Here is a 57,671-nt window from a genome sequence, read left to right as displayed (position 1 = left end):
ATAATCATTAGCGGAACCACTTTAGATGCGACCGAAGCAATTCGCTTAATTCCCCCTAAAATAACACTAGCAACAAGCAGCATAACGACAATGCCAAGAGATAAATCTATCCAAAAAGTTGACTCATTTGCTGGATAGTACCCAGGTTTAATAATTAGCCATTCACGGATTATCTGTACTAATTGATTAGCGTTAAATAATGGAAAATTTCCCACTAAACCGACCACACAAAAAAATACGGCTAAAAAATGCCACTTTTTCGATAACCCTTGAGTAATGATGTACATAGGCCCACCTTGAACATCACCATTCTCATCTTTTCCGCGGTACATAATGGCTAAAGTACAAGTAAAAAACTTAGTTGCCATACCGACAATGGCACTAATCCACATCCAGAAAATAGCCCCAGGACCACCAACCATTATGGCAACTGCCACACTGCCAATATTGCCCATACCAACGGTTCCCGCCATGGCACTAGATAATGCTCCAGCATGACTAATATGACCTTGAGCACCATCGTCAGGATGTTTTCCTCTAACAATATCAATAGCATGCCCAATATATCTAAAGGGAATAAAGCGACAATAAATTAAAAAGAATAAGCCTCCGCCTACCAGCAAAACCAACATATGTGGGCCCCACGCCATATCGGCAAGTTGCTGAGTAATGTCTACTAAGGTCATAATAATTGTTACGCATTTGTAAATGATGGGCTTAAAACTACTGACAATAGCCACAAGGTGCAATAATAAAAACCATTAACTCAAGTATACTGAGCAAAAGTGAAGATAATTTTGGAGATCAAATGGCAAAAATTGCATTTCTAGTGGGCACCACGCTTGGCGGTACCGAATATATAGCAGATGAATTAGCAGAAAAATTGACCGAATTAGGCCACGAAACAGAGGTGATGTTGACACCAGAATTGGCAGATTTAAAGCAATTTTCGCTATGGGTTTTAGTGTGTTCTACCCATGGAGCGGGAGAATTACCTGACAATATTCAGCCTTTTTACAAACAAATAATGCTCGAAATGCCCGATCTGAAAGATCATTTTTACGCTTTGTGCGCTGTTGGTGACTCAAGTTACGATACTTTTTGCCAAGGCCCCGAAAAATTGATCTCACTCTTTTCACAAGCAGGTGCAAAAGAGTTTGTGGATAAGATCCAGATCGATGTACAACAAGATCCAATCCCTGAAGAGCCCGCTTTGGCCTGGTTATCAAGCTGGCAAAATAGTATAGCTTAGATCATTTCTTATAAGTTATTGGGCGTACAATCCAATTAACCCACACTTTAGATCGAGTTTATCCACAAATTACTATTTTTATTTATAACTTTGTGGATAAACTATTATTTTCACCGATCATAACATTGTACTATTAACACCTCGATCTGATAAAAGATCCCCCCTGTGGATAACCATACGATCTATCCCCAACTTATATTAGGTTTGATCGTCAATAGATCACAGGATCAAAAACCTATAAGTTAATGATTAAAATGAACTTATAGCGTTACCCACAGAAAAACACGATCTTAATAGTAAACATAATAAGAAGATCTATATAAAGATCTTAAGATCTTTTACTCAACCCAAACTTGATCAAACAGGCTAAAATTGATCTTTCACCAAGGTGCTTTGCAGTGCTAAAATGATCTGCTCAACTGGAGCGATCCAAATATACCCATGTCACTTCTGGGAAAAAAATATTTGATCAAAAACCATTTTAATTTAGTTATTGTTAATTTTATCTACGTAGGTCAAAAATGCATTTTCATGAACGGTTTGATGTAATTATTGTTGGTGGTGGTCATGCCGGAACTGAAGCTGCACTTGCCGCAGCAAGAATGGGGTCTAAAACGTTATTATTAACCCATAACGTGGATACACTAGGCCAAATGTCTTGTAATCCTGCCATTGGTGGCATTGGCAAAGGCCATTTGGTTAAAGAAATTGATGCTTTAGGCGGTTCAATGGCCATTGCCACTGACTTTGCGGGTATTCAATTCAGAACACTTAACTCCAGTAAAGGCCCTGCTGTTCGAGCAACTCGTGCCCAAGCAGACAGAGCGCTTTATCGCCAAAAAATTCAGCAAATATTACAAAACCAGCCTAATTTACGTATTTTTCAACAAGCTGTAGACGATTTGATTGTTGAAAACGACAAAGTTATTGGTGTGGTCACTCAAATGGGATTAGCATTTGAAGCGCCAGCCGTAGTACTGACAACAGGTACTTTTTTAAGCGGTAAAATTCATATTGGTCTTCAAAATTACAGTGGTGGACGAGCGGGCGATCCTCCTGCCATTGCACTTGCCCATCGTTTACGCGAATTACCTATTCGAGTCGGACGGTTAAAAACCGGTACTCCACCACGCATTGATGCCAACACCATCGATTTTGATCAAATGACCGAACAAAAAGGCGATACACCGTTGCCTGTAATGTCATTTATTGGTGATGTAAGTCAGCATCCTGAGCAAATTTCTTGTTATATCACTCATACCAATGAGAAAACTCACGATATTATTCGTGGAGGTTTAGACAGAAGCCCTATGTATTCTGGGGTTATTGAAGGTATTGGCCCAAGATATTGCCCATCAATTGAAGATAAAATTAACCGTTTTGCTGATAAATCATCACATCAAATATTTATTGAGCCAGAAGGGTTAAATACCAATGAAATATACCCAAATGGTATTTCAACAAGCTTACCGTTTGATGTGCAATTAAATTTAGTTCGTTCGATCAAAGGCATGGAAAGTGCTGAAATTATTCGTCCAGGTTATGCTATTGAGTATGATTATTTTGATCCACGAGATCTTAAAAACTCACTAGAAACAAAAGCCATTAACGGACTATTTTTTGCAGGACAAATTAATGGGACTACTGGTTACGAAGAAGCCGGTGCCCAAGGTTTACTTGCAGGTATGAATGCCAGTTTACAAGTACAAGGCAAAGACAGTTGGTGCCCTCGTAGAGATGAAGCCTACATTGGTGTGTTAGTTGATGATTTATCAACATTAGGCACAAAAGAACCGTACCGTATGTTCACAAGCCGTGCTGAATATCGTTTGTTATTACGTGAAGACAATGCTGATTTACGTTTAACAGAAAAAGGTCGTGAACTAGGCTTAGTGGATGATGAACGTTGGCAGAAATTTACTCAAAAGCGTGAGTCAATAGAACTTGAACTTCAACGTTTACGTAGCCAGTGGGTTCATCCTAATTCAGCTTTATTAAATGTATTAAATCCTGAATTAAACACCCCTATTTCACGAGAAGCTTCTTTTGAAGATTTATTGCGTCGTCCTGAAATGGATTACCCAAAACTGATGTCATTAGAAGGTTTTGGTCCTGGGCTTGAAGATCCACGTGCTGCAGAGCAAGTTCAGATTCAAGTGAAATATTCTGGTTATATTCAACGTCAGCAAGATGAAATTGATAAAGCGGTTAGACATGAAAACTCATTACTGCCATTAGATCTGGATTACCAAGAAGTGCCAGGACTTTCAAATGAAGTGATCGCTAAATTAAATAACCATAAACCAGAAACCGTCGGTCAAGCATCACGTATATCAGGTATTACGCCTGCGGCGATTTCAATTTTGTTAGTACATCTGAAAAAACGCGGATTATTAAGAAAAACTGCTTAATTTCAAGCAAACGACTCAAAGTCAAACACAAGGGGAGCCATAAGGCTTCCCTTAGTGCTTCTACGGCTTCATAATACTGACGTTTATCGATATAAAATAAGAGGCAATACCTGTGTTAGCAGCTCAACTTAGTGATTATTTAGCTGAAATGAATATTTCAGCAACAGAATTACAGCAAAAACAACTTGTTGGCTTTGTTGAAATGCTTAACAAGTGGAATAAAGCGTACAATTTAACCTCAGTTCGCTCTCCTGAACAAATGTTAATCCGTCATGTTATGGACAGTTTAGTTGTATCCCCTTATCTTGATGGTGAGCTATTTATTGATGTTGGCACTGGTCCAGGATTACCCGGTATTCCATTAGCTATTTTAAATCCAGATAAAGAATTTGTATTATTGGACAGTTTAGGAAAACGAATTCGTTTTCAAAAACAAGTTCAATTTGAGTTGAAAATTAATAATTTCACCTCGGTTGAAAGCAGAGTTGAAGCCTATCAACCTGATCCATTATTTGATGGGGTATTGAGCCGAGCATTTGCCTCTATCGCTGATATGTTAAATTGGTGTCATCATTTACCAAAAGAAAATGGCACCTTTTATGCGCTAAAAGGTCAGTTAACTGATGCTGAAATAGCCGCAATTCCGGCAGAGTTTACATTGCTGGAAACCATTAGTTTGCAAGTCCCTAAGCTTGATGAACAGCGACATTTATTAAAATTGGTAAAAGTGTAATACTGATTCAACAGATTTACGTGTACCGGACATCAAAAATAACAACAGGATGACATTGTGGGTAAAATCATTGCCGTAGCTAACCAAAAAGGTGGCGTTGGAAAAACAACAACTTGCGTTAATTTAGCCGCATCACTTGCCGCAACTAAGCGTAAAGTGTTGTTAATTGATTTAGATCCTCAAGGTAACGCGACTATGGGCAGTGGCGTTGATAAATATGAACTGGAAAATACCGCTTACGAGCTATTAGTGGATGAAAAACCTTTCGATGAAGTGGTTATTAAAAATACTGTCGGTAAATACGATTTAATCGCCGGTAATGGTGATGTTACTGCTGCCGAAATTAAACTGATGGAATTTTTTGCTCGAGAAATTCGTTTAAGAAACGCCTTGGCACCGATCAAAGATGATTATGATTTTATTTTCATCGATTGTCCGCCCTCACTCAATATGCTGACAGTAAATGCAATGTCAGCGGCAGATTCAGTTCTTGTGCCAATGCAATGTGAATATTATGCCCTTGAAGGCTTAACGGCATTAATTGATACTATTACTAAATTAGGGGCTATGGTTAATCCTAACCTGAGTATTGAGGGGATCTTACGAACTATGTACGATCCCAGAAATAGATTATCCAATGATGTTTCAGATCAATTGAAACAACACTTTGGTGAAAAAGTATATCGTACGGTAATTCCCAGAAATATTCGTTTAGCTGAAGCGCCAAGCTTTGGTGCTCCCGCCATGTATTACGACAAAAGCAGTGCCGGAGCTAAGGCATATTTAGCCTTAGCGGGTGAAATTATTCGTCGTGCAGAGCAGCAACCTCAAACAAAATAAACGTAGGAACTAAAAATGACGTTAAAAAAACGTGGTTTAGGCAAAGGACTCGATGCCTTACTGAGCAATAGTAATGCCGCAAGTAAACAGGCCGAAATTCCGCAACAAAAGCCGGAAAGTGATCTGATCAATCTTGCATTAGAATTATTGCAACCAGGTAAATACCAACCGCGTAAAGATATGTCACCTGATGCCTTGGAAGAACTAGCAGAATCAATTAAAACTCAAGGCGTTATCCAACCTATTGTGGTCAGAAAAGTCTCTGATTCTAAATATGAAATTATTGCCGGTGAACGTCGTTGGCGCGCTTCTCAAATAGCCAAACTTGAAACCGTACCTTGTATTGTTAAACAAGTGGCAGATGAAGCGGCCGTTGCCATTGCATTGATAGAAAATATTCAACGTGAAGATTTAAATGCAATGGAAGAAGCCATTGCACTACAACGTTTACTTGAAGAATTTGAACTCACTCATCAACAAGTTGCCGATGCAGTGGGTAAATCTCGTGCATCCGTATCAAACTTGCTTCGCCTTAATGGTTTAAATGAACCAGTTAAGCGTTTATTAGAGTATGGTGATATTGATATGGGGCATGCTCGCGCGCTGCTTTCTATTGAAGGTGATGAGCAAACAAACCTCGCTAGATTAGTTGCTTCAAAAGAAATGACAGTTCGTGAAACTGAACGATTAGTTCATAAAGCGCTAAATCCTCCTAAAACCCCCGAAAAACCAGCTAAAGACTACGATGTAACCCGTCTAGAACAACAGTTAATTGAAAGACTCGGTGCCAAAGTTGCCATTAATCATGGTAGTAAAGGCAAAGGTAAAATTGTAATTAATTACCAAGATTTGGCCGAATTAGATGGAATTCTGAGTAAAATTCACTAATTTTTTGAAATTTATTCGTTGTTCAGTAAGTTTGTGACATAGCTAAATATTTTGTTTTCGCCGTTCTTGAGTTAAATCACGGTTAAAATAGCCATTTTAGACACATCAAAGTTGCAAACAAAACGCGAAAAGGTATACTTTGCAGGCTTTTTAGAAGTTAAGGCTGGGTTAATAAAATTACTTTAGACTTCAACTGGCAAAAAGCATGAATGCGGAGAGATAAAATTGACTAATGTTTTAGCGCGTCGTGGCCGAGCTTCAGCTTATAAAATAGTGATGTTACAGGCAGCGATTGTTGGGGGAACATCAATTTTACTTTTCGTTATGTGGGGTGTTCAGTATGGTTTGTCTGCCTTGGCAGGAGGGCTCATTGCTGTACTCCCTAATTTTGTATTCGCAACCCTAGCCTTTTCCCATGCAGGGGCAAGTGCGTCGGGGAAAGTGGTTAAATCACTTTTTCTGGGGGAAGCGGTAAAGTTGCTGCTTACCATAGTCTTGTTTGCTATAGCGTTGGGCTTGTTAAAAATGGACTTTGGTCCATTAATAGCAACCTATGCTCTGGGCATATTTGTACCTTGGACAGCCCCTTTATACTTCAAGCAAAATTAAGTGAGATTAATCATGGCGACAACTGGTGAAGCATTAACTGCTACCGGGTACATCCAGCATCACTTGACTAATGCTAAAATGTGCTTCGACGATGGCGGAGTTGCTTTTAACTATGCATGTCAAGATGCGGGATTTTGGACTTGGCACGTTGACTCACTTTTGTTTTCAGTAGGCCTTGGGATCTTGTTTTTGTGGTTATTCCGCAAAGCAGGCAAAAAAGCAACTACTGGTGTTCCAGGCAAGTTTCAATGTTTTGTTGAAATGTGTGTGGAAGGTGTCGATAAAATTGCGAAAGACTCATTTAATGGTCGTAACGCATTAATCGCACCACTAGGTTTAACTATTTTCGTCTGGATTTTCCTGATGAACTTAATGGACTTAGTACCAATTGACTTTGTACCTGAAGCCGCAAACAGACTTTTAGGTGTTCCTTACCTTAAGATTGTTCCTACGACTGACTTGAATATCACTTTAGGCCTGTCCTTAAGTGTTTTTGTGTTAATTGTATTTTACAGTATTAAAGTTAAAGGAATTGGTGGTTTCACAAAAGAAATGACCTTAAACCCTTTCAATCATTGGGCATTGATTCCAGTAAACCTAGTTTTGGAAACAGTCACCTTGATTGCGAAGCCTATTTCATTAGCGCTTCGTCTGTTTGGTAACCTGTATGCAGGTGAGTTGATCTTTATTCTGATTGCACTGATGCCTTGGTGGGCACAGTTCGCATTATCAGTGCCTTGGGCTATTTTCCATATTTTGGTAATTGTTCTACAGGCGTTTATTTTCATGATGCTGACGATTGTTTATCTAAGCATGGCTCATGAAAAACATTAATTAAATAAAAATTAGTTATTTATCGGAGATAAAATGGAAACTGTAATTAGCTTTACAGCAATCGCTGTTGCAATCATGATCGGCTTAGCTGCGCTAGGTACTGGTATTGGTTTCGCTATCTTAGGTGGTAAGTTCTTAGAAGCTTCTGCTCGTCAACCTGAATTAGCTCCAGCATTACAAACTAAAATGTTCATCGTAGCAGGTCTACTTGATGCGATCTCTATGATTGCAGTTGGTGTTGCATTATTCTTCGTATTCGCGAACCCATTTGTAGCTCAACTAGCTGGCTAATTTAGCACCCTATAAGGAGTTGACGTTATGAGTATTAACGCTACCCTGCTAGGCCAAGCGATATCTTTTGCGCTCTTTGTGTGGTTTTGCATGAAGTTTGTATGGCCGCCATTGATGAATGCTATCGAAGAACGCCAAAAGAAAATTGCTGATGGTCTGGCTGATGCCGGCCGTGCTGCAAAAGATCTAGAGTTAGCTCAAGCGAAAGCGACCGAGCAACTTAAAGAAGCTAAAGCAACTGCAAACGAAATTATTGAGCAAGCTAACAAGCGTAAAGCTCAAATCGTTGAAGAAGCTAAAGCTGAGGCAGATGCTGAGCGAGCTAAAATTATCGCCCAGGGTCAAGCAGAAATTGAAAGCGAACGTAATCGCGTTAAAGATGACTTGCGTAAGCAAGTTGCTTCTCTAGCTGTAATTGGTGCAGAGAAAATTCTTGAACGTTCGATTGACCCAGAAGCGCACAGTGACATTGTTAATAAACTTGTTGCTGAAATTTGATAAGGGAGTTGAGTTATGGCTGAATTAAGCACCATCGCTCGCCCTTACGCAAAGGCAGCTTTTGATTTTGCTGTTGAAAAACAAGCAGTAGATAGCTGGACAGAAATGTTAGCTTTTGCTGCATTGGTAAGTGAAAATGAATCAATGCAACCGCTGCTAAATGGTACTTTAGCGAGTACTGAACTGGCATCACTTTTTATTAAAGTATGTGGCGAACAAGTAAACGAGCAAGGCCAAAACTTAATTAAGTTAATGGCTGAGAATAAGCGTTTAGCGATACTACCAACCGTATCAGAATTGTTTGTTGAATACCGTAATGAGTGGGCGAAAGAAGTTGAAGCCACTGTGGTTTCTGCCTCTGAGCTAAGCACAGAGCAACAACAGCAAATAAGTGTTTCTTTAGAGAAACGTCTCGCACGCAAAGTTAAGCTGAATTGCAGCATTGATCCATCGCTAATCGGCGGTGTGATAATTCAATCAGGCGACCTAGTCATTGATGGCTCGGTAAGCGGTAAGTTATCGCGTTTGTCTGACAAGCTGCAGTCGTAATTGGGAGTTTGAGCATGCAACTGAATTCCACTGAAATCAGCGATCTGATTAAGCAGCGGATCGAGCAGTTCGACGTCGTTAGTGAAGCTCGCAACGAAGGTACTATCGTTGCAGTAAGTGACGGCATCATTCGCATTAACGGCCTTGCCGATGTAATGCAAGGTGAAATGATCGAACTGCCTGGTGGCCGTTTTGCAATCGCGTTGAACTTAGAACGTGATTCTGTCGGCGCCGTAGTAATGGGCCCTTATGCTAATTTAGCAGAAGGCGCAAAAGTAAGAACCACTGGTCGTATTCTTGAAGTACCAGTGGGTCGTGGTCTACTTGGCCGCGTTGTTAACACTCTTGGTGAGCCAATTGACGGTAAAGGACCAATCGATAACGATGGTTTCTCTCCTGTTGAAGTAATTGCACCAGGTGTTATTGAACGTAAGTCAGTATCACAGCCTATTCAAACAGGTTATAAAGCCGTTGACTCTATGATCCCTATTGGTCGTGGTCAGCGTGAATTGATCATCGGTGACCGTCAGATTGGTAAAACAGCACTGGCAATCGATGCAATCATCAACCAAAAAGATTCTGGCATTAAGTGTGTTTACGTAGCGATTGGCCAAAAAGCCTCTACTATTGCTAACGTAGTACGCAAGCTAGAAGAACATGGTGCTTTAGCTAATACAATTGTTGTTGTTGCATCAGCTTCAGAAGCTGCAGCATTACAATACTTAGCACCATATTCTGGTTGTTCAATGGGTGAATACTTCCGTGACCGCGGTGAAGATTCTTTAATCGTATATGATGATTTGTCTAAGCAAGCAGTTGCTTACCGTCAAATTTCATTACTATTGAAGCGTCCACCAGGACGTGAAGCATACCCAGGTGATGTATTCTATCTACACTCTCGTTTACTAGAGCGTGCTTCACGCGTAAACGAAGATTACGTAGAAAAGTTCACTAAAGGTGAAGTAAAAGGTCAAACTGGTTCTTTAACCGCTTTACCGATTATTGAAACCCAAGCAGGTGACGTATCTGCGTTCGTACCGACCAACGTAATTTCTATTACAGATGGTCAGATCTTCCTTGAGACTGATTTGTTTAACTCGGGCTTACGTCCAGCAGTTAACCCAGGTATTTCTGTTTCTCGTGTTGGTGGTGCGGCTCAGACTAAAATCATCAAGAAACTGTCTGGTGGTATTCGTACTGCACTTGCACAGTATCGAGAGCTTGCAGCGTTCTCACAGTTTGCATCTGACTTAGATGATGCAACACGTGCTCAACTTGAGCATGGTGAGCGTGTAACCGAACTTATGAAGCAAAAGCAATATGCTCCAATGAGCGTAGCTGCACAGGCTGTAGCAATTTTTGCAGCTGAAAAAGGCTATTTAAAAGCCGTTGCTTTAAATGAAATCGGTCGCTTCGAAGCCGCTCTGCTTTCATACATGAACAGTCAACATGCTGACCTAATGAACACCATCAATGCTACTGGCGATTATAACGCTGATATCGAAGGTGAGTTAAAGGCAGGCATGGACAAGTTCATTGAAACCCAAACCTGGTAACAATGAACGGGGTGCCTATGGGCACCTCAGGTCCCAGATTGGAGAGTAGAGATGGCCGGCGCTAAAGAGATTAAAACCAAGATCGCGAGTGTACAAAGCACTCAGAAGATCACTTCAGCTATGGAAATGGTTGCAACAAGTAAAATGCGCAAAGCGCAGGAACGCATGTTAGCAACACGTCCATATGCCGAAAATATGCGTAAGGTGATCGGTCACGTCGCGCAAGGTACGCTCGAGTTTAAACACCCTATTTTAGAGGTGCGAGATGCCAAGCGGGTTGGTTACATTGTTGTATCAACCGACCGTGGCCTTTGTGGTGGTTTGAACACTAACCTTTTCAAAAAGGTAGTGACAGACCTGAAAAGCTGGAAAGAGCAAGGTGCAGAAATTGAGTTTTGCCCAATTGGTACCCGTTCTGTTCAGTTCTTCAATAATTTTGGTGGTGATGTTGCTGCACATACATCAGGTTTAGGCGATGCGCCAAAACTTGCTGATATTATTGGTGCGGTTCGTGTCATGCTGAAATCATACAACGAAGGCAAGCTGGATCGTCTGTTTATTGTATTCAACAAATTTGTGAATACTATGACTCAGACTCCTGTGATCGAACAACTGCTACCTTTGCCTAAATCGGAAGAAGACATCGCAGAGTATCCTTGGGATTACATCTACGAGCCAGATCCAAAAGAAATTTTGGAAACATTACTGACTCGTTATATTGAATCTCAGGTATATCAGGGTGTTGTTGAAAACATCGCATCAGAGCAAGCAGCTCGTATGATGGCGATGAAAGCAGCAACCGACAATGCTGGCGAGTTAATTGACGATTTGCAATTAGTGTACAACAAGGCCCGTCAGGCAGCGATTACGCAAGAACTGTCGGAAATTGTTTCAGGCGCTGCAGCGGTTTAGGTTTTAGGTAACGAAATCAAGTTTAGAGGATTAATCATGAGCACAGGTACTGTTGTCCAAGTAATTGGCGCGGTTGTGGACGTAGAGTTTCCACAAGATTCTGTACCTCAGGTATATGACGCTCTGAAGATCACAGGTGAAAGTGCCTGTAATGGTTTGGTGCTGGAAGTTCAGCAGCAACTAGGTGGCGGTGTAGTTCGTGCCATCGCCATGGGTTCTTCTGATGGTCTGCGTCGTGGTCTAGAGGTAGCAAACTCAGGTTCACCAATTTCTGTTCCGGTAGGGGTGAAAACTCTTGGCCGTATCATGAACGTATTAGGTGAGCCAATTGATGAAGCGGGCGAAATTGGTGAAGAAGAGCGTTATGAAATTCACCGTGCAGCTCCTTCTTATGAAGATCAATCAAACACGACTGAGCTTTTAGAGACGGGTATCAAGGTTATCGACCTTGTTTGTCCTTTCGCTAAGGGTGGTAAAGTAGGTCTGTTCGGTGGTGCGGGTGTTGGTAAAACAGTTAACATGATGGAACTGATTAACAACATCGCTAAAGCCCACTCGGGTCTTTCTGTATTCGCTGGTGTTGGTGAGCGTACTCGTGAGGGTAACGACTTCTACTACGAGATGGAAGATTCAGGCGTACTAGACAAAGTTGCCATGGTTTACGGTCAGATGAATGAGCCTCCAGGAAACCGTTTACGCGTAGCGTTAACCGGTTTGACTATGGCTGAGAAGTTCCGTGACGAAGGTCGTGACGTACTGTTGTTCGTTGACAACATTTACCGTTACACCCTAGCCGGTACTGAAGTATCTGCACTATTAGGTCGTATGCCTTCTGCGGTAGGTTACCAGCCAACACTAGCTGAAGAAATGGGTGTTCTACAAGAACGTATTACTTCAACTAAGACTGGTTCTATTACCTCTGTACAAGCGGTATACGTACCTGCGGATGACTTAACGGATCCGTCGCCAGCAACAACCTTCGCTCACTTAGATGCGACAGTTGTACTTTCACGTAATATTGCATCGCTAGGTATTTACCCAGCGGTTGACCCACTGGATTCGACTTCTCGTCAGTTAGATCCACAAGTAGTTGGTCAAGAGCATTATGACGTAGCAAGTGGCGTACAAACGTTACTACAACGCTATAAAGAGCTTAAAGACATTATTGCTATTTTGGGTATGGATGAATTATCAGATGATGATAAAACAACTGTATTCCGTGCACGTAAGATTGAGCGTTTCTTATCTCAACCTTTCTTCGTAGCAGAAGTCTTTACCGGTTCTCCTGGTAAGTACGTTTCTCTAAAAGACACAATTCGTGGCTTTAAGGGGATCTTGGATGGTGAGTTCGATCACATCCCTGAGCAAGCGTTCTACATGGTTGGTTCAGTAGACGAAGCAGTCGAAAAAGCTAACAAAAAGAAATAACTAGGCCGTAAAGCTTAGTTCTTTAAGGAGAGCTCAATGGCAGCCAAAACAGTCATACTTGATATTGTTAGTGCAGAGAATAGCCTTTACCACGGCGAAGTGAGCTTCTTTGAAGTGAGCGGTGTGGAAGGTGAGTTAGGTATTATGCCTAACCATGCTCCGTTATTAACAAAAATCAAACCTGGCATGGCGCGCATGATCAAGCAAGATGGCAGTGAAGATGTATTGTATCTTTCAGGTGGTATCCTAGAAGTACAACCTACATCAATTTCTGTTCTTGCTGACGTTGCAATGCGAGCTGATGATATTGATGAAGAAGCTGCTTTAGAAGCCAAACGCCAAGCGGAAGAGAAAATTGCTAACGCGGGTGCTGACTTCGATTATGAAGCTGCAACAATCGAGCTGGCTAAATCATTAGCTCAGTTACGTGTTGTTGAAACCATCAAGAAAAACATCACCAGATAAGTTGATTATTTGCTGAATAAAAGGCGATTCATATATATGAATCGCCTTTTTTATTGCGGCTTTTCCCTTTCTAACACTATTCCGTTAAAATACCGCCAGTTTATATTTTCAGTCTTTTTTAAAGGAATAGACCATGTCACTTAATGTTGTGATTTTAGCGGCGGGTAAGGGCACTAGGATGCGCTCTGATTTACCTAAAGTTCTCCACCCTATTGCCCATAAAAGTATGGTGCAGCATGTTATCGATACTGCTAACTCGTTAGGCTCTCAAGCCATTCAGTTAGTTTATGGCTACGGTGCTGAAAAATTGCAAGCGGCATTAGGTGAGCAACCACTTAACTGGGTATTACAAGCGGAACAATTAGGGACAGGCCACGCGGTAGCCCAAGCTAACCCTAATATTGCCGACGACGACACGGTATTAATTTTGTATGGTGATGTGCCATTAATTCAACAAAGTACCCTAGAAGACTTATTAGCTGCACGCCCAGCCAATGGCTTAGCCATTTTGACGGTTAACTTAGATGATCCAACAGGCTATGGCCGTATTGTTAGAGACAATGGCCGTGTGGTGGGTATTGTTGAGCAAAAAGATGCTAACCCTGAGCAGTTAAAAATTAACGAAGTGAATACCGGTATTATGGCGGTACCTGGTAAACAGTTAAAAAGCTGGCTAAACCGATTATCAAATAATAATGCTCAAGGCGAATATTACCTAACCGACATTATTGCCATGGCCCACGCAGACAATGTTGAAATTAGCACTGCGCAACCCGCGTCAGCCATTGAAGTTGAAGGGGCAAATAACCGTATTCAACTAGCGCAACTGGAGCGTGCATACCAAGCTCGTGCGGCGAATAAACTCATGTTAGAAGGTGCTAACTTACGTGACCCTGCACGAATAGATATTCGTGGTGATGTTAGCGTAGGTATGGACGTTATGATAGATGTTAACGTGATTTTCCAAGGTAAAGTAACCTTAGGGAATAACGTGACAATTGGCGCAGGTGCAATTCTTATTGATTGTGATATTGCCGATAATGCTGAAATTAAACCTTACACCATCGTTGAAGGCGCTAAGCTAGGCCAAGCAGCAAGTGCAGGGCCGTTTGCACGCCTAAGAACAGGCGCCGAATTAAAGCAAGATGCACATATTGGTAACTTTGTTGAAATGAAAAAAGCCGTGTTAGGTGTAGGGTCAAAAGCCGGCCACTTAGCTTATCTAGGTGATGCGCAAATTGGTGCTGGGGTGAATATTGGCGCAGGAACGATTACCTGCAATTATGACGGCGCTAATAAGTTTGTCACCACTATTGAAGACCATGTATTTGTGGGTAGTGACAGCCAACTTGTTGCACCAGTGACCATTGGTAAAGGCGCAACTTTAGGTGCAGGCTCAACCATTACCAAAGATGTGGCAGAAAACGAGTTAGTGATTACTCGTGTTAAACAACGTCATATTTCTGGTTGGCAAAGACCGGTAAAACTCAAGAAATAGTCAGCCAATATTTGGCGTTATATTTATCATAAACAAAGGGTAAGTGATTTCACTTACCCTTTTTTTTACATAAAAGTAACAAAGGTAAATATTACTTAAAAAGATGTTAATGCAAATCATTCTCATTTATAGTTCGAGGCAAAATGATTACAACTAATAACTTTTTAGGTGAAAGATGTTAACTAAATTATCGTATTTATCACTTGCCATAACCGCAGGCATATTATCTGTATCAGCTTATGCAGAAGAATTACAAAATATTGAACATATTGAAGTTAAAGGGCGCACTTTTAATGACTATAAAGTTGGCTCAGCTTCAGGCGCTATGCGCGGCAATATAAGTTTAATGGATACGCCTCAATCTGTAACCGTTATTCCAGACTTTGTTACTGACGAACAGTTAGCAACCAACTTGTCAGAAGTGTTAGTTAATGATTCGAGCGTTACCGGCGGTAGTGAAAAGTGGAACCGCCAAGTATTTAATATTCGTGGTTTTGAGCTTTCTTCAGGCTCGGGCTATTTAATTAATGGCCACCAGCAATGGTCTCATTACGTTCAGCCTATTGAGACACTACAGCAAGTTGAGGTTTTAAAAGGCCCATCAAGCATGCTTTATGGGCAGTCAGGCCCTGGTGGTTTAATTAATATGGTCACCAAAAAACCGACCTACGAAAGCCAATATGAATTTGGATTTGATACCGACGAAAATGGCTCTACCCGTTTTCAACTTGATGCTGGTGGTGCTTTAAATGACTCACAAACCATTCGCTATCGCACTGTGTTAGTTAAGCAAGACACTACTTATTGGCGTGAATATCAAGATGGAACAAATCAAGAGCGTGATCGTTGGTTAGGTTATATTAATCTTGATTTTGACTTAATGGACAACTTAACGCTGTCGGTTAAATATGACCATACCCAAGATAAAACCGGTATTGATCGTGGAGGTTGGTTAGATGCTGATGGCGAGTTAATGGGTGGAAAAGATATTATTTGGGATCAACCTTGGGCATTTACCGATAACACCATCAGTAATTTAGGCGCCGATTTAACTTACTACATGACCGACGCATGGAGTATGAAGCTAGGTTATAACGACCAACAATTTAATCGCCAACGTGTAGATTCATCGCCATCATATAATGAAGATGCCATGACCGACGGTTATCAAATCAGTCCATTTGACCGTTATGACGATTGGCAGCATAAAACGGCTTTTGTCGATTTTAATGGTCAGTTTTCAACTGGCAGTATTGGTCATCAAATGTTAATTGGTGCCAACATGTTAGATTACTATTATGGTCAATTACGTGTGTCAGGCGAAAAAGTGATTGTACAACCTGGACAGCCAATCAGCAGACCTGATATCGATTACCACGATGATGACACCTTGTATGAGTCAGATTACAAGCATTACGGTTTTTACTTCCAAGACTTAATGACTTTCAATGACCACTGGCAAGCTATTGTTGGCGCACGTTACGACGAGCAGAAAAAAGACGGTGATGGAAATAACAGCTACGCGGTTTCACCTAAGTTTGGTGTTGTTTACTCACCAGCAGAAAACGGCAGTATTTACGTTAATTACTCAAAGAGTTTCACGCCGCAAGGCATAGTAAATGATGAAAATGATGTGAACGATAAAATGAACTTAGACCCTGAATATGGCACTCAATATGAAGTGGGCACTAAGTGGGAGTTTTACGATGGTGGATTATTATTAACCGGCGCTATTTTTGATATTACCGTTGATAATGTCACCGTAACCGAAGACATAGACAGTGTTCACACCATTACCACACAATCTGGTGAGCAACGCCATAAAGGGGCTGAAATAGGCGCTCAAGGTCAGCTGAGTGAAAAATGGTTTATGACCGGGTCAATGATGTACCTTGATGCCGAATATATTCGTCCTGAAACTGACGCGCTAAATGGTAAAACTCCTATGGATGCGCCAGAGCTATCAGCGAATATTTGGACGCGTTATGAAGTTAATGACAGCTTTGCGTTAAACTTTGGTGCTATCTATGTTGGCGAGCGTTTTGCCAATACCGACAACACTATTGTTAAAGATGACTATGTTCGATTTGACCTTGGCGCAGCTTATACAATGGATGTAATGGACAGTGATGTCAGCATTCGTATGAACGTTAAAAACTTATTTGATGTTGATTATGTGGCGGGTGGTTCATATAACGACGCCACCGTAGGTGATGGTCGTCATGTTAGCTTGGCCTTAGAAGCCAAGTTTTAATCTTTCGATATAAACATAGAAATCAATTTAATGCCTCTAACCCTCTGTTAGAGGCATTTTTATATCAATTTTAATCCTCAAGGCTAATAATTTTCAGCCACAGTTCTAGCAAAAATCTTTCGTTTGGCTATAATACATCTTTCGAAACGAAACTTCATGAAAGATAATGAACAAAAGAAACACCCAACAACGACGTCATAGCATTATTAAGCTACTTAACCAGCAAGGTGAAGTTAGCGTTGATGATCTTTCCTTACGTTTCGAAACTTCTGAAGTTACCATTCGCAAAGACTTAGCCACACTTGAAAAAACCGGTCTACTGTTACGCCGTTATGGTGGCGCAGTGGCAGTACCTGATGAAGTGACTCAGCAATTCAGTGCCAAAATAGCGCCCAATAAACTTGCTATAGCTAAAACCGCTGCGGCGCTTATTAAAGATCATAACCGCATTATTATCGATAGTGGCAGTACCACCACCGGCATTGTTCAACAGCTGAATAACTTGCGTGGGCTGGTGGTGATGACTAACTCTTTACAGCTGGCCAATGCCATTCACGAGTTAGAAAACGAACCAACATTATTGATGACCGGAGGCACATGGGACCCGCATTCAGAGTCTTTTCAAGGTCAAGTGGCTGAACAGGTATTGCGCTCATATAACTTTGACCAATTATTTATTGGCGCAGATGGGCTCGACCTAGTACGTGGCACGACCACATTTAATGAATTAACCGGCCTAAGCAAAGTGATGGCAGAAATGTCACGTGAAGTCGTGGTGTTATTAGAGTCTTCAAAAATAGGTCGCAGAATCCCGAATTTAGAACTGCCCTGGAGTGACATTAATGTGTTGGTCACCGATGACAAAATTACTCCAGAAGCATTAGAAACCATTAAAAAACAAGGTGTAACCGTATTGCTTGCACCTTACGTTGAATAAACTAATTTTAAATTATTGATAGGTAAATAACTATGTGTGGAATCGTAGGTGCAGTAGCACAACGTGATGTAGCAGAAATTTTAGTCGAAGGCTTACGCCGCTTAGAATACCGCGGCTATGACAGCGCAGGTGTTGCGGTGATTAGTAACAACACCTTAAATCGCACCCGTCGTTTAGGCAAAGTGCAAGAGTTATCATCAGCACTTGAGCAGTCGCCATTGGTGGGTGGAACCGGTATTGCCCATACACGCTGGGCAACACACGGTGAACCAAGTGAGCGTAATGCTCACCCACATGTATCAGAAGACGATATTGCTGTAGTACATAACGGTATTATTGAAAACCACAATAAACTCCGTGAAATGCTAAAAGGCCTAGGCTATACCTTTGCATCAGACACAGACACAGAGGTTATTTGTCACTTAGTGCATCACGAGCTAAAAACCGCAGCAAGCTTATTAGCAGCAGTACAAGCCACGGTTAAACAATTAGAAGGTGCATACGGCACTGTCGTTATCGACCGTCGTGACAGCGAGCGTATGGTTGTTGCCCGAAGCGGTAGCCCATTAGTTATTGGTTACGGTTTAGGTGAAAACTTTGTTGCCTCTGATCAGCTAGCCCTGTTACCTGTTACCCGTTCATTTTCATTCTTAGAAGAAGGTGATGTTGCCGAAGTGACTCGCCGCGAAGTGAATATTTTTGACGTTGACGGCAACCCAGTTAAGCGTGAAGTTAAAGAGTCTGAAGTGACCCACGACGCCGGTGACAAAGGTGAATACCGTCACTACATGCTTAAAGAAATTTACGAGCAGCCAACCGCAATAGCCCATACTTTAGAAGGCCGCATAGCCGCTGGTAAAGTATTAGATAGCGCCTTTGGTGAAAATGCCGCTGAATTTTTAAAAGACATCAAGCACGTGCAAATTATTGCCTGTGGTACCAGTTACCATGCAGGCATGGCAGCCCGTTACTGGTTAGAAGATTGGGCCGGTGTGTCATGTAATGTGGAAATTGCCTCTGAATTTAGATACCGCAAATCACACATGTTCCCTAACAGCTTGTTAGTCACTATTTCACAATCTGGTGAAACAGCCGACACTTTAGCGGCACTGCGTTTAGCAAAAGAAATGGGCTACAAAGCCACATTAACTATTTGTAACTCGGCAGGATCTTCATTAGTACGCGAATCAGACATGGCGTATATGATGAAAGCCGGTGCTGAAATTGGTGTGGCATCAACTAAAGCCTTTACTGTGCAATTAGCGGGTTTGTTAATGTTAACCGCAGCCATTGGTCGCCATAATAGTATGAGCGAAGAAATGGAAGCGGCAATTACTCAAAGCCTACAATCAATGCCAGCTAAAGTAGAGCAAGCACTAGGCTTAGATGATGCCATTGCAGAGCTTGCTGAAGACTTTGCCGACAAACATCACGCACTGTTTTTAGGCCGTGGCGACCAATACCCTATTGCAATGGAAGGCGCGCTTAAGCTAAAAGAAATTTCATACATTCATGCAGAAGCTTACGCCTCTGGTGAACTAAAACACGGCCCATTAGCACTAATTGATGCTGATATGCCTGTTATTGTTGTAGCCCCTAACAATGAACTGTTAGAAAAGCTTAAATCAAACGTAGAAGAAGTTCGCGCACGTGGCGGCTTAATGTATGTTTTTGCAGACAAAGATGCTGAGTTTGAATCAGACGACACCATGAAGGTCATTCCAGTACCACACTGTGATGAATTTATGGCACCGTTAATCTACACCATCCCATTACAACTATTGTCATATCACGTCGCCTTAATTAAAGGCACTGACGTTGACCAACCACGTAACCTAGCAAAATCAGTTACGGTTGAATAAAGCGTAATGCAGATAAAATAAGTTTGTTTTAAAGTTTAAATTAAACCTCCTGATTGATACTTAAATCATCAGGAGGTTTTTTTATACATCCTACTTTTGTCGCTGTTATCTCATTGCATCTGTCATAACCCTGGTGAGGAGCCAGCCCTACACTGCGTATTCAACAAAATAAATATCTTTCGATAATCTACCCCCATTGCTGAGGACAACAGTGCTTAGTGACTAAATTATCTTTTACTATTTTTTTGGAGAAATACTCATGTGTACACGTCTTTTATATAAAACAGAAACCGGCCAATTTATTACTGCTCGTGGTATGGACTGGAATGATCCAACTGCAGCGACCTCGATGGTTGTTTACCCTAGAGGGATGCAACAAAGTGGTGGCAATATGGATAACCCATTAACTTGGACATCAAAATATGGTTCAGTTTTCGCCTCTTTTTATAATGTTGCTTGTGCTGATGGTATTAATGAAGCTGGCTTAGTTACTAATGCTCTTTACTTAGCTGAATCAGATTATGGTGATTACACGCTGTCACAAAAACCACGCCTTTCTATTGGTGCTTGGGCTCAGTATTTTTTAGATAACTTTGCCACTGTTGAAGAAGCGGTTACTGCAATGAAGCAACCACCTTTTGTTATCGTCGCGCCTCTTTTACCTAATGGCCGTGCAGCAACTGTTCATCTTTCTTTATCAGATATTTCAGGTGACAGTGCCATTCTTGAGTATGTGGATGGTGAATTAAAAATCCATCACAGTGCAGAATATCGAGTGATGACAAACTCACCATTGTTTGATGAGCAAATTGCTATTAATAAATATTGGGAGTCAGTTGGGGGAGATAAAATGCTTCCTGGAACAATTAATGCTGCAGATCGTTTTGTCCGTGCAACTTATCTATTAAATAGCACGCCACGTTTCCCTGATGGTCAGATGGCTACGGCAGCTGCTTTATCAGTGCTTCGCTCTGTTGGTGTTCCATTAGGTATGGCTGACTCTGAGCATCCAAATATTTCTGCCACACTTTGGCGCTCTATTTCTGATCATAAAGCTAAACGTTTCTTCCTTGATTCAGCCTCTCAGCCTGCGCTTATTTGGTTAGATTTGAATAATGTCAATCTTGAACCTGGCGCCCCAGTAATGACTGTTGAACTTAATGGTCCAGAACATATTGCTGGAGATATTACAGACAAACTAGTGGTATCTGAGCCATTAAGCTGGATCTAATCAATAGCTTAATACCCACGTATAGCGCTTGAGTTCTCTAAAGAAGCAAACAGCAACTGTTTGCTTCTTTAGTCAAAGTGAAAATGATTTGGCTAAGCTGATGGCCCAATCATACGCAGCAGATTCATTCAATTGTTATCCCCCTTGTATTATTTGTTTCGTAAACGAGACGAGGTAAAAACTATGCCCCATGAATTATTTATAGGTGGGATATACATCCCTCCATTGTTGCTTGTTTTGGCAATGTCTTACGTTGTCACCCAAGTGGTTCTTTCGATTGTAGATAGAATAGATGGTTATCGATTTATTGCCATGCCAGCGTTAACTGACCTTGCCGTGTTTATTTTAATTTCGCTAAGCATTGGTCGATTCATTTTATTTGTTTGAGGTATTCACATGATTCGTAAATATATTACATCGCTATTGTTAATCGGTTTTGCTGCATTAGGTATATATCACTATTACCTTCACTATCAATCTAATCCTTGGACGCGTGATGGCCAGGTTCGTGCGCATATTATTCAAGTTACCCCTCAGGTTACTGGGCAAGTGGTTGCCTTTGAAGTTGCAGACAACCAAGAAGTGAGTGCGGGTGATGTGCTATTCAGAATTGATGATAGAAAATACATTGCTGATTTTAAAAGTGCTCAGGCATCGGTTAAACAGGCTCAAGCGGCATTAAATAAAGCCCTAAATGAACAACATAGAGCAAAGGCTCTTGAAAAAAGAGTTCAAGGTTCTGTTTCGACATTAACGTTGAATAACTATCAAAGTGCAGTTGAATCGGCGCAGGCAAACCTAGATGCCACTATGGCAAAAAAAGACCAAGCTCAGCTTGCATTGCAATACACCGTAGTCACTGCACCTGTGGATGGTTTTGTGACTAATTTGAATTATCGAGTCGGTTCACAAGTGGTTGCTAATGCACCAGTTGTAGCGCTTATTGATAAGCACAGCTTTTGGATTGAGGGATTTTTTAAAGAAACAGATGTGAAAAATGTTCGATTAGATCAGCCTGCTAAGGTAACTCTTATGACTGATGATTCTGAGATTTTAAACGGTACCGTTGAGAGTATTGGGTATGGTATTTCGAAGTCTGACGGTAGTACAGGAAACTCATTATTGCCTAATGTAAATCCAAACTTTCAATGGATCCGATTAGCACAACGCTTACCTGTAAAAATTAAACTTGATGAAAAGCATGCTGAAACCATTCTTCGTGTCGGTATGACCGCATCTGTTCAAATTATTGCAGAATAAACTAAAAGGTACTCGCTATGCTTAATTCATCTATGAAAGAAGCGATAAAGTTCGGTCTTGCACTGATTTTAACAATGCTTATCTCAATGTGGTTGGGTTGGGCAAAAACCTCATGGTCTATGTTAACAGTAATGGTATTGGCTACTACTGATACGTATGGATATTCGGCACTAAAAGGACGCAATAGGCTATACGGAACAGCCATAGGCTCTGCTGTCGCTTTTATCTTAATCGCATTATTTTCACAAGATAGAGTGTTATTTATTGCATCGCTTGGCATGTTTTTATGGTTCTGTGTTTACATGAGCTCCCATAAAAAACGAGGCTATATGTACAATATAGCGATTACCGTGTGCCTTATTATATCTAGTGCTCTAGCGACCGATAGCGCGACTGTTTTTAATACTGCAATTTTGCGTATGCAAGACACATTTTTGGGAATTATCTGTTTCTCATTAGTGTACCGATTGGTATGGCCTAAAAAGACTGAGTCAGCCTATATGTCAACCGCCAGCGGTATGCAGTCGACTTTAGTGAAGGTGAAAGGGATTGTTGAAAAATGTCAGCCTATGTCAGCAGATGATATTGCATCTATCAATGACGATATAAATAGCCTTAAGCAAGATGTTAACAAACTAAATGAGTTGCTAACTTTGCCTTATGGCGACAGTGTTTTATTTCGTTCTTACCGGAATAATGTGGAATTACAGGCAAAATTACTCAATGAGGCCGTGTCTGTTAGCGAGCAGGCCGTTATAAACCTAGATAACCAGAACAAACATAAACTTATTTCAAAACTCAATGAATTACTGTCTGATATTGAAAATGTATCTTTTACATCACATACCACTGAGTCAAAAGGTTTTTTTACAGGTCATGTTTATGATGCAGAGTCTTATTCTATACCCAAAGATAAGCGGATAAATTTTGCCAATATTGCCTTAAGCGTTTTAGTCACCGCGTTTGCTATGTGGATATATATGCCTATTCCAGGTGGAGCATTGTTTCCAACACTTGCTGCCGTTTTAGCGGCAAATGTTATGACCATTCCGGGTAAGGCGGTGAAACATATCATGCTGGTATATGTTGTTATTGCGCTTATTTTGCTACTGCAATTTGTCTTTATAATGCCTAAGTTGACTGAAGCATGGCAATTGTTCTTATTGTACTTTACTAATGCAGTAGTTATTTGGCGAGGGTGTGACGTGTTAAACCTTAGTCCTCTTAAAGCGCTTGCTGGCAATATACTTGTTAACATTCCTGGAGGCGCGACTGAGTTAACTCCAAGTTATAATATTCTGGGGCCGCTTACCATGATAGTGCTTCTGATGTTAGCGTTGATGATTATTGAATTTTACAGTCGATTATTTACAGCGAGAACTTAATATGACCAGCATAATTATCACTCAGTTTGTTGTGCTTTGGGCTGTTATTGATCCAATTGGCTCTTTACCAGTCTATCTTTCACAAACTCAGCATTTAGATGCTAAACAGAAAAGGTTGGTAGCATTTAAAGCGGTAACAATCGCTGCCAGCGTGTTGCTTTTCTTTCTTATAGCAGGCCAATTTTTACTCGAGGCTATGGAGATTCCTTTACCTGCTTTTCAAGCAGGAGGAGGGTTAGTGTTACTTTTGTTTGCATTAACAATGATTTTTGGCGAAGGAAAGCCAGAAGTAGAAACTAAAATTTGCCAAGCCATGAGTAAATCGCAACTGTCAGATCTTGCGGTATATCCGCTAGCCATACCTTCAATTGCTTCTCCTGGGGCGATGATGGCAATTGTGATGCTAACGGATAATCATCGCTATTCTGTATATGCTCAAAGCTTAACGGCTGGGATCATGGTTACAATTCTATTGATCACGCTCCTTTTACTATTGATTGCGACAAAGTTGCACAAACTATTGGGTACCGCAGGCGTATCCATTATAAGTCGAGTAATGGGGTTGATTTTATCTGCTGTTGCCGTAAATCACCTTTTGTTAGGTGTGAAAAATTTCTACATTACATAGCAGGTTTGTGATTTTTTTAGTGACTTATTTTTATTAAAAAAACCGCCGAGAATATCCATATTCACCCAAACCATAAACGTTCTAATATCCTCTGCTTGAATGCATTATGATTTGGGTTTAACTATCCTGAAATTAGCTTTATATCCGTAATATTTATCACTTCTGTCGAATTTGACAATTTTTTCTATAATCAGCGCGTTAATTTTTCAAAGCTTTGTTTTATATTGCCTTTTGTTTTTAATTAGGCTGGTTTTTCTCGCAAAAATGCCAATTTTATTGCTTTTTTTTGTTTGTTTAAGGGGGTGAGTAGGGTTTTATCCTACACTGCGCTTTTATTGAATTTTGGCATTTGACTTATAGTTTCCTCATCGAAAAGACATTCACTTTTCATTAATTATAGAGGCTTAATCAAATGACAGACTACACAAAAATTGACCAAGAAGTACAAGGCTTATCTAGCGAAATTTGGAACATGGCAAGAAACGTATGGGAATTTGCTGAACTGAGTTATGAAGAGTTTAAAAGCTCTGCTTTAGAAAGTGCAGTGCTTGCTAAACACGGGTTTGAAATTACTGAACGCGCCGTAGCAGGGTTAGACACTTCTTGGATAGCAACTTGGGGAACTGGCCACCCAGTTGTTGGTTATCTTGTGGAGTTTGATGCGCTTCCTGGTTTAGGTAATGATACGGTTCCACGTAAAGCTCCTGCACAAAGTGGTAATACTAATGGCCATGGTTGTGGACATAACTTAATTGGTTCTTCGTCTGTTGGTGCGGCAATAGCATTAAAACAGCACATGGAAAAAGAGGGGATTAAAGGCACCATTAAAGTTATTGGTTGCCCTGCTGAAGAAGCGTTAAACGGCAAAAACTATATGGCTGCAGCTGGCGTGTTTGATGATCTTGATGTGTGCTTACACAATCACCCTGCAATGGTTAATTCAGCTTTGAACTTTCATGCCGCAGCATCAATAGACTTATTGATTGAATGGCACGGAGTAACTTCTCATGCGGGGACATCGCCTTGGGAAGGTCGAAGTGCTTTACACGCCGCAGAAATATTCTTGATGTCAGCCAATATGATGCGAGAGCAGATGGAACCAACAAGCCGATTACATTATCAGATTCTGAATGGGGGAGATGCAGTTAATGTTATCCCTGATTACGCAAAAATATTAGTACGTTATCGCGGAAAAAGTGCTGAAAACGTGCGTCAATATAAATCTTGGCTTGAGGATATGGCTAAAGGAGCCTCTCTTTCAACTCAAACAACAGAAACGGTTACCAATTTAGGTGGTATTTATGACTTGTTGCCAAATGATGTATTTGCAGAGGCGATTACAGAACATATGCACCGCTACCTGCCTATTGACTGGACAAATGAAGAGCAAGACTTTGCTAAAGCGATTCAACGTGAAATGGGTAAACCAGAAGATGGTTTAGCCACCTCGGTAATGAGTGTACCAAAAGGTGTTGAGGTGGGTGGATCTTCTGATGTAGGAGATGTGAGTTGGAAAGTCCCTACTATGGGCGTGATGTTTGCTGCTTGGCCTATTCACATTCCACCACATCAGTGGGGATGTACAGCTTGTAATGGTATGAGTATTGGACAACGTGCCGGTTTACAGGCTGCCCATGTAATGGCTGCTCAAGGGCTTGAGTTAATGACTAATCAAACATTGTTGGAGCAAGTCAAAGAAGAGTTTGAGCATAACAAACATGGCCAAGAATATGTTTCATTAAATGACACGCTTGAAAATCCACGTGGACGTTTAAGTGAAGAAAAGCTTGCAAACTATGATTGCTGTCTTCACTCGGCACTTGAGCACTTTGGTTTAGGAGAAGATTACGCCAAGTGTAATCATCACCATCACGCTTAATGATTAGAGAAAATTAAGGTGTGAGCGACTTAAAGGCTCACTCCTTTTTAATTTATTCGTGCGGTAAAAAATGCCTAAAGCACATAAGTACATTCAAAAGGAATATCGATGAAAAAATTAACCATTTCCGCTTTAATTGGCGCAGCATTAACGATAATGAGTCCAATGAGCGTTGCTGACAGTTGGATTGCTCAAGGAGTCACACAAGATTCAAACAGGTTGACTGAGATTTTTGAGCATTTCCATGCTAATCCAGAAGTCGGCTTTATGGAATTTAACTCAGCCAGAGTTATCGCAGAAGAATTAACATCACTGGGTTTTGAAGTGCATGAAGGTATAGCGCATACCGGAGTCGCAGGGATATTAAGGAATGGTGATGGCCCTACTGTGATGTTTCGTGCCGATATGGATGCGCTGCCAATTAAAGAAGAAACAGACTTACCCTATAAGGCGACAAACACCACTAAAAATAGATTAGGACAAGATATTTACGCTATGCATGCATGTGGTCACGACACACATATGACATGGTTATTGGGTGTTGCCAAGCAGCTTACACAAAACAAAGATAAATGGAGTGGTACCGTTATTCTTATTGGTCAACCAGCAGAGGAGTTGATCATGGGAGCTGACGCTATGGTGAAAGATGGTCTTTATGACAAAGTACCTGTGCCTGATATTTTAATAGCGGGTCATGTTCACCCTGTTCTACCAGCAGGTACAGTTGCTATAAGTGATGGTCGTCGTATGGCTGGTACTGACCAAATTGACATAACTATTCAAGGTGTTGGTGGGCATGGCTCTACACCTCATGTAACAAAAGATCCTGTCGTTATGGCCGCTCAATCTGTTATGGGTTATCAAACGGTAATATCGCGTATGGTTGATCAAGCTCAACCAGCAGTATTGACTATAGGGGCCATCATTGCCGGAAATGAAAATAATATTATTCCAGACTCAGCAACCCTTAAAGCCAACTTACGATGGTTCCGAATGGAAGATAGGGAACGTATGATTAAAGGCATTAAGTCGGTCACAGATAATGTCGCCAGAATGTATGGCGTCAGTGAAGATAACATGCCAACGTATGAAATGAAGGGGTTTTCTACCCCAGTAATTAACCCCACTCATGAAGCTCAAATAGCTCGCGAAGCAATGAGCAAACATCTTGGAAAAGACAATGTATTAAATGGTTTCCCAGCAACAATGGGATCGGAAGATTTTCATATGTTGACACATGGTTACCCAGAAGTGCCTGTAGTCTTTTTAGAAGTAGGGGCCGCTACGCAGCAAACCTGGGATGCATTGATTAACGAAGGTAAACAACCTAAATATATGAATCACAACCCTAATTTTGTCGTAGAACAGGGTGCTATTCCTACTGGAACTATTGCAGCTACAGCTATTGTTCAGGAGTTTTTAAACAAAAAATAAACTAAAATAAAAGCCCGTATTGCATCGTCATGGAATACGGGCTTTTGCTATTTTTAATTCCTACTACAGGCTTTACCACGTTTATCTCAAGCCAAGTATGTGAGTTATTATTTATAAATATGTAACTTACCAAGCAGTCAATCAATATCAGGTTTTTGTAAACATAATACGTATGACCTTGTGTTTAAGGCGATCGTGTATCGCGAGTTAATACTTTGTTTAGGTAATACAAACCAATGATATTATTTCCTTTTAATCAGAGAAATATAACGATTAACCCCCATTACCACAGACTTTTTAATTTCAAGTATGGGTTTTGACTCAATACACCAAAGCCCCACGGGGAGGGTAATACCATCTCTAATTTGGTCACACTTAAGCTCAGTTAGATGCTCGGCAATATAGCCTTTAGTTTCAAGGTTTGTTGGCATCAAAAGCCAGCCAAAACCTCTCTGAGTGAACTTTATCGCTAGGGCGAGTTGGTCTATAAGATCATAGTTTGCTGAAAGTATTACCTTATTTCCTAAGCCTTCATCTACCAGAGATTTTAAAACAAATTGTCTGGAATTTTTTAAGGCGGTAAAAACATCTTTTTCGTTAACATGAGCAAGGTCACTATGTTTAGATGCATAGGGAGAAAAAGGCATATTACCCAGTAATTGATAATCAATATTACTCATAGCGTTGGCTGAGTTAATGTTAACAATACCAAACTGCAGTTGTTCGCTTTTTAGTCCCTCACGAATTTCTTCTTGAGTACGAACAAGAAAGTTAACACGCATATTGGGATAATCTTCTAAAAGTTGTTCTCGAATAATAGAAAGGGCCAAGTGAGGTAAAAAACTGCTATAAGCAATATTAATGCACTCTAGTTCACCAAAAGAAAGGCTAAGTGCAACTCGGTCAAAGGCTTTTGATTGCTCTAGGGCTTGCTTGGCGTATCGATAAAGTAGGTGTGCGTTTTCAGTAGGCTCAACATTACGGGGGTTTCTTTCAAATAATGTTACAGCCACTTGATCTTCTAAATTGGCAATAACTTGCCCAACAGTTGTTCTATGCTTATCAAGTTTGAGCGCTGCCTTACTAAATGAGCGTTCTTCATAAACACTCACATAGGCTGCAAGCTGTTCTAGGCTAAAATTCATAACGTCGAGTCCATAACATATCGATTTTATCTACTAAGCTAGCACATAATTTATCGAAAAACTAAACAAGTAATAGTGGTTATGGTGGCTTTAATTGGCGGAATTTTGTTTGAACTTTTTAAGGTAATTCAAGCTTCCATGCTCAAATAACACACTTTGTTTGTGTCTGAATTATATGAAGTTCATTCTGAAACAAGTCGGTTTATAAATGGTTGTGTTAGTTACTATTTGCCGCGATTAATAATGGCCCAGTTGGGGACAATTACCTGTTTTTGGATTGATAAATGACGCATGAAGACAATCAATCCTGCAGAAAATAACGCACCTGAACTGGAGTATTGTGGAGCAAAACTTAATACTAAGCTGTAGCTTAAACAGCCTAAAGCCACTGGAATGGCATACAATTCTTTTGTCAGTAATAGTGAAGGACGTTGTAATAACACATCACGAACAATCCCACCACCAACAGCTGTGATAGTGCCGAGGATCACAGGTGCAACGGGCAAACCGAATCCCAATGACCAGGCTTTATCTGTTCCCTGTACAGCAAACATAGCAATCGCTAGCGCATCTATATAGAGGTAGAGCTTATTGATCTTTTTTAACTGAATGAGGGGAAAGAAAAAAAAGCCAGCTATGCTAGCAACCACTGCAATTACGATATAAGAAATATCCATAGACCAAAATACCGGACTATCTAATATACAGTCACGAATGGTTCCACCGCCAACCGCAGTAATTGTACCGAGCACGATAACCGTAAAAATATCGACTTTTTTGTCTAATGCAGCTAATACAGCAGAAAGTGCAAAAGCCGCAGTACCAAGAACGGTAATCACTTTGATAATTAATTCACCATGCAACACGGTCAGTACTCCAAAATAGTGGGTTGAAATATTAGTGTTGATAAGCTTCCATATTAGGTAATCGCGTTATAACGCATCGCCACTCAATATAGATTTTTTGACTTATCTTACGGGTCTTTTAAGAGCATTTAATCTCTCGCTCAGACATTAAACCTAACAATAGCGCGAATGTTTTGATAAACCATCTCGGCAGTGTATGACATAACCCACTATTATATTAGGTTACATTTTTGCTCCAACAACGAATATCTCTGAGGCAACTGAAGAAACTTTAGGTGTTGCCTATTATTGTTGTTGCCCCTAACAATGAACGGTTAGAAAAGCTTTAGTCAAAACTAGGAAAAGTTCCCGCACGTGGCGGCTTAATATATGTTTTTGCAGACAAAGATGCTGAGTTTGAATCAGACGACACCATAAAGGTCATTCCAGTACCACACTGTGATGAATTTATGGCGCCGTTAATCTACACCATCCCATTACAACTATTGTCATATCACGTTGCCTTAATTAAAGGCTCTGACGTTGACCAGCCACGTAACCTAGCAAAATCAGTTACGGTTGAATAAAGCGTAATGCTGAAAAAATGATTTTTGTGTGCGAATAGAATAAAGTTTGATACTAAAAAGGCAGCGTTCTCCAATTGGTACGCTGCTTTTTTTAAACACTTCTGCCCAATGTTTGCTAGCACTCGTTTGTTAGCTTGGAAGTTTGCGAATGAGTTGCCTTACAAAATGTCATCTATCAGCTCCAACTTATAGTGCTTAGGCAAAATAGTACAAATCTGGGTAGGTATAAAGACATATCTCAAACCGCATGTTTTTAAGGTTTTGAAAGCAATATCCGTACGCGATATTCCCATGAACAGAATTTAAAGTCATTTAAGATCAATTTGGTACATTAGGTAACAGGTTTGAAAAACGCGCATGCGCACTAATAAAATGTTATATGAATTTGACAAGGAGGTTGTATGTTAACCGAAAATAGAGTTATAGATTTAGTATGTACCCAACTGGAATTGGATGGTCTTACTATTTCCCAGAAATTAGATACTACTCAAACAGGGATAGATATTGTTGCTGTATCGGAAACTGGTAAGAAGTATTTTGTCGAAGCAAAAGGTGCTACTTCTTCAAAGGAGTCGACTAAGCGATACGGAAAAGAGTTTAACAAGTCGCAGGTTAAAACGCACATTGGTATGGCTTTAGTTGCTGCATTTAAGGTAAGGGAAGGTAACCCGGACCATGAATCAGTTATAGCTTTACCTAATAATCTTCCACACAAAGAACTAATTGAAAGTATGGCAACTCCTATAAGAGCCTCTGGTATCAAAGTTTGGCTAGTTGATGAAGAGCGAGTCGAAAAATTCATATAACAAACTGTTCAAGAGGGATTCGCAATGTGTGGCATTTTTACTATGCGTTGGTTTCAGTGTTTAAGGTGGTATGCGGCAACTCCGGTATTGCGTTTATCCCGCCTTAACAGGGCGTTACACCATAGACATTTTTATCTGAAATTCACTTAATAAAGCCTACATCCTAACAAGCTTTTGTCCAAAAATGAGCTTCAATCTTTATTGTCACATTTGCTCTTTGGTCGCCGCAATAGTAACGAGTTTCGGTATTTTTGTCGTAGTGTTACATCGAAATCATTATACCTTTTAGTATCCGTAATTTTTCCGTACAAATTGAACGTGTTTAATATTTAAACTATAATGTCTGGCGTTACGGAATATGTCCGTACATTGGAGGAGTTATGACAACAGCACGTTTAGATATCCGTCTTGATGAAGAGGTAAAAGCGAAAGCTGAAAAGGCGTCGGCATTACTTGGTATGAAAAGTTTAACTGAATATGTCGTTAGGCTTATGGACGAAGATGCAACACAAGTAATTGAAGAGCACGCAAGTATCGTGGTTCAAGATAATGTTTTTGATACATTTATGGCTGCTTGTGACAAAGCTAAAGCGCCAAACCAAGCTTTGCTGGAAGCTGTAAAATTCACAGATAAGAGCGGTATTAAGTGAGTTGGGGCAAAGAGTTCGTACAACTAAGTAAATCATATCACGACCGCAACTCATTTGACTGTGGTGAGCAAGCGCTAAATACATTTATCAAAACTCAAGCCGCAAAGCATATGGAAGCTGGTATTAGTCGAACTATGGTTCTTCCTAGTGCTCAGCCATTGCTTAATAAGAAGTTTGCAATATGTGCATTTTACAGCGTTGCCCCTAGCTCAATCTGTCGAGAAACCTTACCTGCGCAACTAGCAAACAAACTTCCTCGATACCCCATTCCAGTGTTTTTGTTAGCTCAATTAGCTGTGCATAAAGAATTTCACGGCTCAGGTTTAGGGAAAGTCAGTTTAATTCGTGCACTGAAGTACCTTTGGCTGGTTAATCACCATATGAGGGCATATGCTGTTGTTGTAGACTGTGTTACTGACTCAGTACAGGCATTCTATACAAAATTTGGCTTTGAAGTATTGTGTGAACATAATGGACGCGTTCGCATGTTTCTACCCATGAAAACGGTAGAAACACTTTTTAACTAATGAGTTAATAGATCTACAAAGGGGAAAGCAACAATAGCCACCACAGATTATTATTTGCGAATATTGCTCAATAAGTTCACATTGAATTTCGCTTAAACATGAGCCGGGAAAACGAATAGCAAATAAAACAAATAGTAGCCAAGTCATCAAACCCCAACAAATGTTGTTTGCTGGTGGTGGCAATGTTGCGGGCGCGTGTGTTTTAAGTTAAATGCGATGAGTGTTTGCTTGTTGGGTTTAAAATATTTATTGGAAAATTTTTTTATTAAAACATCGCCTACTTATCACTTAAACTTCATCATTTTGTAATAAAACTCAATAATATACCTCGTTTACTCTAGCATTAACTTATTGGTTTCAGAATTCGAAAAATATCACAGGCTAATTTGTTCTGAGTTAAGTGCATGATTCCTTACGTGACATTAACAAAGTTTTATGTTGGCTGTTTTTATTGCCGTAAAGCCAAACAAATTGTTGTTTTGAAAGAAAATTACAGCTAAAAAAATGATTCTCCCATATTAAAAACTGTTTGTTTTTAATAAAAGATAATTCGTATTAAGCTTTTGTTAAACAACACTATTCAGCCTTTACTTGCCCCAATGTTTTATTTAGTTTACGCCCGAATCTAAAGAGGGATTAGTGCCCTTTTTCTTATTTTTTTGTGCTTTAAGTTGAGTTGATAAGCGACTTGGCTTGGCTCGAACAATAAATTATTTCTTCGGAGTAAATATGAAGTTAAACGCAACAAAGCTTTTATTGGCAAGCAGTATTGCCATGGTATTAAGTGGTTGTAATAGTTCATCAGACGACAAGCCTGAAAACAATACCCTCAGCATGCAATTACGTTTGATGGAAACCACTGACATTCACACCAATGTCATGCCATATAACTACTTTGTATCAGCTCAAGAAAATGAAACTAATCTACCTGAGTGGGGCTTAGCGCGTACCTCTTTAGTGATTCAAGATACCCGTAAAGAAGTCGCCAACAGCATGTTGTTTGATAACGGTGACTTAATTCAAGGTAGTCCAATGGGCGACTATATGGCGGCACTTGGGGTTGACCATTTAAAAGAAGAAAAACACCCAGTTTATAAAGCCATGAACCACCTTGAGTACGATGCAGCTAACTTAGGTAACCATGAGTTTAACTATGGCTTAGATTATTTAAATGAGTCATTAAAAGGTTCAAACTTCCCTTATGTTAGTGCCAACGTATGGAAAGCAGACGACTCGCTTGAAAAAGTCAGCAACGATGCTGAAGAGTGTGAAGTTCGCATTACTGAAGACTTTTACGATAAAGCTGAACATATGTATGACCCATATGTGATTTTAGACCGTGAATTTACCGCAGAAGACGGTAAGTCTTACACGGTTAAAGTGGGCGTTATTGGCTTTACCCCGCCACAAATTATGGGTTGGGATGCTTCACACCTAGTGTGTAATGTTGTGGTTTCTGACATTAAGAAAACGGCTGAGCACTATGTGCCTATTATGAAAGCTGAAGGTGCAGATGTCATCGTAGCGATTCCTCATACAGGCTTAAATGACAATAATGACGAGTTTGCTGAAAATGCAGCATTACATTTAGGTTACGTAGACGATGTCGACGCGATTATGTTTGGTCATGATCACCGTGAATTCCCAAATAGCACTAATGAATATGGTGAAATTGAAGGTGTTGACCCTGCAGCGGGCACCATTAATGGTATTCCTGCTGTAATGCCAGGGTTCTGGGGTGCTAAATTAGGTGTTATTGACCTAAAGCTTAAATCAACTGATGGCGGTGAAACTTGGGTTGCAGACCACACAGAGTCTACCACTGAGTTACGTAGCTTATTTGAAGGTCAATCTGATGCAGTAGTAGAAGACTTAGTGGTTGATGAGCACAATGGTACGGTTGATTACATGGCTGAAACCATTGCTGAAATTGACGTCAACATGAACAGCTTCTTCCCACAAGTGGTACCAGATTTATCCATTCAAGTGGTTAACGAAGCGCAATTACACCAGTTATTAAAGTGGCAGCAAGAAGGTGAGTTTGAAGACGCATCTGACAACGCCTTGTTCTTATCGGTTTCTGCTCCGTTTAAGTCTGGTCGTAACGGCCCTGCGGATTACACCAACATTCAAGAAGGTGAATTAACTAACGCTTCTATTGCTGATATTTACGTGTTTGATAACAACACTCCAGCAGTATTAAAGATGACCGGTGCTGACATGAAGCGTTGGATTGAGTGGGTTAACTCAAATGCTTATAACAGCCTACCATTAGCAGAAGGCGAAACTTTCTTAGTTGAAACTTTCCCAGGTTATAACTTTGATGCGTTCTTCGGTGGTTTTAATGCTGAAGGAGAAGGCCGTTTACGCTATACCATTAATGTGGAAAAAGAATCAAAATTCACAAACATTAATGGCAGCAATTATGTTGAAACTGAAAACGAGCAATTAGTTGAGCTAACGTTTGATGGTGAAGAAATTGCTGATGACGCTGAAATTTATGTCATTACCAATAATTACCGTGCATCAAACAAAGATATGCCAGGTGTTGATAAAGCTGAAATTGTTAAAGAAGAAGCGGCATTTGTTAACCGTGACTTAGTACAATTCTACTTAGCTGACCGTTTAGCTGAGCAAGATGGCGATACTAAACTGGTATTTCCTAATGCCAAAGTGTTTGAGTTAATAGCGCCAAACACCAACAGTGTTGAATTTGCCTCTGCAACTTTAGAAGAAGCTTCGCGTTGTGCGTCAAATGAAATTACGGGTCTGTCGACTAATAATGAATTAGGTGACAAAGCGGGTACATCTGGTTTCACACTGTATCAGTTTAATTTCGATTACAGTGGCGAGTTTAACTGCCAAGCGAAATAGTCTTATTGTTCATTAACCAATGAATAAATAAGTAAACATAAAAACGGCTTTCATTATGAAAGCCGTTTTTGTTTACAGGTAAAACTTAGCCTTAGTCTTAGTTTTAGTCGAGTAAGTAAGCTCGAATAGTGGTGACTTCAGTTTCACCACCTTGTGCATCTTGAACTTGAATTTGTAAATGAACAAAGTCACCTGCAACACCAGTGTTTGGTAATGTCGCGTACCATTGTCCATTACGTTGGCTAACGGTAGCGTCTTGCCAAGTGTTTTGCGTTTCAGCCATTGTGGTACATTTATAAACATAGCCTTCAACAATACACTCATCACCCACCGCATAACGAACCGCAACATGTGACAATTCAGCCATGTTGTCGAAATCTAAAGCAGCAAATATAGGGGCTTCAACCGCTTTGTTCGCCGTCATGGTATTTTCCATGGTGACCGGCAAATCTATGCTAGGGATTAATATTGGCTGTGCACCTTGCAGCTGGCTGTCAGTATTCCAACTATAGTGACCAATATACTGTGTTCCTAGCAACTCATTGCTGGTTGAGCTAGAGCCAAATTGGCGTAATTGGTAGGTGCGCTGCAAGGTTACTCGCGCCGTTTCGTCTGGCAGCTCATAAAATCCTGCTTTGGCAATCGCTACTTCACCATTAATATAGGTTTTGCTGTAGGCTGAGCCGTCTCGGCCAACAATACCATCATGACCAAAGCCATCACCAAAGTGAGGTAAGCTAACTTCTAACAAGTTAGTATCACGATACCCAATGGCTGAACCATTTGAGATTAATGACGCGCCTTTATTGGCTTTAAACCAAGTTACATCGTCTTTAAAACCTTCGCTATAGGTTCGCGCCCCTTCAAATAATGCGCCAGAGGTATAAGCAACAAAGCGAGGCATGACAATATCTGTCCAAGCACCGTCTCTGCCTGCAGAATAGTATTCTGTACGGGTTAACGGGGCGATTAAGGCCAAAGGTGTACCACCCGCGTAAAACGAGTTTAATCCTGCAACATGTGCATGCATATCTGTCCATACTGGGCGGCTGTCACCTTGAGAATAATAGTGAGCAGTACGTTGAGCTAGAGCTCGTGCGTTATTGTTTGCTGACTTGCTCGGGTGTTTATCTTTAACCTTTTGGTGCTCTTTACCACCATCAACATCAGGTGGGTAAAATTCAAGCGTACCCGTTTCAATACTGCCTTTACTGATGTTCCTTAAGTTGTAAGCATAAGGAGAGCGTTCAGGTGCAGTACCTGACCAATGTAGGGTTAAATTACCTTCAGCAGCTTCAGCCAGTAAGGTGGCTGCAGTGTTGCTGTCTACACCCACTGTTGGAATGGAATCAATACTGTAGGTGTTTGATTTAAAACGGCCATCAGCACTAGGTCTAGCACCAATTACGCCAATCGCTCCACGGGCAGCAATGGCTTTAATGCTGGTTGATGAGAAGTAATAAGGGAACTCAAGAATAACCACTTTACCAGCCATGTCATATTCATCCCATGGGGTTTGATAACCTTGGTCTTGAATAACAATCACTTCTGCACTGCCTTCACCATGAAAGTTCTTTGAAACCGACTGCAACGTATAGTCTAAGACGGTGCCATTACTCGTGGTAAGCGTTGTTTTAGGAGCAAGCGCTCTAGTGGTGATGAAACTATCAAACCGCTCATCATAACCATTTGATAATGCATACACTTCTGTCACATAGTCTGGCGCAATTTCAACTGTGCCAGCTTTAAGCAAAAAGTCATCATTTAAGCCATATGTGAATCCCGCACTGTAACCTTGTGACATTAATGGTTCGTTGGCTTTAAATTCAACAAGTTGGGCTTCAGACGCATTAAAGTCTAACACGGTGTTTTGGGTTATCTCGGTATCTAGCTCCGCCATCATTGCCATTGAGCGAACTAATCCGCCGTAATCACCTTGATGATCGTAAGTCATAATATAAGAGATAAGTGAGTATTCACCTTTAGGTAAGGTGAGGGTTCGGCTACCATTTTGCAGGCTTACACTGCCACCCCAACCATCTTCGCCACTCATAATATAAAACTTAGACGGCGAGGTAGCGGGTTTGCCATAACGGTCAAATAAGTTAACCGTTAAGTTAACTAATGGCGGGTTTACCCAATATGACAAAGGCACAGTGAAATTGGCTTTGTGTTTGCCCACTGACTTACCAACAAGACGTCCGCCAATGGTGCCGTAAGCGCTATTATCTAATTCAACACTTGGGTCGACCCATACTGGAATTTGAGCAACACTGTTGGCCGCAATGGTGACCTTAGAATCTTCTAACCAAATTGCATTGTGGGGGATCTCGCTTTCGCCATCCTCTCCAGTAAAGTCTAATGCTAACTTAATATTAATATCTTGGTCGCTAAGGTTTTCTACCGCTACAAAGCTTTTAACCGGTTCGGCGGTTTCACCATAAGTGAACAAGCCAAGCTCTTGTCCAGGGTTAGCGATTAATGACTGTTTAATCGCGGCATTAACATCCATTATGCCTGCGCCTTGTTCAAGTACGTCTGCCTGAGTTGCACTAACAGAAGACGTTAACACTTGTTTTAGTTGGCGCGGAGTGAGTTGAGGTCTTGCTTCAAGTAAAATTGCCGCGCCACCAGCAACATGGGGTGCTGACATAGATGTACCTGATAATGAACGATAAGCTTGTTCACCTTTACCGCCAGAAGCTGCGGCAATAACATTAACTCCTTGCGAGGCTATATCGGGCTTTAGGCTATGCCCGTCAGGGCTAGGGCCACGGCTAGAAAAGTTTGCTGTTTGGTTGCTTCTATCAACGGCTGCAACCGTTAATGCGCTTGGAGCACAGCCCGGAACACCAATGGTTTCACGGGTAAAGTTGTTACCAGCAGAAATCACAAACAACGCTTGGTCACTTAGTTTTTCGACTAAATCTACTGTTGGGCCATCACAGCTGGTGGCGCTGCCGCCAAGTGACATATTGACAATATCGGCGCCACTTTCAACAGCCCATTCCATTGCCTGCATGATCCCAGACATTGAGCCACTGCCGTTATCGCTTAACACTTTAGCTATTAACAGTTTGGCGTGAGGTGCCATGCCCGCATATTTGCCCGCTGACTCCACACCGTTTCCAGCTACAGTTGAAGCGGTATGGGTGCCGTGGCCATTGATGTCATCAACATCAGTATAAGGATAAACAAATGATTTACTGCCAATAACTTGTCCAGCTAAGTCAGGGTGATCGGTGTCATAGCCGGTATCTAATACCGCTACAGTTACTCCCATTCCTTTATATGGCGATGCATAAGTACCATAAGCACCGGTTAACGGCACTGTTGGATAACTATTATCTTTGGCAATGGAGTGGCTCCACCAATGCTGTTTTTTACGACTTTTACGCGGTTTGTGAGCCTCGATATTAGCGTCTAACCACACGCCTTGAATAGAGGTTGAGCCATTAATAGTAGACAGCAGATCTTGTAGATTATCTTTATCTACTCTCATGGCAATACTATCAATAATGTCAAACCTTGCCGTTAATGTGGCACCGGGAATCTTCAAGTGGGCGTTTTGTTGCGGCAGGCTTCCTTCTCGGTATTCAACAATCACCGGAAAGTCTTCGGTATTGTCATCGTCAAAACCTGAACGATACAACTTGGTTAGGTTAAACAGTTCTCGGTCAAGTAAGCCTTGCTCTACGTAGGTTGTTGCCTCTGGTGGAATGAGGTAAATATCATCTCCAAGTTGCTCAAGGCTGGTGATGACCTCCTCACCATCTGAGTTCAATAACCTTGCGCCATAAAGTCCGCGCTCTGGGGTTGCCATCGCACTGACTTTATCGCCAGTAATAAGCGTAAACTCAAGTGACTGAGCACTTTCATCGCTAATGTCTTGTGCGGTGGCTAAAGAAGATAAACTGAGAATGGTAATACCTAAAAGCTTGTTAGCGCTGCGCCTAAAGGGAATGCAGTCGTTCATAAATATCCTTATTTGTATTTTTTGCTTCGGGTTTTGTACGTTGCTTGGTGGACTTGCTAGACCAATTTATCGCAAAATTTCGCGTAACATCTAGGCAGTATTTGAATCAGTTTGTATCTGTAGGCTTATGGTTTTTAAGCTATTTGAGTTGGTTGTTCATAAATGTTGAACTAAGATTTTAATGTGGGTTATTTAAGCTTTTTGCCTAAGTTTATGATTTTATAGGTTTTAAATTCTTGTTGCGGCTAAAGGTATGTTGAGTAAGCCCTAAGGACGGTTGTTTAAAGGCAAATTAGCTGGCGGCCGACTACACAGATTGAGTCACAATATGCACTATAGGCATCATGTGATGCTCAATGTTATTTAATCATCAATCAATAAATTGCGTTAATAACGACGGTTGAGCTAAGTATTCACCCCCACTATCTGTTCGCATCAACATCGGGATATAAGATTATGATTAGTCATATTAAGGTTATTAAGTGCATTAGCTTAACTAGCGTGATGTTGTGCAGTTTGTATTCTGTTAGTGCGGACGCAGATATGTGTCCAAATACGCCACAAACTGTTGAAGGTATTGTGTATTGTGATAACCAGTTTACCTTGTGGGTAAATGGCGAAAAGGTGGCGGTAGACCCTGTAGCCTTTACCCCACATCAAGCGGTTAAGGTTGCTTTTGAGTGGGATGGCTCTTCTAGTTTAACTTACGCGATTCAGTGTGAAGACTATGCCTCTGCTTCAGGTTACGAGTACATAGAGTCAGACAAACCGCAGCTTGGTGACGGAGCACTTATTGCGGTGTTTAATGATGGATTAAACAAGGGAAAAGGTACGCAAACTTCAGCAGATTCATGGCGGGTACATACTGTAACCTTTGGCCCCACAGATGAAAGTATTGCAGCAGGGTGCAGCGCAGATAACCTCGCGGCTTGTGTGATTGAAAATCGCGGTATGCCAGATGGGTGGACTCAAGCCGAGTATGATGACAGCCATTGGCCAATGGCGACTCACTTTACCGCAAAACAAGCGGGCTGGGGCAGAAAGCCCACATGGACAGCAACCCAAGGATGCTGCACGTTAACCTCGCCAGTAGACCGCTCAACTATCGGCTGTGATAAATCAATTAATCAAAATCAATGCCTTTCACCCATTGTTGAGTTTGCTAACAGCGAGGCAGAGTTTATTTGGGCGCAAGATATAGAGCGTGATAACCGAGTATTGTTTAGATATACCGCATCTTGTAACACTCAGTAATTATTGGGGTTTAACAACTGAGCAACAACCGTTATGATGAGGAAAACTTAAATTAATTAGTGCTGTTGGTTTTTGCCTACACTACCTAACGACTCAATCATGAAAAAAATAATAACCACATTGGTGTCCGCCTTTTTAGGGCTAGCCCTACTAGGTGTGCTGGCGGTTTACTTTATCTTCAATGCAAGCTTGCCCAAGCTTAGCGACTCATTAACCTCTAGTTCTATTTCCGACCCGCTTATTGTGGCACGGGACAATTTGGGAACCGCCATTATTCAAGCCAATAGCCGTGCCGATGCCGCTTATGGTTTGGGTTATGCCCATGGCCAAGACCGATTTTTTCAAATGGATTTACTGCGCCGTAATGCCGCGGGTGAGTTAGCAGAAATTTTTGGTGAAAAAGCCCTTGAGCTCGATAAATCTAGGCGTTTTCATCAGCTACGTAAACGGGCAATGATGATTCTAGACACCTTGCCGGCAGCCGATAAAACCTTATTAGATAAATATGCTCAAGGGGTTAACGATGCTTTGGCGGCACAAGCTGTTGCCTCATTTGAATATTTACTCACTCAAAGTTCACCAACGCCTTGGCATCCCAGTGACAGTTTGTTGGTGATTTACAGTATGTATCTCGACTTACAAAGTAATACCATCAACAGAGACTTAGCCTTAACCGTATTACAACAGCACTTTGGTCAGCACATGGTCGACTTTATTATTCAGCCTAGTCCATATCAGGCGGCACTTGATGGCAGTGAGTTACCGTTAGAGTCTATTGAAATACCACAAATAGCGGCCAAAGATTTACAGCAAGCCAACATCACTGACATTGCAGATATTGCTGAAATTGGCAGTAATAACTGGGCTGTGTCTGGTACGTTGACCAAAAGTGGTAAAGGAATGTTGTCTGATGATATGCACTTGTCTTTTGCGGTGCCAATTATTTGGTATCGTGCGCAGCTAAATTACCAAACGAGTGCCCAGCAAGAGGTTCAAGTTACCGGAGTCAGCTTACCGGGGGCTCCGGCTATTGTGGTAGGAAGTAATAATCATCTGGCATGGGGCTTTACCAATGCCTACATTGATACTGCTGACTGGGTTAGGCTAACAGATGAGCAAACCCTAGTGGTTGAAGAAGTTATTAACACACCCGATGGTGAGCATATTTACCCGCTTGAAGTATCAACATACGGCCCGGTGGTGGATATTGCGGGTGGCAAATATGCCTTAAACTGGGTGGCTCATCAGCCTTATGCTGTTGATATGTCGTTAATGCAGTTAGAACAGATAAAAACTGTCTCAGATGCGGTAACTCAAGCAAGTCGTTTTGGTGTGCCGGTGCAAAACTTAGTGCTTGCGGATAAAAGCGGTGATATTGGCTGGACTTTAGCAGGGGCAATATTAAACCGCACGACACCGCAAAATAGCGCAATTACCGCCCAAGAGGTTGACCCTTATGTGTGGCAACAACGCGCTGCGTCTTCTCCTAGCCTGATTAACCCTGAATCACACCGTATATGGACCGCCAACTCAAGGGTAGTATCAACTCAACAACATCAAGCTTTAGGTGATGGAGGGTATGCTTTAGGGGCTAGAGCTGTGCAAATTCGCGCAGGATTAATGGCAAAAGATAAGTTTGATGAAGACGATTTTTATGAGTTACAGCTTGATAACCAAGCACAATTTTTATTGCCTTGGCATCAATACTTATCCAAAGTTCTACGAGACAATACCCAACAAGCTGACCAAGACTTTGCCAAGGATTTAAAGCAGTTAAAAGAATGGCAAGGGTGTGCCTGTAGCGAGTCTGTGGGGTATACCTTAACCCGTTACTTTAGAACTGAGATGATCAACATTGTTTTTGCGCCACTGGAAACAACATTGGCCGAGCAAGGGTTAAGCTTGGCAGTACTTAAACGCTATTTAGAGCCCGCAATATGGCAAATGATCGATCAACAACCGCAATCATGGTTGCCGGAGCAATATCAAAGCTGGGACGACTTAGTGCTTGGCGCGTATGTTCAAAGCAAGCAAAAGCTGCTGGCTAAATACAGTGACAATAATAAGCTGACTGATCTGACTTGGGGGCGAGTGAATGCGCTAACTATTCAGCATCCATTTTCAAAGTCTATGCCTATATTGGCTAAATTATTAGATATGCCGGTTAGAGCGGGTTTTGGTGACAGCTTTATGCCTGCTGTGCAAGGTAAAAGCTTTGGTGCTTCACAGCGCTTTATTGTGCAACCTGGACTAGAGAAAAATGCCATTATGACCATTCCAGGTGGTCAATCAGGCCATCCGTTATCTGACTTTTACCGCAGTGGTTTTAATGATTATATTAATCATCGTAAAACGCCATTACTGCCAAGCCAGTCGATTCATGAAATACGCTTTACCCCAGCACAATAACGGTGTGTAATGAAAACAAAAAAGGCCATGGAAACACCCTGGCCTTTTTGATTAACTTGTCCATTTTACAGTGAGGTTAATTGATACACGCTTGTAGAGCCACTGACTTCATTGCCAATAATCAGTAATGGTGCGCCAGTGGGGCTTTGGTCAGCATTAACAAATTTCATGCCTTCAGGGCCTAAGTCACCGGCTAATTCTGGTTGACCTGAAATATCATCGCCATCAATTTCAAATTCAATATCAAAGTCTCGGTTAACAATATAATCCACAAAGATGACGTTAAACGGGTTGGTGATATCGTAAATCATAAAGCCACCAGTACGTTCTAAACCAATAAAGGCATAGGTCACATCACCAATGGTGCCAATAGCTAACGCTTCTGGCTCTGGGCCTTTATCGTCACTGCGGCTATCACCTTTGCTTTCTTCATTATGGTTATTAAATTGCTCACCGAGTAAGGCGGCAGTAATTTTCTCAAAGTCGTTGCCACTATCAAAAACTTGTTGGCCTGCGGCAGTCCAAATTGAAAATGAACGCCCGCCATAAGAAACAATTTGGTCATAATCGCCGTCATTGTCGATGTCGCCCATAGAGGTGGTCACTTTTAAGCGGCCCAATTGGGTTTTGTCTTGGGCGGCAGCGACTTGAGGGTGGTTAGCATCAAGGGTTAAGTCTTCTGCACGAACTTCTTCAGAAAAGCCATCATAGTCTCGAGCATCACCTTCATTCGCACTAACGATAAATGAGCGGTTGTTCCACTCATAGCTGGCAATTGAATCTGGCTGATACAAACCATAAACGCCTTCATAGGATTGAAGGTTGATAGCGTCGTCTTTATCGCTGGCATCAAGTGCATTTTCAGCTAAGCCAAAGTCTTTTATCCCTAGGGGGAAAATAGCGCTTACCGCCGCATTTTCGATATCAATCACCGCCATAGCGTTGTTTTCTTGCAAGCTAACAAAAGCGGTTTTGCTGTCGGCTGAAACAGTAATATATTCAGGCTCTAAGTCTTGTGCAACGCTAGCATTTGGGCCATTAATTTTAATCTTGCTGCTAATTTCATCTGCTCGACTTTGGCCAACATTAAACTCAGTAAAACCAACCGAAGTTGCGCTGGTGGCTGGCATATTGTCAGTAATGTTAATAATCGACACGCTACCTTGTGGGTCAACGTCGTAAGCACTATTGGGCTCACCTTCATTAGCCACTAATAATGTGTTGCCATCAGGGCTGAATGTTAAGTTATCGGGTAGTGCGCCAACGTCCACACTGTGGATTAATGCCGGTGCTGCAGTAGCCGATAAGCGATAAAATGCCACAATACCTAATCCTTGGGTTTTATTGCCATTTTCATCTTCTTTTTCTACCGCCATAGCCAATAGATCACCGTAAACACTAACACTGTTAACGCTGCCTAAACCGCTTATGGCGGTATCGGCTGCAACATCAATAGTGCTGACTTTTGTTAGGTTATTTAAGCGTGTTGGCTCGGTTGTGGCTGTCGCGGTTAAGCTTGATAAATCTAATACATCAACCATACCGCTTTGAGCATTTACTACGTAGGCAGATTGAGTTAACGACGCATAATCAACAATTTCAGCGGCGCTTTTGCCAAAAACACCAGACTCGTAACGGCCTATCAAGTTCACCGCCAGTTCAGTTTGTTGTGGCTGGCATTGATATTGAGTTTGTGCAGAATCTACTTCGTCAGCATCCAGTACGCCATTCGCGTTGGCGTCTAAACCTGTTGTCACCATACTGCCACCAAATGGACACATTTGATGACCGGGTTCAATGGCCTGAATGTCAATTAGCGCATTTAAACCGTCACTACCATCGGTGCCATTATTGCCATCATCGCCGTTACAGCCGGTAAGTAGTATAGAAGATATGATAAGTGAAAGTGGAAGTAGCTTGCCCATGTCAGGTCCTTGTTTGGTGTGATAATTTGCACTTAACCTACGTAAAGTTAATGACACTAAAAGGATACTTTTATGACAGAAATGTAAAACCCGACAGCTGATAACCTGTATTAATCTAATGGGTATAAGCTAGAGTTGAACGTGTTTAGGGCGCAATATGTTGTGAATAACCCCCGTTGTCAGTTAAGGAGCAAACATGCTTACTCGGTCAGATGACCTGGATATTTTACTCAGTGTGGTAGATTGCGGCAGCTTTTCAGCGGCTGCAGAGGCGTTAAATATTCAAGTAGCTAAAGCGTCACGCTCGGTCAGTAGAATTGAGTCTCAACTTGGGGTGAGTTTATTTAATCGTACTACTCGCAGAATAGAAGTGACGGAAGAGGGCAAACAATTTATTAAAGCAGTACGAGATGGCTTATACATTATCAAACAGGCTGAAGAGGCCTTGTTGCTTCAAAAAGATGTGCCTAAAGGCCGCTTGCGTGTTGATGCTGCTAGCCCGTTTGTATTGCACCAATTGGTGCCATTAGTTAAATCATTTAATCAAGCCTACCCTCATATTGAATTGGAGCTTAGTTCAAATGAAGGCATAGTCGACTTACTTGAAAAACGCACTGATGTGGCTATTCGAATAGGTCAATTACGCGACTCCACCTTACATGCAACATCGTTAGGCAAAAGCGCCTTGTATATTGTGGCCTCGGCACAATATTTAGCGCAGCACGGTAAGCCGCAAACTGTGGCAGATTTAGCACAACATCAGCTGGTGGGGTTTGTTGCGCCCAAGGTGTTAAATGAATGGCCGTTGGCTAACTTTGCGCCCATACAGCCTCATATAGCTGTAAGTAGTGGTGAAACCATTAGGCAATTGGTGCTGCAAGGTAATGGCATTGGCTGTTTGTCAGGCTTTATGGTTAAAAAAGATATTGTCAGTGGCGCGCTGGTGCCATTGTTTGAAGATGAAAAGTTAACCAATACCGGCCGTGAACAAATTAGCGCGGTGTACTATAAATCCAGTGTGTTATCTAAACGCATTTCGGCATTTGTTGACTTTATTCAAACTCGGCTAACTTTGTAATCTATTCATGTTTGCAAAAACGACAAAAGTAAATTGTGATTATTGCGGTTAATTAACCTTACAATGTCATTGTATGATGTGTGCATCAAACAAATAGAGGCACACACATTATGGCAAATGCATTATTTTCTCCCATTAAACTTGGCAAGCTTACCCTTAAAAATCGCATTGTAATGCCACCCATGACCCGCTCACGTGCTTCACAACCCGGTGATGTGGCCAATACATTAATGGCAACTTATTATGCTCAACGCGCCAGTGCGGGGCTTATTGTGTCAGAGGGGACGCAAATATCACCCCAAGGCAAAGGCTATGCGTGGACACCGGGTATTTATTCTGCTGAACAAATAGCTGGCTGGAAAACCGTTACCAACGCGGTGCATCAACAAGGTGGAGTGATATTTGCTCAAATATGGCATGTTGGCCGTGTGACTCACCCTGACAATATTGGTGGCGAACAACCCCTTTCTTCATCGGCATTAAAAGCACAAAACGTGAAAGTGTTTGTTGATAACGGCACCGACGAACCCGGCTTTGTTGATGTTGTTACCCCACGTGAAATGACTAAAGCTGATATTAACCATGTGGTTGAGCAATATAAGCAGGCCGCTTTAAATGCTATAGAGGCAGGCTTTGACGGCATTGAATTGCATGCTGCCAATGGCTATTTGGTGAATCAGTTTATTGATTCTGAATCTAATGCCCGTACTGATGAATATGGTGGCTGTTTAACTAATCGATTACGCTTTTTAGATGAAGTGGTTACCGCTTTAGTTGAGGCCATTGGCGCTGACCGAGTTGGGATTCGCTTAGCCCCTTTAACCACGTTAAATGGCACAGTAGATGCTAACCCGCAACACACCTATGTTGAGGCGGCCGCATTATTGAATCGTCATCAGGTGGTGTATTTGCACATTGCAGAAGTTGATTGGGACGATGCACCAGATACGCCAACCTCATTTAAACAAGCCCTGCGCGATGCCTATAAAGGCACGCTGATCTATGCCGGTCGCTACAATGGCGACAAAGCTGATAACGCCATTACCGATGGGTTAGCAGACATGATTGGCTTTGGCCGTCCTTTTGTGGCGAATCCAGATTTACCTGAGCGCATAAAACACGGTTATCCGCTGGCAGAGCATGATGCAACCACGCTATTTGGCGGTGGTGCTAAAGGCTTAACTGACTATCCCGTTTATCAAGCGAAGTAGCCGTTTGCTCAAGCACGTTACCCGCAAATTAATTTTTTAGGATAAATGAATGAACCAAGTAGATTTATTCAGCCCGTTTACCCTAGGTGAGCATGGCAAACACAACACCGTATTAAATAACCGTATTGTTATGGCACCCATGACCCGCTCGCGTACAACTCAGCCCGGCGACGTGCCTAACGATATGATGGCTAAATATTATGCCCAGCGCGCAACAGCAGGGTTAATTATTACAGAAGGCTCGCCTGTTTCAGCGGTTGCCAGAGGCTACTCATTAACTCCTGGTATTTATACTCAAGCCCATATTGATGGTTGGAAAAAAACCACCGATGCGGTGCATAAAGCAGGTGGCAAAATTTTTATTCAGCTATGGCATGTTGGCCGTAGAAGCCACTCAATTATTGCCGGTGAGCAGCCTGTTGCGGCCTCAGCTGTAAAAGTGGCCGACAAAGTCTATGGGCCATTACCCGAAGGCGGCTTTGGCATGATTGAAACAGAAGCGCCAAGGGCCATGAGTTTAGAAGATATTGCTCAAACTCAGGCTGATTTTGTTCAAGCAGCAAAAAACGCCATTGAAGCTGGGTTTGACGGGGTAGAAATACACGGTGCTCATGGTTACCTATTTGATACTTTTATGCGCCAAGCCAGTAATCAACGCACAGATCAATACGGTGGCAATATCGAAAACCGTATGCGCTTTATGTTAGAAACGCTGCAAGCTGTAGCTGATGCCATTGGTGGTGAAAAGGTGGCGGTTAGGGTGTCGCCTCACGTGCTTGAGGGAGATAAAACTCCCGACACCGAAATAAAACCACTGATGATAGCGGCGCTAGCCAAAATGATGCCGATGAACTTAGCTTATGTGCACTTTTCAGAAAATATTTCTGAGTTTGAACCGGTTACCGATGAGTTTCGCCAGCAAGTGCGAAGTGTGTATAGCAACCCAATTATGGTTGCTGGAAAACTCACTCAACACAGTGCCCAAGCGTTATTGAACAAAGGTTATGCAGACCTAGTTGCCTTTGGTACGCCTTATGTGAGTAACCCAGACTTAGTTGAACGATTTAAACAAAATTGGCCACTAGCAGAGTTTGATGCTGACGCAAGATTAACCTTATACGGTGGTGGTGAAGCAGGTTATACCGATTACCCAGCATATCAAGCGAGTTAATTTTCGGTTTAGTAAGCTGGATAAAGTCACCATAAATGCGTTATTTCATGGTGACTTTACCGCCAATCATTTTGAATGCAGGCGCACCTCTTATTAACGTGTCGCGTGCAAATACCACTTCACAGTTGGGGCAAGTGCAGGGTGTGTGGGTATGATCTTCCACAATACGCTCTTTAAAGCACTTCACTAGCGCCCCTTTGCCTCCTTTTCGATACTTAAATAGCGGTGTTTTACACTTAGCACAATAAATATTAACGGTTCTAACTGGGCCTTTAGGGTTAGGCTTTGCCATGTTGTCTTGCCACTTGAATTATCAGTTATGGGGCAAGTTTAACAATGATTATCGCTCAATAGTATTAGGGTATGGTTGGCGACACTGGGCAAAAACATCTTGGTGCTGTCGGTACTCGGTTGTTTTTACGTCCATCAATCCAAGTAATGAGTCAAACAAGTTGTCATGGGAATAGCTATTTTCTTTTGCCGCTTTTATTAAGCAGTTAGTGTTTAATTGTTTTTGCTGAGCAAATTCAGTTGATGTCCACAATATCATTGGCACATGGGTTTGTTCTTTAGGGGCAATAGAATAAGGCATACCGTGAAGGTAAATGCCGTTTTCGCCCAATGATTCACCATGATCAGATATATACAGTAATGCCACGTTATATTTATCTTCCAGTGCTTTAAGCTTTTCTATGGTCTGAGCAATAAAGTAGTCGGTATATAAAATAGTGTTGTCGTAACTGTTGACCACTTGCTCAGTGCTGCAGTTTTCAATGTCGGCTTTAGGGCAGTCTGGAGTAAATTGTTTATGCTCTTCTGGATAGCGCTTAAAGTAGGTCGGCCCGTGTGAACCTGATAAATGGTAAAACAAAATGCTGTCTTGATTGAGATTAGCGGTATCTTGTTCAAAGCCTTCTAACATGGCGGTGTCGTAACACTCTTGAGAATTACATAAGTGGTCTGCATCATCTGGCAATAAGGTCATTTTTTTAATGTTATGGGCCGCGCCTTTATCACCGCCATCATGTTCTCGCCACATCGCATAAATACCTGCACGAGTCATAATGTCGATAACATTGTCTTGGTTATAGGCGGTTTCTTTGTCGTAATTAGCCCTGTTCATATTGGAAAACATACAAGGTACAGACACTGCCGTTGCGGTTCCGCAAGACTCCACATTGGCGAAAAATATTGGCTTGTAGGGAGCGGTATGTGCATTGGTTTGTCGTTGATAGCCATAATACTGATAGTTATGTACTCGGGCTGTTTCCCCTAAAACAAAGACTAATAAAGTGGGCTTGCCGTTAGCATTGTGTGGCGAAACCTGCTTGGCATCTAAACCTATTTGCCTATAGGGCATAGGTTGCTTGATATAAGTGTTGTTAATGTATTTAGTGGTGGATATAAGGTATTCCGTGGGAATAATCATTTTTTTAAGGTGACTATTGTTGCGGCCAATTGAAGCATAGTCTTTATAAAATAGCCCTGCTATTGCTGCAATTATTAATATTGATACCAGCATGTATAGCGCTTTTAACCCTAAAAAACGCTTCCAAGTACTAAACTCTAAACGGGTAAATAGTAATAATATTGCAGGTAACCCTCCCATCATAATGAGCCAGATTGTTGAGTAGACACTGATGTAATTGGAGGCTTCTTCTGAGGTGGTTTCAAAGGTGTTTTCTATCATGCCGTAGTCGACATATATACCATAATTGAACATGGCATAGCTGACCAAACTTGAGGTTAATAACAGAAAAACAAATATCGGTTTAGCCAGTTTTGGCCAGTTAAGAAGGTGGAATATAAAGGTAAAGGCGGCCATGAAAAACAGCGGTATTGAAATAACAAAGACGATTTTTACCGCATCTAAATTTTGAATAATATTAACTATTTCGCGAGCCATGGGAAGGTTGACGACTAAGGTGTAGTACAAGGCTAATACTATAGGCAAGGTATTAAGCTTTAAGCTGAGCTTAGGCATCTTCATTTATGGTTATTCTCCACACTTTTATGCGTTCGCTAACAATATTGAGTCGTTGATGGCTAGCACAATTTATAAAGAGCTTTATAAATTGTTTTAGCGAATTATAGGCTTAAAATGTGAAATGAATAATTAAAATCAATTTATCTGTCAAAGGCGGCTTTGAATTTGGCTTTTATAAACAACTAAGGCAGCTAATGCTGCCTTAGTGTTACTACAGTAAAACGGTGTTGAGTTATTAACCAAACTCGCCACTCACATAACCTCGTGTTCTCGAGTCTTGAGGGTGGTTAAACACTTGATGAGTTTCACCTTGCTCAATCAGTTCACCCATCCAGAAAAAGGCGGTTCTATCTGAAATTCGCTTAGCTTGGTTCATTGAATGGGTCACAATCACAATGGTGAACTTTTTACGTAACTCGTCCATTAACTCTTCAATTTTATGGGTGGCAATAGGGTCAAGTGCGCTGGTGGGCTCGTCCATTAGAATAACTTCAGGCTCCATAGCAATAGCACGGGCAATGCACAAACGTTGCTGTTGTCCGCCAGATAAACCAAATGCTGGCGAATTTAGTCTGTCTTTTACTTCATCCCAAAGTGCAGCGCCTCTTAACGAGTCTTCAACCACTTTATCTAGAACCGCTTTGTCTTTTACGCCTTGTGCTTTAAGTCCAAAGGCAATGTTTTCGTAAATACTCATCGGGAATGGGTTGGGCTTTTGAAATACCATGCCCACGCGCATTCTTAATTGTTTTACGTCGATATCGGCATAAATATCTTCGCCTTCAAAGGCAACAGTGCCCGATATTTTTACCCCAGCTACTAAGTCATTCATTCTATTCAACGTGCGCAACAGGGTTGATTTACCACAACCCGATGGACCAATTAAGGCAGTGACTTGTCGTGACGGAATATTAATTGAAATATCTTTTAGTGCGTGATTTTCGCCGTAATAAAGATCTAAGTTACTAACTGCTAATTTATTCATTTTAAAGCCTTTAAAACACGACTATTCGTGTTAACTGAATTCTGTTTATGCTGCTTGGTTCATTTTGTAGCAGCTACGCTGATTTATTTAATTTTGTGGCTATAACCTTAGTGGCTAAATTCAAAAATAATATCAACACAATCAATACTGTCGCGGTGGCGTATGCCTGATCCCACTCATATTGGGTAAATAGCTCTTGGGTTAATTTATACAAATGCACCGTGAGTGTTCTGCCTGACTCCAGTACAGATTCTGGTATTTGTGTAACCATACCGGCGGTAAGAAATACTGGTGCTGACTCACCAATAACGCGTCCGGTACTTAAAATAATTGAAGTCACAATGCCCGGTAGTGCGCTAGGTAATATTAAGCGCCAAATGGTATAAATTTTACTACAACCAAGTGCGTAGCCACCTTCACGGTAACTCATTGAAACCGCTATAAGCGCTTCTTCTGTGGTGCGAATAATCACAGGCAGGATCAGCATGGCTAAGGTTAATGCGCCCGATAAAATTGAAAAACCCAGCCCTAAGGTAGTGACAAAAAATGTCATCCCAAATAAGCCATAAACAATTGAAGGAATACCCGCTAATGATTCGGTACAAAAACGAATAACCTGTACCATTTTACTGCCGAGCTTGGCGTATTCAGTTAAGTAAATAGCGGTCATAATGCCGATAGGTGCAGCAAAAGCCAGTGATAACAACACCATATATATGGTAGAAACAATCATTGCCCAAATACCAGAAGCTTCACCAATACGGGTATAGGCTCCGGTAATGAACTCCCAGCTCACATGGCTTAGGCCGTTAGATAAGATGTGCCAAACCACCCACAATAAGAACAAAATGGTAATCGCGGCTGCGCCCCAAACGGCTTTATAAAGCAGTTTGTCTTTGCGCTGTCTAGCAAGTGAGGTTTTAGGATCGATATACTGAGACATATTAGTAAGCTCTTTTTCTATTTAAATATAACAATGAGCCGTTTAGCAGCACGATAAACGCAAGCAATACAATACCTGTAGCATAAAGTGCACTGGCATGAACGCCTGTTGCATAAGACATTTCCATTGCAATATTAGCGGTAAGGGTTCTGGCGGGTTCTAATAGAGAACCTGGCATGGCTGGCGCGTTTCCCATCACCATAATAATGGCCATGGTTTCACCTATTGCTCGTGCTACACCTAATGCCACAGCGGTTAAAATTCCGCTTTTGGCCGCAGGAATTAACACTTTGCATACGCTATAAATGTGCGATGCACCAAGCGCTAATGCTCCTTCTTTATAAATAGGCGGTAACGCTCTAATGGAGGTTTCAGAAATGGTGATAACCGTTGGCAAAATCATAATGGCCAATACAATGATTCCCGCTAAAATTGTGTTACCAGCAGGAATGTTAAAAAGCGTTTCAATGGCAGGGACAATAATAACGAGTCCAAAAAAGCCATAAACTACAGAAGGAATGCCTGCTAAAAGCTCTACAGCAGGGCGGACAATATCCGCAAGCCACTTAGGGGCAATTTCAGCTAAAAATACCGCGGTTAAAATAGCAATGGGAACCCCAATAATCACTGCGCCAGTGGTCGAAATAATTGAGGCAACGATCATCGGTAAAATGCCGTATAAGGCCGGAGGCAGCCATTCTTTACCTGTTATAAATTCAACAACACCTGCTTCACTAATGGCAGGTAGTCCTTCGTTAAATACAAACCATCCAATGGTACAGACTGATAAAACACCCACCATGGCACTAGATAAAAAAAGCAGGTGAAAGAATATCTCTTTCATATCTATTGCTTTGTTAGGTTCTAGTTGTAGCCCTTTAATCTGGGCCTTCGTTATCGTGTTCATCATTTAACCTCAGGGTGTTGCAGATGATTAATTGTGGGAATAACAAAGAGGAGCTTAAGCTCCTCGTTTAAGCTTGAGTATTAATTACTGAACGCGAATATAACCTTGTTCAGCAATGATGCTTTGGCCATCGTTAGACATAATGAAATCAACAAATGATTGCGCACTTGGGTGAGGCTTGTTATTCACTAATAAAATGAATGGGCGAGCAATGTGATAATCTCCAGCTGCGATGTTTTCATCACTGGCTGCAACACCGTTAACACTTAATGCTTGTAGTGAGTCATCTACAGAACCCAGTGAAATATATCCAATTGCATAGGGGTTGTTAGCAACAATGGTTTTAATCATACCGTTACCATTACCCACTTGAGCTGTTGGAGTAATTGCTGTGACTTTGTGGCCATTTACAGTACGTTGTAAATCCATGATTTCTTCAAATGCACCACGAGTACCTGAACCATTCTCACGAGTTACCACAACGATTGGACGAGCTTCGCCACTCACTTCACTCCAATTAGTGATTTCACCACGGTATATTTTAGAAATTTGTTGTTGAGTTAAATCTTTTACAGGATTGGCTTTATTAACGGCAGCGGCAATACCGTCACGAGCAATAACCACTTCCTTTATTTCGCTGTTTAGTTCGTTGTCTTTAATATTACGAGATGACATCCCTAGCATGCTGGTACCCTCTTTGGCGGCGCGAATTCCCGCTGAAGATCCTGTGCTTTGGACTTCAACACTCTTTTGTGCTTTGTTTTGGTAGTTTTCAGCTAAAACTTCCATAACGTGTGCAACCGAGGTTGAGCCTGAAACTGTAACGGTTTCAGCGTTTGCTAATGGCGCAGTTAATAAGCCAACTGCGGTTAATAAGCCAATGACCTTTTTCATCTTTTTTCCTACTTTCAATAGTGTTTTATCAATGCAACCTTGACTGCAATAAGCGTTAGCAATGTACTTGCCTCGTTTGGAGCCGCTGCATTAAAACCGATGAATATGACAGTAAAGTTACAGTGGTTTTGGGGTGACATTTGCTGGTGCAGCGGTAGGTGTTATTAGCAAGTTTGGCTTTTGTTATGCGGGTGTGGCTGCAGGTGGAGTGAAAATATTATTGAGCAGTCGATTCTTAAATAGCTTATTTGTACAAGTTCAGCGCTTTAAGGGGATGAGTGTTAAACGTGTCGGCCTAAGATATTGATTATTAATGATGAGTTAAGCTTTAATTAAGCAGGGGGTTGTCGTTGTAAGCTAACTTTTGTTTCAAATTGATAACAAAATAGTTTTGTGAAAGTTTTATGACAAAGGACTTTAACGCTAAGCTTGTACCACGGCATTAGCGGCTAGGTTCTTAGCTTCAATACGCTTCCAGACTTTTTCATGGAAGTAAAAAACTACCGTGTTAACCATTGGCTCAACTAGTGCGACCGCACCACCAATAACCAAAGAGCCTGTTAATAAGTAAGTAATAGTGAAAGCAACACTAAAGTGTAAGATGGCAAAAGAGGCAGTTTTTTTCATGATAATATTCCTAATGTTTAATTTTTGAAAATGATAATCGTTATCATTTGTGTTGTAAACAGGTATTGTCCGATTAAGGTTATCGACAAGTTCGTTTAATTAAAGGAGCGCTAGGAATAAAAAATGCCTATCGAATAGATAGGCAGGTTGAATAATGAGTATAGAATGCTGTAATGATGATTAATAATGCCAAGGGAACTTAGAAAAATCTTGGTCGCGTTTTTCTAAAAAGGCATCACGTCCTTCCTGAGCTTCATCGGTGCCATAAGCTAAACGAGTCGCTTCACCGGCAAATAGCTGCTGACCCACTAAACCATCATCAGGTAAATTAAAGCCGTATTTAAGCATACGCATTGCAGTGGGTGACTTGCTGTTAATTTCCTTAGCCCAATTCAACGCTTCGGTTTCAAGTTCTGCATGAGGAATGGCACGGTTCACCATTCCCATATCAAACGCTTCTTCAGCACTATAGTTAAAGCCTAAAAAGAAAATTTCTCGAGCACGTTTTTGGCCAATCATTTTCGCTAAATAAGCACTGCCATAACCTGAATCAAAACTGCCGACATCTGGGTCGGTTTGTTTGAATATAGCGTGTTCTTTTGAGGCTAACGTTAAATCACATACAACATGTAAGCTATGACCGCCACCAACAGCCCAGCCTGGAACAACGGCAATGACCACTTTAGGCATAAAGCGGATCAGTCTTTGTACTTCTAATATATGTAATCGCCCCATTTTGGCTACATCGGGTTGGTGTTCACCTTCTCCTTCATATTTATAGCCATCTTTGCCTCGAATACGTTGATCTCCGCCAGCGCAAAATGAATATTGCCCTTTTGCAGAGGGTCCGTTACCCGTCAATAATACACAGCCAACATCTGACCATTGGCGTGCATGATCCAACGCGGTATAAAGTTCATCTACCGTTTTAGGACGGAAAGAGTTAAGGCAGTCAGGGCGATTAATCGCAATTCTTACCGTGCCTTGGTCTTTAGCTCTGTGATAGGTGATATCGTCAAAGTTAAAGCCGCTTACTTCATCCCAACGAGTGGGGTCAAAAATATCAGAAACAGGGGTTGTCATCATTTCCTAGCCTTTTTCAATCAATTACCCAAAGGCTAGGTTGTATTTATTGGCAGGTCAATCTAGCGAGGATAAAATCGTTAACTAAATCTTGTCACAGATAAATTGTAAATTTTCTCGACTAAAAACAGGGTGGGTACTGCGAGAACCAGTACAATATTGTTCTTTAAAGTCGGCAATGGCTTCTTGATCAATAAAGACCCCATCTAATTCACGGATCTCAACAGTAGATAATCGCTCATATATCGATTCTTTTAATTTTGGAATCGAGGTATCTACTCGTTGAATCTTCGTTCCTGTCATTGAGGTGACTTTTTTATCTGCTTTTTTAAAGATGTTTTCTATATACTCTATAGGTTCATCTAACTTGTCTGTTTCGGTGGCAAAATAAAAAATAGTGCCAGCAATTATGGCTAAACCTATCCAACCTCTCATTTTTTGATCCAATTTAATGTTAGAAAAGGGATATACTATTCCAGTTTCTTTGTAATGTTAATGTAGTAAGGCTGTAAAATGACAATAGAGTCAAAATCAAAGGATTTTTCCAAACAAAATCGCATTAAGATTCACCAGCCCGATGTTAGCAAAGCTGACCGCTTTAACCCACGCAATCGAATATATGTTCGCGCCGTTGATGGACTATGGAGTTCACTACGTCGTCGAATGGGATGGGTTGCCATGCTCTTCTTTCTTATTCTGCCATGGATTCCATGGGGAGACAGGCAAGCCGTCTGGTTCAATTTAGCCGAGCAAAAATTTCATGTCTTTGGTTTAACCATATGGCCGCAAGATCTTACCCTATTAGCTGCACTATTTATGATAGCTGCTTTTGGACTTTTTTTCGTTACTACATATTTAGGGCGAGTCTGGTGCGGCTACACTTGTCCGCAAACTGTTTGGACATTTATCTTCATCTGGTTTGAAGAAAAACTAGAAGGGGCACGTAATAAACGTATCAAGTTAGACCAAATGCCGTGGAGCTTTAATAAAGTATGGCGAAAAACAGCTAAACATGGTGCTTGGATACTAGTGTCATTATTAACGGCTATGACATTTGTGTCTTACTTTGTCCCTACTAGAGAGGTTTATATAGACGTCTTTACCCTTAATGCAGATGGCAGCATATATTTTTGGGTAATCTTCTTCACTATAGCAACATATGGTAATGCAGGTTGGATGCGTGAAATTATGTGCATTCATATGTGTCCTTACGCGCGATTCCAAGCGGCAATGTTTGATAAAAATACTTATATAGTAGGTTATGACACAAAACGTGGTGAAACCCGTGGCCCTAGATCACGTAAAGCTGACCCAAAAGCATTAGGGCTAGGTGACTGCATAGACTGTGATTTATGTGTACAAGTTTGTCCGACAGGAATTGATATTCGAAATGGACTCCAATACGAGTGTATTAATTGCGGCGCCTGTATTGATGCGTGTGATACCACAATGGAGCGCATGGGCTATGACAAAGGATTAATTAACTACACCACCGAAAACAAATTAGAAGGCATAAACGAAAAAGTACTCAGACCTAAGTTAGTTGGTTATGGTGTAGTTCTAACGGTAATGGTATTGGTATTCATCTATGCTAGCGCAACTATCGCACCAGTAAGAATGGATGTGATTCGAGATCGTAATGCTTTATACAGAGAAAATAATCGTGGTGAAATTGAAAACACCTTCACTATTAAGATTCTCAATAAGACAGAAGCAAAACACCAATATAAATTAAGTGTTGATGGTTTGAATAACGCTAAATGGATTGGACCTGACTCGATTTCGCTAGAAGGGGGTGAAGTATTAACTCTACCTATTAGTGTTGCAGTCGATCCTGTTGAATTAAAACGTACCATTACCAACATTAATATAGTTGTAGAAGCCACAATCGATGGAAAACAAGTTATTACTACCCAAGAAACCCGTTTCTTCGGGGAAATGTAACTTCTCAATAGCACCATTAAACAGATAAACACGATAAAAAAGGGGGCGTTTAGCCCCTTTTTTATACGTTTCGTTGAAAAAACACCCCGTCAGATATGTTTTTGCAAAAAACTTCAAAAAAGGGGTTGCGCAAAAATCTGAGCTCCCTATAATGCGCATCCACTGACACGGCACAGCAGCAAACACAAGGTGTATGCAGCAAGCCAGAC

At 41.3% G+C, this 57,671-nt stretch carries 50 protein-coding genes and 1 pseudogene (1 of these 51 running past the window's edge); 37 read left to right on the top strand and 14 right to left on the bottom strand.

The genetic code is table 11. From position 1 onward, the window contains the following. Positions 1-686 carry the 5' portion of an alanine/glycine:cation symporter family protein gene (locus L2672_RS14240; protein ID WP_248996507.1) on the bottom strand. 682 nt of this gene lie to the left of the window's left edge, so the window shows 686 of its 1,368 coding nt (coding positions 1-686); it begins with the start codon at positions 684-686; the stop codon falls past the left edge of the window. A gap of 122 nt (positions 687-808) precedes the next feature. Between L2672_RS14240 and mioC the strand changes: the two genes are divergently transcribed. The 25 genes from mioC (at position 809) to L2672_RS14115 (ending at position 27,634) form a co-directional block, all read left to right on the top strand. Then, positions 809-1,252: an FMN-binding protein MioC gene (gene mioC, locus L2672_RS14235; RefSeq protein WP_248996506.1), complete on the top strand. Its 444-nt coding sequence runs from the start codon at positions 809-811 to the stop codon at positions 1,250-1,252. A 521-nt stretch (positions 1,253-1,773) separates the two neighbouring features. Next, positions 1,774-3,663, top strand: a complete 1,890-nt coding sequence (gene mnmG, locus L2672_RS14230; protein WP_248996505.1) for a tRNA uridine-5-carboxymethylaminomethyl(34) synthesis enzyme MnmG — start codon at positions 1,774-1,776, stop codon at positions 3,661-3,663. 112 nt (positions 3,664-3,775) lie between these two features. Then, the gene (gene rsmG, locus L2672_RS14225) at positions 3,776-4,396 is read left to right on the top strand and encodes a 16S rRNA (guanine(527)-N(7))-methyltransferase RsmG (protein ID WP_248996504.1); all 621 of its coding nucleotides are present in this window, start codon (positions 3,776-3,778) and stop codon (positions 4,394-4,396) included. A 57-nt stretch (positions 4,397-4,453) separates the two neighbouring features. Beyond that, positions 4,454-5,236, top strand: coding sequence for a ParA family protein (locus L2672_RS14220; RefSeq protein ID WP_248996503.1), 783 nt, complete (start codon positions 4,454-4,456; stop codon positions 5,234-5,236). Positions 5,237-5,251: 15 nt separating this feature from the next. After that, positions 5,252-6,124: a ParB/RepB/Spo0J family partition protein gene (locus L2672_RS14215; RefSeq protein ID WP_248996502.1), complete on the top strand. Its 873-nt coding sequence runs from the start codon at positions 5,252-5,254 to the stop codon at positions 6,122-6,124. Positions 6,125-6,349: 225 nt separating this feature from the next. Then, on the top strand, positions 6,350-6,733 hold the full coding sequence (locus L2672_RS14210) for an ATP synthase subunit I (protein WP_248996501.1): 384 nt from the start codon (positions 6,350-6,352) through the stop codon (positions 6,731-6,733). Positions 6,734-6,745: 12 nt separating this feature from the next. Continuing rightward, on the top strand, positions 6,746-7,567 hold the full coding sequence (gene atpB / locus L2672_RS14205; protein ID WP_248996500.1) for a F0F1 ATP synthase subunit A: 822 nt from the start codon (positions 6,746-6,748) through the stop codon (positions 7,565-7,567). A 33-nt stretch (positions 7,568-7,600) separates the two neighbouring features. Further along, entirely contained in the window at positions 7,601-7,858 is a 258-nt protein-coding gene (atpE, locus tag L2672_RS14200) for a F0F1 ATP synthase subunit C (protein WP_130599753.1), read from the top strand. A gap of 27 nt (positions 7,859-7,885) precedes the next feature. Continuing rightward, positions 7,886-8,356, top strand: coding sequence for a F0F1 ATP synthase subunit B (atpF, locus tag L2672_RS14195; protein WP_248996499.1), 471 nt, complete (start codon positions 7,886-7,888; stop codon positions 8,354-8,356). A 15-nt stretch (positions 8,357-8,371) separates the two neighbouring features. Beyond that, positions 8,372-8,905 (top strand): F0F1 ATP synthase subunit delta, encoded by a 534-nt coding sequence (gene atpH / locus L2672_RS14190; RefSeq protein WP_248996498.1) that lies wholly within the window; start codon positions 8,372-8,374, stop codon positions 8,903-8,905. A 14-nt stretch (positions 8,906-8,919) separates the two neighbouring features. Next, positions 8,920-10,461, top strand: a complete 1,542-nt coding sequence (atpA, locus tag L2672_RS14185; protein WP_248996497.1) for a F0F1 ATP synthase subunit alpha — start codon at positions 8,920-8,922, stop codon at positions 10,459-10,461. Between the two features lie 51 nt (positions 10,462-10,512). Then, entirely contained in the window at positions 10,513-11,373 is an 861-nt protein-coding gene (gene atpG, locus L2672_RS14180; RefSeq protein WP_248996496.1) for a F0F1 ATP synthase subunit gamma, read from the top strand. 36 nt (positions 11,374-11,409) lie between these two features. After that, positions 11,410-12,801, top strand: coding sequence for a F0F1 ATP synthase subunit beta (gene atpD, locus L2672_RS14175; protein ID WP_248996495.1), 1,392 nt, complete (start codon positions 11,410-11,412; stop codon positions 12,799-12,801). 36 nt (positions 12,802-12,837) lie between these two features. After that, positions 12,838-13,266 carry a F0F1 ATP synthase subunit epsilon gene (locus L2672_RS14170; RefSeq protein WP_248996494.1) on the top strand — a complete coding sequence of 143 codons (429 nt, stop codon included), beginning with the start codon at positions 12,838-12,840 and terminating at the stop codon, positions 13,264-13,266. Positions 13,267-13,399: 133 nt separating this feature from the next. Beyond that, entirely contained in the window at positions 13,400-14,764 is a 1,365-nt protein-coding gene (gene glmU / locus L2672_RS14165) for a bifunctional UDP-N-acetylglucosamine diphosphorylase/glucosamine-1-phosphate N-acetyltransferase GlmU (RefSeq protein WP_248996493.1), read from the top strand. Positions 14,765-14,939: 175 nt separating this feature from the next. Continuing rightward, on the top strand, positions 14,940-17,018 hold the full coding sequence (locus L2672_RS14160) for a TonB-dependent receptor (RefSeq protein ID WP_248996492.1): 2,079 nt from the start codon (positions 14,940-14,942) through the stop codon (positions 17,016-17,018). A 166-nt stretch (positions 17,019-17,184) separates the two neighbouring features. After that, on the top strand, positions 17,185-17,955 hold the full coding sequence (locus L2672_RS14155) for a DeoR/GlpR family DNA-binding transcription regulator (protein ID WP_248996491.1): 771 nt from the start codon (positions 17,185-17,187) through the stop codon (positions 17,953-17,955). Between the two features lie 32 nt (positions 17,956-17,987). Further along, positions 17,988-19,817: a glutamine--fructose-6-phosphate transaminase (isomerizing) gene (glmS, locus tag L2672_RS14150; protein WP_248996490.1), complete on the top strand. Its 1,830-nt coding sequence runs from the start codon at positions 17,988-17,990 to the stop codon at positions 19,815-19,817. Positions 19,818-20,076: 259 nt separating this feature from the next. Then, the gene (locus tag L2672_RS14145; protein ID WP_248996489.1) at positions 20,077-21,048 is read left to right on the top strand and encodes a linear amide C-N hydrolase; all 972 of its coding nucleotides are present in this window, start codon (positions 20,077-20,079) and stop codon (positions 21,046-21,048) included. A 183-nt stretch (positions 21,049-21,231) separates the two neighbouring features. After that, complete coding sequence (locus L2672_RS14140) at positions 21,232-21,435, top strand: DUF1656 domain-containing protein (protein WP_248996488.1); 204 nt, start codon at positions 21,232-21,234, stop codon at positions 21,433-21,435. Positions 21,436-21,444: 9 nt separating this feature from the next. Further along, complete coding sequence (locus L2672_RS14135; protein WP_248996487.1) at positions 21,445-22,308, top strand: HlyD family secretion protein; 864 nt, start codon at positions 21,445-21,447, stop codon at positions 22,306-22,308. 17 nt (positions 22,309-22,325) lie between these two features. Beyond that, positions 22,326-23,693 (top strand): FUSC family protein, encoded by a 1,368-nt coding sequence (locus L2672_RS14130; protein ID WP_248996486.1) that lies wholly within the window; start codon positions 22,326-22,328, stop codon positions 23,691-23,693. Between the two features lies 1 nt (position 23,694). Then, complete coding sequence (locus tag L2672_RS14125) at positions 23,695-24,321, top strand: MarC family protein (RefSeq protein WP_248996485.1); 627 nt, start codon at positions 23,695-23,697, stop codon at positions 24,319-24,321. Between the two features lie 412 nt (positions 24,322-24,733). Continuing rightward, entirely contained in the window at positions 24,734-26,200 is a 1,467-nt protein-coding gene (locus tag L2672_RS14120) for an amidohydrolase (RefSeq protein WP_248996484.1), read from the top strand. A 108-nt stretch (positions 26,201-26,308) separates the two neighbouring features. Beyond that, positions 26,309-27,634, top strand: a complete 1,326-nt coding sequence (locus L2672_RS14115; RefSeq protein ID WP_248996483.1) for an amidohydrolase — start codon at positions 26,309-26,311, stop codon at positions 27,632-27,634. Positions 27,635-27,876: 242 nt separating this feature from the next. On the opposite strand, the gene L2672_RS14110 is transcribed toward L2672_RS14115, so the two are convergent. Continuing rightward, a complete protein-coding gene (locus tag L2672_RS14110; RefSeq protein ID WP_248996482.1) occupies positions 27,877-28,779 on the bottom strand; it encodes a LysR family transcriptional regulator in 903 nt (300 codons plus the stop codon). A 224-nt stretch (positions 28,780-29,003) separates the two neighbouring features. After that, positions 29,004-29,645, bottom strand: coding sequence for a trimeric intracellular cation channel family protein (locus L2672_RS14105; RefSeq protein WP_248996481.1), 642 nt, complete (start codon positions 29,643-29,645; stop codon positions 29,004-29,006). Positions 29,646-29,923: 278 nt separating this feature from the next. On the opposite strand from L2672_RS14105, the pseudogene L2672_RS14100 reads away from it, so the two are divergent. From L2672_RS14100 to L2672_RS14075, 5 genes and pseudogenes are all read left to right on the top strand, one after another. Continuing rightward, positions 29,924-30,211 (top strand): annotated as a pseudogene (locus L2672_RS14100) (glutamine--fructose-6-phosphate transaminase (isomerizing)); the annotation flags it as partial. Positions 30,212-30,612: 401 nt separating this feature from the next. Beyond that, the gene (locus L2672_RS14095; RefSeq protein WP_248996480.1) at positions 30,613-31,017 is read left to right on the top strand and encodes a hypothetical protein; all 405 of its coding nucleotides are present in this window, start codon (positions 30,613-30,615) and stop codon (positions 31,015-31,017) included. A 380-nt stretch (positions 31,018-31,397) separates the two neighbouring features. Further along, complete coding sequence (locus tag L2672_RS14085) at positions 31,398-31,667, top strand: type II toxin-antitoxin system TacA family antitoxin (protein ID WP_248996479.1); 270 nt, start codon at positions 31,398-31,400, stop codon at positions 31,665-31,667. Continuing rightward, positions 31,664-32,194: a GNAT family N-acetyltransferase gene (locus tag L2672_RS14080; RefSeq protein WP_248996478.1), complete on the top strand. Its 531-nt coding sequence runs from the start codon at positions 31,664-31,666 to the stop codon at positions 32,192-32,194. Before L2672_RS14085 ends, L2672_RS14080 begins: the two co-directional genes overlap by 4 nt. Positions 32,195-32,923: 729 nt before the next feature. Further along, complete coding sequence (locus tag L2672_RS14075) at positions 32,924-35,068, top strand: bifunctional 2',3'-cyclic-nucleotide 2'-phosphodiesterase/3'-nucleotidase (RefSeq protein WP_248996477.1); 2,145 nt, start codon at positions 32,924-32,926, stop codon at positions 35,066-35,068. A 103-nt stretch (positions 35,069-35,171) separates the two neighbouring features. On the opposite strand, the gene L2672_RS14070 is transcribed toward L2672_RS14075, so the two are convergent. After that, entirely contained in the window at positions 35,172-39,044 is a 3,873-nt protein-coding gene (locus tag L2672_RS14070; RefSeq protein WP_248996476.1) for a S8 family serine peptidase, read from the bottom strand. Between the two features lie 456 nt (positions 39,045-39,500). On the opposite strand from L2672_RS14070, the gene L2672_RS14065 reads away from it, so the two are divergent. Beyond that, entirely contained in the window at positions 39,501-40,298 is a 798-nt protein-coding gene (locus L2672_RS14065) for a hypothetical protein (RefSeq protein ID WP_248996475.1), read from the top strand. 99 nt (positions 40,299-40,397) lie between these two features. Beyond that, complete coding sequence (locus tag L2672_RS14060; RefSeq protein WP_248996474.1) at positions 40,398-42,707, top strand: penicillin acylase family protein; 2,310 nt, start codon at positions 40,398-40,400, stop codon at positions 42,705-42,707. Positions 42,708-42,772: 65 nt separating this feature from the next. On the opposite strand, the gene L2672_RS14055 is transcribed toward L2672_RS14060, so the two are convergent. Continuing rightward, positions 42,773-44,632, bottom strand: a complete 1,860-nt coding sequence (locus L2672_RS14055) for a choice-of-anchor I family protein (protein ID WP_248996473.1) — start codon at positions 44,630-44,632, stop codon at positions 42,773-42,775. Positions 44,633-44,828: 196 nt separating this feature from the next. Between L2672_RS14055 and L2672_RS14050 the strand changes: the two genes are divergently transcribed. The 3 genes from L2672_RS14050 (at position 44,829) to L2672_RS14040 (ending at position 48,092) form a co-directional block, all read left to right on the top strand. Next, positions 44,829-45,710, top strand: coding sequence for a LysR family transcriptional regulator (locus tag L2672_RS14050; RefSeq protein WP_248996472.1), 882 nt, complete (start codon positions 44,829-44,831; stop codon positions 45,708-45,710). Positions 45,711-45,820: 110 nt separating this feature from the next. Then, on the top strand, positions 45,821-46,921 hold the full coding sequence (locus tag L2672_RS14045; protein ID WP_248996471.1) for an alkene reductase: 1,101 nt from the start codon (positions 45,821-45,823) through the stop codon (positions 46,919-46,921). A 49-nt stretch (positions 46,922-46,970) separates the two neighbouring features. Then, the gene (locus L2672_RS14040) at positions 46,971-48,092 is read left to right on the top strand and encodes an alkene reductase (protein WP_248996470.1); all 1,122 of its coding nucleotides are present in this window, start codon (positions 46,971-46,973) and stop codon (positions 48,090-48,092) included. Between the two features lie 40 nt (positions 48,093-48,132). On the opposite strand, the gene L2672_RS14035 is transcribed toward L2672_RS14040, so the two are convergent. From L2672_RS14035 to L2672_RS14010, 6 genes are all read right to left on the bottom strand, one after another. Beyond that, positions 48,133-48,384: a hypothetical protein gene (locus tag L2672_RS14035; protein ID WP_248996469.1), complete on the bottom strand. Its 252-nt coding sequence runs from the start codon at positions 48,382-48,384 to the stop codon at positions 48,133-48,135. A 48-nt stretch (positions 48,385-48,432) separates the two neighbouring features. After that, entirely contained in the window at positions 48,433-50,082 is a 1,650-nt protein-coding gene (locus L2672_RS14030; RefSeq protein ID WP_248996468.1) for a phosphoethanolamine transferase, read from the bottom strand. A 232-nt stretch (positions 50,083-50,314) separates the two neighbouring features. Further along, complete coding sequence (pstB, locus tag L2672_RS14025; RefSeq protein WP_248996467.1) at positions 50,315-51,064, bottom strand: phosphate ABC transporter ATP-binding protein PstB; 750 nt, start codon at positions 51,062-51,064, stop codon at positions 50,315-50,317. A 73-nt stretch (positions 51,065-51,137) separates the two neighbouring features. Next, complete coding sequence (pstA, locus tag L2672_RS14020; protein WP_248996466.1) at positions 51,138-52,007, bottom strand: phosphate ABC transporter permease PstA; 870 nt, start codon at positions 52,005-52,007, stop codon at positions 51,138-51,140. 1 nt (position 52,008) lies between these two features. Then, entirely contained in the window at positions 52,009-52,914 is a 906-nt protein-coding gene (gene pstC, locus L2672_RS14015) for a phosphate ABC transporter permease subunit PstC (protein ID WP_248996465.1), read from the bottom strand. A gap of 84 nt (positions 52,915-52,998) precedes the next feature. After that, complete coding sequence (locus L2672_RS14010) at positions 52,999-53,808, bottom strand: phosphate ABC transporter substrate-binding protein (RefSeq protein ID WP_248996464.1); 810 nt, start codon at positions 53,806-53,808, stop codon at positions 52,999-53,001. A gap of 133 nt (positions 53,809-53,941) precedes the next feature. Here L2672_RS14010 and L2672_RS14005 point away from each other — a divergent pair, with 133 nt between their 5' ends. Further along, positions 53,942-54,115 carry a hypothetical protein gene (locus tag L2672_RS14005; RefSeq protein WP_248996463.1) on the top strand — a complete coding sequence of 58 codons (174 nt, stop codon included), beginning with the start codon at positions 53,942-53,944 and terminating at the stop codon, positions 54,113-54,115. 116 nt (positions 54,116-54,231) lie between these two features. Here L2672_RS14005 and L2672_RS14000 read toward each other — a convergent pair whose 3' ends face one another. From L2672_RS14000 to L2672_RS13990, 3 genes are all read right to left on the bottom strand, one after another. Further along, positions 54,232-54,435, bottom strand: a complete 204-nt coding sequence (locus tag L2672_RS14000; RefSeq protein WP_248996462.1) for a DUF2061 domain-containing protein — start codon at positions 54,433-54,435, stop codon at positions 54,232-54,234. A 180-nt stretch (positions 54,436-54,615) separates the two neighbouring features. Then, positions 54,616-55,518: a 1,4-dihydroxy-2-naphthoyl-CoA synthase gene (locus L2672_RS13995; RefSeq protein WP_248996551.1), complete on the bottom strand. Its 903-nt coding sequence runs from the start codon at positions 55,516-55,518 to the stop codon at positions 54,616-54,618. Between the two features lie 84 nt (positions 55,519-55,602). After that, positions 55,603-55,953: a hypothetical protein gene (locus tag L2672_RS13990; protein ID WP_248996461.1), complete on the bottom strand. Its 351-nt coding sequence runs from the start codon at positions 55,951-55,953 to the stop codon at positions 55,603-55,605. Positions 55,954-56,031: 78 nt separating this feature from the next. On the opposite strand from L2672_RS13990, the gene ccoG reads away from it, so the two are divergent. Beyond that, entirely contained in the window at positions 56,032-57,462 is a 1,431-nt protein-coding gene (gene ccoG / locus L2672_RS13985; protein WP_248996460.1) for a cytochrome c oxidase accessory protein CcoG, read from the top strand. Positions 57,463-57,671: the final 209 nt, after the last annotated feature.

Source organism: Shewanella gaetbuli (genome assembly GCF_023284065.1).
Taxonomy (GTDB): domain Bacteria; phylum Pseudomonadota; class Gammaproteobacteria; order Enterobacterales; family Shewanellaceae; genus Shewanella; species Shewanella gaetbuli.
The sequence above is the reverse complement of the archived record's forward strand: the minus strand, read 5'-3'. Positions and strand labels throughout refer to the sequence as shown.

What these genes read in the sequence shown, in the direction of transcription:
- L2672_RS14115 (WP_248996483.1), top strand. Translation starts at nt 26,309, where the DNA reads ATGAAAAAATTAACCATTTCCGCTTTAATTGGCGCAGCATTAACGATA.
- L2672_RS14170 (WP_248996494.1), top strand. Translation starts at nt 12,838, where the DNA reads ATGGCAGCCAAAACAGTCATACTTGATATTGTTAGTGCAGAGAATAGC.
- glmS (WP_248996490.1), top strand. Translation starts at nt 17,988, where the DNA reads ATGTGTGGAATCGTAGGTGCAGTAGCACAACGTGATGTAGCAGAAATT.
- pstC (WP_248996465.1), bottom strand. Translation starts at nt 52,914, where the DNA reads ATGAACACGATAACGAAGGCCCAGATTAAAGGGCTACAACTAGAACCT.
- L2672_RS14050 (WP_248996472.1), top strand. Translation starts at nt 44,829, where the DNA reads ATGCTTACTCGGTCAGATGACCTGGATATTTTACTCAGTGTGGTAGAT.
- L2672_RS14135 (WP_248996487.1), top strand. Translation starts at nt 21,445, where the DNA reads ATGATTCGTAAATATATTACATCGCTATTGTTAATCGGTTTTGCTGCA.
- atpB (WP_248996500.1), top strand. Translation starts at nt 6,746, where the DNA reads ATGGCGACAACTGGTGAAGCATTAACTGCTACCGGGTACATCCAGCAT.
- L2672_RS14010 (WP_248996464.1), bottom strand. Translation starts at nt 53,808, where the DNA reads ATGAAAAAGGTCATTGGCTTATTAACCGCAGTTGGCTTATTAACTGCG.
- L2672_RS14000 (WP_248996462.1), bottom strand. Translation starts at nt 54,435, where the DNA reads ATGAAAAAAACTGCCTCTTTTGCCATCTTACACTTTAGTGTTGCTTTC.
- pstA (WP_248996466.1), bottom strand. Translation starts at nt 52,007, where the DNA reads ATGTCTCAGTATATCGATCCTAAAACCTCACTTGCTAGACAGCGCAAA.
- mnmG (WP_248996505.1), top strand. Translation starts at nt 1,774, where the DNA reads ATGCATTTTCATGAACGGTTTGATGTAATTATTGTTGGTGGTGGTCAT.
- mioC (WP_248996506.1), top strand. Translation starts at nt 809, where the DNA reads ATGGCAAAAATTGCATTTCTAGTGGGCACCACGCTTGGCGGTACCGAA.
- atpH (WP_248996498.1), top strand. Translation starts at nt 8,372, where the DNA reads ATGGCTGAATTAAGCACCATCGCTCGCCCTTACGCAAAGGCAGCTTTT.
- L2672_RS14060 (WP_248996474.1), top strand. Translation starts at nt 40,398, where the DNA reads ATGAAAAAAATAATAACCACATTGGTGTCCGCCTTTTTAGGGCTAGCC.
- pstB (WP_248996467.1), bottom strand. Translation starts at nt 51,064, where the DNA reads ATGAATAAATTAGCAGTTAGTAACTTAGATCTTTATTACGGCGAAAAT.
- L2672_RS14160 (WP_248996492.1), top strand. Translation starts at nt 14,940, where the DNA reads ATGTTAACTAAATTATCGTATTTATCACTTGCCATAACCGCAGGCATA.
- atpF (WP_248996499.1), top strand. Translation starts at nt 7,886, where the DNA reads ATGAGTATTAACGCTACCCTGCTAGGCCAAGCGATATCTTTTGCGCTC.
- L2672_RS14085 (WP_248996479.1), top strand. Translation starts at nt 31,398, where the DNA reads ATGACAACAGCACGTTTAGATATCCGTCTTGATGAAGAGGTAAAAGCG.
- L2672_RS13990 (WP_248996461.1), bottom strand. Translation starts at nt 55,953, where the DNA reads ATGAGAGGTTGGATAGGTTTAGCCATAATTGCTGGCACTATTTTTTAT.
- atpA (WP_248996497.1), top strand. Translation starts at nt 8,920, where the DNA reads ATGCAACTGAATTCCACTGAAATCAGCGATCTGATTAAGCAGCGGATC.
- L2672_RS14145 (WP_248996489.1), top strand. Translation starts at nt 20,077, where the DNA reads ATGTGTACACGTCTTTTATATAAAACAGAAACCGGCCAATTTATTACT.
- ccoG (WP_248996460.1), top strand. Translation starts at nt 56,032, where the DNA reads ATGACAATAGAGTCAAAATCAAAGGATTTTTCCAAACAAAATCGCATT.
- atpD (WP_248996495.1), top strand. Translation starts at nt 11,410, where the DNA reads ATGAGCACAGGTACTGTTGTCCAAGTAATTGGCGCGGTTGTGGACGTA.
- L2672_RS13995 (WP_248996551.1), bottom strand. Translation starts at nt 55,518, where the DNA reads ATGACAACCCCTGTTTCTGATATTTTTGACCCCACTCGTTGGGATGAA.
- L2672_RS14120 (WP_248996484.1), top strand. Translation starts at nt 24,734, where the DNA reads ATGACAGACTACACAAAAATTGACCAAGAAGTACAAGGCTTATCTAGC.
- L2672_RS14095 (WP_248996480.1), top strand. Translation starts at nt 30,613, where the DNA reads ATGTTAACCGAAAATAGAGTTATAGATTTAGTATGTACCCAACTGGAA.
- L2672_RS14075 (WP_248996477.1), top strand. Translation starts at nt 32,924, where the DNA reads ATGAAGTTAAACGCAACAAAGCTTTTATTGGCAAGCAGTATTGCCATG.
- glmU (WP_248996493.1), top strand. Translation starts at nt 13,400, where the DNA reads ATGTCACTTAATGTTGTGATTTTAGCGGCGGGTAAGGGCACTAGGATG.
- L2672_RS14140 (WP_248996488.1), top strand. Translation starts at nt 21,232, where the DNA reads ATGCCCCATGAATTATTTATAGGTGGGATATACATCCCTCCATTGTTG.
- L2672_RS14065 (WP_248996475.1), top strand. Translation starts at nt 39,501, where the DNA reads ATGATTAGTCATATTAAGGTTATTAAGTGCATTAGCTTAACTAGCGTG.
- L2672_RS14130 (WP_248996486.1), top strand. Translation starts at nt 22,326, where the DNA reads ATGCTTAATTCATCTATGAAAGAAGCGATAAAGTTCGGTCTTGCACTG.
- L2672_RS14125 (WP_248996485.1), top strand. Translation starts at nt 23,695, where the DNA reads ATGACCAGCATAATTATCACTCAGTTTGTTGTGCTTTGGGCTGTTATT.
- L2672_RS14035 (WP_248996469.1), bottom strand. Translation starts at nt 48,384, where the DNA reads ATGGCAAAGCCTAACCCTAAAGGCCCAGTTAGAACCGTTAATATTTAT.
- atpG (WP_248996496.1), top strand. Translation starts at nt 10,513, where the DNA reads ATGGCCGGCGCTAAAGAGATTAAAACCAAGATCGCGAGTGTACAAAGC.
- L2672_RS14070 (WP_248996476.1), bottom strand. Translation starts at nt 39,044, where the DNA reads ATGAACGACTGCATTCCCTTTAGGCGCAGCGCTAACAAGCTTTTAGGT.
- L2672_RS14045 (WP_248996471.1), top strand. Translation starts at nt 45,821, where the DNA reads ATGGCAAATGCATTATTTTCTCCCATTAAACTTGGCAAGCTTACCCTT.
- L2672_RS14215 (WP_248996502.1), top strand. Translation starts at nt 5,252, where the DNA reads ATGACGTTAAAAAAACGTGGTTTAGGCAAAGGACTCGATGCCTTACTG.
- L2672_RS14110 (WP_248996482.1), bottom strand. Translation starts at nt 28,779, where the DNA reads ATGAATTTTAGCCTAGAACAGCTTGCAGCCTATGTGAGTGTTTATGAA.
- L2672_RS14055 (WP_248996473.1), bottom strand. Translation starts at nt 44,632, where the DNA reads ATGGGCAAGCTACTTCCACTTTCACTTATCATATCTTCTATACTACTT.
- L2672_RS14155 (WP_248996491.1), top strand. Translation starts at nt 17,185, where the DNA reads ATGAACAAAAGAAACACCCAACAACGACGTCATAGCATTATTAAGCTA.
- L2672_RS14040 (WP_248996470.1), top strand. Translation starts at nt 46,971, where the DNA reads ATGAACCAAGTAGATTTATTCAGCCCGTTTACCCTAGGTGAGCATGGC.
- atpE (WP_130599753.1), top strand. Translation starts at nt 7,601, where the DNA reads ATGGAAACTGTAATTAGCTTTACAGCAATCGCTGTTGCAATCATGATC.
- L2672_RS14030 (WP_248996468.1), bottom strand. Translation starts at nt 50,082, where the DNA reads ATGAAGATGCCTAAGCTCAGCTTAAAGCTTAATACCTTGCCTATAGTA.